49 protein-coding genes and 1 pseudogene (1 of these 50 running past the window's edge) are annotated in these 56,535 nt (G+C 71.7%); 16 read left to right on the forward strand and 34 right to left on the reverse strand.

Translation table 11 applies throughout. The features are described from left to right. On the forward strand, positions 1 to 1,089 hold the 3' portion of the coding sequence (locus tag ABZ893_RS06050) for a hypothetical protein (RefSeq protein WP_361397430.1). It extends 114 nt beyond the left edge of the window; 1,089 of the gene's 1,203 nt are visible here — the last part of the coding sequence; its start codon lies off the left edge, out of view; its stop codon occupies positions 1,087 to 1,089. Between the two features lie 500 nt (positions 1,090 to 1,589). On the opposite strand, the gene hflX is transcribed toward ABZ893_RS06050, so the two are convergent. The 6 genes from hflX to miaA all read right to left on the reverse strand — a co-directional run bounded on the left by hflX (position 1,590) and on the right by miaA (position 9,644). After that, positions 1,590 to 3,098 (reverse strand): GTPase HflX, encoded by a 1,509-nt coding sequence (gene hflX, locus ABZ893_RS06055; protein ID WP_361397433.1) that lies wholly within the window; start codon positions 3,096 to 3,098, stop codon positions 1,590 to 1,592. A 238-nt stretch (positions 3,099 to 3,336) separates the two neighbouring features. Further along, complete coding sequence (locus tag ABZ893_RS06060; RefSeq protein ID WP_361397436.1) at positions 3,337 to 4,836, reverse strand: M1 family metallopeptidase; 1,500 nt, start codon at positions 4,834 to 4,836, stop codon at positions 3,337 to 3,339. Between the two features lie 67 nt (positions 4,837 to 4,903). After that, a complete protein-coding gene (locus tag ABZ893_RS06065; protein WP_361397439.1) occupies positions 4,904 to 7,051 on the reverse strand; it encodes an HD domain-containing protein in 2,148 nt (715 codons plus the stop codon). A gap of 133 nt (positions 7,052 to 7,184) precedes the next feature. Beyond that, the gene (gene dapF, locus ABZ893_RS06070) at positions 7,185 to 8,063 is read right to left on the reverse strand and encodes a diaminopimelate epimerase (protein ID WP_361397442.1); all 879 of its coding nucleotides are present in this window, start codon (positions 8,061 to 8,063) and stop codon (positions 7,185 to 7,187) included. Between the two features lie 67 nt (positions 8,064 to 8,130). After that, positions 8,131 to 8,598, reverse strand: a complete 468-nt coding sequence (locus ABZ893_RS06075; protein ID WP_361397445.1) for a hypothetical protein — start codon at positions 8,596 to 8,598, stop codon at positions 8,131 to 8,133. Between the two features lie 107 nt (positions 8,599 to 8,705). Then, positions 8,706 to 9,644 carry a tRNA (adenosine(37)-N6)-dimethylallyltransferase MiaA gene (gene miaA, locus ABZ893_RS06080; RefSeq protein WP_361397447.1) on the reverse strand — a complete coding sequence of 313 codons (939 nt, stop codon included), beginning with the start codon at positions 9,642 to 9,644 and terminating at the stop codon, positions 8,706 to 8,708. A gap of 182 nt (positions 9,645 to 9,826) precedes the next feature. On the opposite strand from miaA, the gene ABZ893_RS06085 reads away from it, so the two are divergent. Further along, the gene (locus tag ABZ893_RS06085) at positions 9,827 to 10,093 is read left to right on the forward strand and encodes a gliding motility protein (RefSeq protein ID WP_361397450.1); all 267 of its coding nucleotides are present in this window, start codon (positions 9,827 to 9,829) and stop codon (positions 10,091 to 10,093) included. Between the two features lie 74 nt (positions 10,094 to 10,167). On the opposite strand, the gene ABZ893_RS06090 is transcribed toward ABZ893_RS06085, so the two are convergent. The 11 genes from ABZ893_RS06090 to ABZ893_RS06140 form a co-directional block, all read right to left on the reverse strand. Next, positions 10,168 to 10,890, reverse strand: coding sequence for a class III extradiol dioxygenase subunit B-like domain-containing protein (locus ABZ893_RS06090; RefSeq protein ID WP_361397453.1), 723 nt, complete (start codon positions 10,888 to 10,890; stop codon positions 10,168 to 10,170). A 90-nt stretch (positions 10,891 to 10,980) separates the two neighbouring features. Continuing rightward, complete coding sequence (gene miaB, locus ABZ893_RS06095; protein ID WP_361397455.1) at positions 10,981 to 12,501, reverse strand: tRNA (N6-isopentenyl adenosine(37)-C2)-methylthiotransferase MiaB; 1,521 nt, start codon at positions 12,499 to 12,501, stop codon at positions 10,981 to 10,983. A gap of 47 nt (positions 12,502 to 12,548) precedes the next feature. Continuing rightward, positions 12,549 to 13,598, reverse strand: a complete 1,050-nt coding sequence (locus ABZ893_RS06100; RefSeq protein ID WP_361397458.1) for a 2-oxoacid:ferredoxin oxidoreductase subunit beta — start codon at positions 13,596 to 13,598, stop codon at positions 12,549 to 12,551. Continuing rightward, complete coding sequence (locus ABZ893_RS06105) at positions 13,591 to 15,468, reverse strand: 2-oxoacid:acceptor oxidoreductase subunit alpha (RefSeq protein ID WP_361397460.1); 1,878 nt, start codon at positions 15,466 to 15,468, stop codon at positions 13,591 to 13,593. Before ABZ893_RS06105 ends, ABZ893_RS06100 begins: the two co-directional genes overlap by 8 nt. After that, positions 15,465 to 15,692 (reverse strand): DUF6059 family protein, encoded by a 228-nt coding sequence (locus ABZ893_RS06110; protein WP_361397463.1) that lies wholly within the window; start codon positions 15,690 to 15,692, stop codon positions 15,465 to 15,467. The genes ABZ893_RS06105 and ABZ893_RS06110 overlap by 4 nt, the downstream gene beginning before the upstream one ends. Beyond that, on the reverse strand, positions 15,689 to 17,467 hold the full coding sequence (locus tag ABZ893_RS06115; protein WP_361397466.1) for an acyltransferase domain-containing protein: 1,779 nt from the start codon (positions 17,465 to 17,467) through the stop codon (positions 15,689 to 15,691). Before ABZ893_RS06115 ends, ABZ893_RS06110 begins: the two co-directional genes overlap by 4 nt. Before the next feature lie 139 nt (positions 17,468 to 17,606). Beyond that, a complete protein-coding gene (locus tag ABZ893_RS06120) occupies positions 17,607 to 17,876 on the reverse strand; it encodes an acyl carrier protein (protein ID WP_361397469.1) in 270 nt (89 codons plus the stop codon). Positions 17,877 to 18,031: 155 nt separating this feature from the next. Then, positions 18,032 to 19,246 carry a ketosynthase chain-length factor gene (locus ABZ893_RS06125; protein ID WP_361397472.1) on the reverse strand — a complete coding sequence of 405 codons (1,215 nt, stop codon included), beginning with the start codon at positions 19,244 to 19,246 and terminating at the stop codon, positions 18,032 to 18,034. Continuing rightward, positions 19,243 to 20,508, reverse strand: coding sequence for a beta-ketoacyl-[acyl-carrier-protein] synthase family protein (locus ABZ893_RS06130; protein ID WP_361397475.1), 1,266 nt, complete (start codon positions 20,506 to 20,508; stop codon positions 19,243 to 19,245). The genes ABZ893_RS06125 and ABZ893_RS06130 overlap by 4 nt, the downstream gene beginning before the upstream one ends. Before the next feature lie 261 nt (positions 20,509 to 20,769). Continuing rightward, on the reverse strand, positions 20,770 to 22,359 hold the full coding sequence (locus ABZ893_RS06135) for an acyl-CoA carboxylase subunit beta (RefSeq protein WP_361397478.1): 1,590 nt from the start codon (positions 22,357 to 22,359) through the stop codon (positions 20,770 to 20,772). A 52-nt stretch (positions 22,360 to 22,411) separates the two neighbouring features. After that, entirely contained in the window at positions 22,412 to 23,206 is a 795-nt protein-coding gene (locus tag ABZ893_RS06140) for an AfsR/SARP family transcriptional regulator (RefSeq protein ID WP_361397481.1), read from the reverse strand. 259 nt (positions 23,207 to 23,465) lie between these two features. Here ABZ893_RS06140 and ABZ893_RS06145 point away from each other — a divergent pair, with 259 nt between their 5' ends. From ABZ893_RS06145 to ABZ893_RS06160, 4 genes are all read left to right on the forward strand, one after another. Beyond that, a complete protein-coding gene (locus ABZ893_RS06145) occupies positions 23,466 to 23,876 on the forward strand; it encodes a hypothetical protein (RefSeq protein WP_361397484.1) in 411 nt (136 codons plus the stop codon). Then, positions 23,873 to 26,149, forward strand: a complete 2,277-nt coding sequence (locus tag ABZ893_RS06150; protein ID WP_361397487.1) for a TOMM precursor leader peptide-binding protein — start codon at positions 23,873 to 23,875, stop codon at positions 26,147 to 26,149. The genes ABZ893_RS06145 and ABZ893_RS06150 overlap by 4 nt, the downstream gene beginning before the upstream one ends. Positions 26,150 to 26,239: 90 nt before the next feature. Then, positions 26,240 to 27,451, forward strand: coding sequence for a histidine kinase (locus ABZ893_RS06155; RefSeq protein ID WP_361397489.1), 1,212 nt, complete (start codon positions 26,240 to 26,242; stop codon positions 27,449 to 27,451). Between the two features lie 21 nt (positions 27,452 to 27,472). Continuing rightward, entirely contained in the window at positions 27,473 to 28,087 is a 615-nt protein-coding gene (locus tag ABZ893_RS06160) for a response regulator transcription factor (protein ID WP_361397492.1), read from the forward strand. A gap of 153 nt (positions 28,088 to 28,240) precedes the next feature. On the opposite strand, the pseudogene ABZ893_RS06165 reads toward ABZ893_RS06160, so the two are convergent. The 10 genes and pseudogenes from ABZ893_RS06165 to ABZ893_RS06210 form a co-directional block, all read right to left on the reverse strand. Beyond that, positions 28,241 to 28,837, reverse strand: a pseudogene (locus ABZ893_RS06165) (4'-phosphopantetheinyl transferase superfamily protein); the annotation flags it as partial. 109 nt (positions 28,838 to 28,946) lie between these two features. Beyond that, on the reverse strand, positions 28,947 to 30,197 hold the full coding sequence (locus ABZ893_RS06170; protein ID WP_361397495.1) for an acyltransferase domain-containing protein: 1,251 nt from the start codon (positions 30,195 to 30,197) through the stop codon (positions 28,947 to 28,949). A 48-nt stretch (positions 30,198 to 30,245) separates the two neighbouring features. Further along, the gene (locus tag ABZ893_RS06175; RefSeq protein ID WP_361397498.1) at positions 30,246 to 32,072 is read right to left on the reverse strand and encodes an acyl-CoA dehydrogenase; all 1,827 of its coding nucleotides are present in this window, start codon (positions 32,070 to 32,072) and stop codon (positions 30,246 to 30,248) included. A gap of 37 nt (positions 32,073 to 32,109) precedes the next feature. Next, positions 32,110 to 33,855 carry a fatty acyl-AMP ligase gene (locus ABZ893_RS06180; protein ID WP_361397501.1) on the reverse strand — a complete coding sequence of 582 codons (1,746 nt, stop codon included), beginning with the start codon at positions 33,853 to 33,855 and terminating at the stop codon, positions 32,110 to 32,112. A 127-nt stretch (positions 33,856 to 33,982) separates the two neighbouring features. Beyond that, complete coding sequence (locus ABZ893_RS06185) at positions 33,983 to 34,162, reverse strand: acyl-CoA carboxylase subunit epsilon (RefSeq protein WP_361397504.1); 180 nt, start codon at positions 34,160 to 34,162, stop codon at positions 33,983 to 33,985. Positions 34,163 to 34,280: 118 nt separating this feature from the next. Next, positions 34,281 to 34,913 (reverse strand): antibiotic biosynthesis monooxygenase, encoded by a 633-nt coding sequence (locus ABZ893_RS06190; RefSeq protein WP_361397507.1) that lies wholly within the window; start codon positions 34,911 to 34,913, stop codon positions 34,281 to 34,283. Next, a complete protein-coding gene (locus ABZ893_RS06195) occupies positions 34,900 to 35,889 on the reverse strand; it encodes an aromatase/cyclase (protein WP_361397510.1) in 990 nt (329 codons plus the stop codon). The genes ABZ893_RS06190 and ABZ893_RS06195 overlap by 14 nt, the downstream gene beginning before the upstream one ends. A gap of 115 nt (positions 35,890 to 36,004) precedes the next feature. Then, positions 36,005 to 37,057 (reverse strand): ketoacyl-ACP synthase III family protein, encoded by a 1,053-nt coding sequence (locus ABZ893_RS06200; RefSeq protein WP_361397512.1) that lies wholly within the window; start codon positions 37,055 to 37,057, stop codon positions 36,005 to 36,007. Between the two features lie 36 nt (positions 37,058 to 37,093). Then, a complete protein-coding gene (cimA, locus tag ABZ893_RS06205) occupies positions 37,094 to 38,725 on the reverse strand; it encodes a citramalate synthase (protein WP_361397514.1) in 1,632 nt (543 codons plus the stop codon). Between the two features lie 164 nt (positions 38,726 to 38,889). After that, a complete protein-coding gene (locus ABZ893_RS06210; RefSeq protein WP_361397516.1) occupies positions 38,890 to 39,921 on the reverse strand; it encodes a CaiB/BaiF CoA-transferase family protein in 1,032 nt (343 codons plus the stop codon). A 190-nt stretch (positions 39,922 to 40,111) separates the two neighbouring features. Here ABZ893_RS06210 and ABZ893_RS06215 point away from each other — a divergent pair, with 190 nt between their 5' ends. Continuing rightward, positions 40,112 to 41,338 (forward strand): cytochrome P450, encoded by a 1,227-nt coding sequence (locus tag ABZ893_RS06215; RefSeq protein WP_361397519.1) that lies wholly within the window; start codon positions 40,112 to 40,114, stop codon positions 41,336 to 41,338. 101 nt (positions 41,339 to 41,439) lie between these two features. On the opposite strand, the gene ABZ893_RS06220 is transcribed toward ABZ893_RS06215, so the two are convergent. Next, positions 41,440 to 43,008, reverse strand: a complete 1,569-nt coding sequence (locus ABZ893_RS06220; protein ID WP_361397522.1) for an MFS transporter — start codon at positions 43,006 to 43,008, stop codon at positions 41,440 to 41,442. Between the two features lie 158 nt (positions 43,009 to 43,166). Between ABZ893_RS06220 and ABZ893_RS06225 the strand changes: the two genes are divergently transcribed. Both ABZ893_RS06225 and ABZ893_RS06230 read left to right on the forward strand, forming a co-directional pair. Beyond that, complete coding sequence (locus ABZ893_RS06225) at positions 43,167 to 43,490, forward strand: 2Fe-2S iron-sulfur cluster-binding protein (RefSeq protein WP_361397525.1); 324 nt, start codon at positions 43,167 to 43,169, stop codon at positions 43,488 to 43,490. Further along, the gene (locus ABZ893_RS06230; RefSeq protein WP_361397528.1) at positions 43,490 to 44,779 is read left to right on the forward strand and encodes an FAD-dependent oxidoreductase; all 1,290 of its coding nucleotides are present in this window, start codon (positions 43,490 to 43,492) and stop codon (positions 44,777 to 44,779) included. The genes ABZ893_RS06225 and ABZ893_RS06230 overlap by 1 nt, the downstream gene beginning before the upstream one ends. An 865-nt stretch (positions 44,780 to 45,644) precedes the next feature. On the opposite strand, the gene ABZ893_RS06235 is transcribed toward ABZ893_RS06230, so the two are convergent. Then, entirely contained in the window at positions 45,645 to 46,868 is a 1,224-nt protein-coding gene (locus ABZ893_RS06235) for a hydrolase (RefSeq protein ID WP_361397531.1), read from the reverse strand. Further along, positions 46,865 to 47,356 carry an SRPBCC domain-containing protein gene (locus ABZ893_RS06240; RefSeq protein WP_361397534.1) on the reverse strand — a complete coding sequence of 164 codons (492 nt, stop codon included), beginning with the start codon at positions 47,354 to 47,356 and terminating at the stop codon, positions 46,865 to 46,867. The genes ABZ893_RS06235 and ABZ893_RS06240 overlap by 4 nt, the downstream gene beginning before the upstream one ends. A 262-nt stretch (positions 47,357 to 47,618) precedes the next feature. On the opposite strand from ABZ893_RS06240, the gene ABZ893_RS06245 reads away from it, so the two are divergent. The 4 genes from ABZ893_RS06245 (at position 47,619) to ABZ893_RS06260 (ending at position 50,110) form a co-directional block, all read left to right on the forward strand. Continuing rightward, positions 47,619 to 48,404 carry an SDR family NAD(P)-dependent oxidoreductase gene (locus ABZ893_RS06245; protein WP_361397537.1) on the forward strand — a complete coding sequence of 262 codons (786 nt, stop codon included), beginning with the start codon at positions 47,619 to 47,621 and terminating at the stop codon, positions 48,402 to 48,404. A gap of 71 nt (positions 48,405 to 48,475) precedes the next feature. Then, positions 48,476 to 49,021, forward strand: a complete 546-nt coding sequence (locus ABZ893_RS06250) for a flavin reductase family protein (protein ID WP_361397540.1) — start codon at positions 48,476 to 48,478, stop codon at positions 49,019 to 49,021. After that, positions 49,018 to 49,944 (forward strand): MBL fold metallo-hydrolase, encoded by a 927-nt coding sequence (locus ABZ893_RS06255; RefSeq protein ID WP_361397543.1) that lies wholly within the window; start codon positions 49,018 to 49,020, stop codon positions 49,942 to 49,944. Before ABZ893_RS06250 ends, ABZ893_RS06255 begins: the two co-directional genes overlap by 4 nt. Positions 49,945 to 49,960: 16 nt before the next feature. Then, complete coding sequence (locus tag ABZ893_RS06260; RefSeq protein WP_361397545.1) at positions 49,961 to 50,110, forward strand: hypothetical protein; 150 nt, start codon at positions 49,961 to 49,963, stop codon at positions 50,108 to 50,110. 82 nt (positions 50,111 to 50,192) lie between these two features. Here ABZ893_RS06260 and ABZ893_RS06265 read toward each other — a convergent pair whose 3' ends face one another. Continuing rightward, on the reverse strand, positions 50,193 to 50,639 hold the full coding sequence (locus ABZ893_RS06265; protein WP_361397548.1) for a nuclear transport factor 2 family protein: 447 nt from the start codon (positions 50,637 to 50,639) through the stop codon (positions 50,193 to 50,195). Positions 50,640 to 50,786: 147 nt separating this feature from the next. Between ABZ893_RS06265 and ABZ893_RS06270 the strand changes: the two genes are divergently transcribed. Then, complete coding sequence (locus ABZ893_RS06270; RefSeq protein WP_361397551.1) at positions 50,787 to 51,782, forward strand: TAXI family TRAP transporter solute-binding subunit; 996 nt, start codon at positions 50,787 to 50,789, stop codon at positions 51,780 to 51,782. Positions 51,783 to 51,796: 14 nt separating this feature from the next. Here ABZ893_RS06270 and ABZ893_RS06275 read toward each other — a convergent pair whose 3' ends face one another. The 3 genes from ABZ893_RS06275 to ABZ893_RS06285 form a co-directional block, all read right to left on the reverse strand. Next, positions 51,797 to 52,177: a VOC family protein gene (locus ABZ893_RS06275; RefSeq protein WP_361397554.1), complete on the reverse strand. Its 381-nt coding sequence runs from the start codon at positions 52,175 to 52,177 to the stop codon at positions 51,797 to 51,799. 134 nt (positions 52,178 to 52,311) lie between these two features. Next, a complete protein-coding gene (locus tag ABZ893_RS06280; RefSeq protein ID WP_361397557.1) occupies positions 52,312 to 53,721 on the reverse strand; it encodes a HAMP domain-containing sensor histidine kinase in 1,410 nt (469 codons plus the stop codon). 9 nt (positions 53,722 to 53,730) lie between these two features. Beyond that, positions 53,731 to 54,417: a response regulator transcription factor gene (locus tag ABZ893_RS06285; protein ID WP_361397560.1), complete on the reverse strand. Its 687-nt coding sequence runs from the start codon at positions 54,415 to 54,417 to the stop codon at positions 53,731 to 53,733. Positions 54,418 to 54,713: 296 nt separating this feature from the next. Here ABZ893_RS06285 and ABZ893_RS06290 point away from each other — a divergent pair, with 296 nt between their 5' ends. Next, positions 54,714 to 55,490, forward strand: coding sequence for an amino acid ABC transporter ATP-binding protein (locus tag ABZ893_RS06290; protein ID WP_361397563.1), 777 nt, complete (start codon positions 54,714 to 54,716; stop codon positions 55,488 to 55,490). Positions 55,491 to 55,564: 74 nt separating this feature from the next. Continuing rightward, positions 55,565 to 56,485, forward strand: coding sequence for a glutamate ABC transporter substrate-binding protein (locus ABZ893_RS06295; protein ID WP_361397566.1), 921 nt, complete (start codon positions 55,565 to 55,567; stop codon positions 56,483 to 56,485). Positions 56,486 to 56,535 lie beyond the last annotated feature (50 nt).

Below are 56,535 nucleotides of genomic sequence, written 5' to 3' on the forward strand. Positions count from 1 at the left end.
GACAACGCGAGTGACAAGGCCGGCGCCTCCGCTTCGCAGGGCGGCGGCAAGGGTTCCGACAGCCGGCTGCCCGGCGACCTCGCAGGTCAGCTCAAGAAGCACGGCATCGACCCGGACAAGTGGCAGCACGGTGCCTGGAAGAACTGGGACAAGAAGGACTGGCTGCGCGAGGCCAAGGACTTCGTCAACCCGGTCATCAAGGACCACTGGAAGCCCGACCGGATGAAGTCCGCGAAGGACCCGGACAAGACGATCGCCGCGAAGGACGCGACGAACGACCAGGGTGCGACGGACCCGGAGCCGCAGCCGGTCAAGGCCGTTCCCGAGAAGACGCCGTACCACCAGTACGCAGCGCCGGTCGGCAAGGTCTTCTTCGACTCCCCCGAAGGCTCGATGGTCTGCTCCGGCACCGTCGTGAAGGACCCCCGCAACCCGGGCAAGTCCAACCTCGTCTGGACCGCGGGCCACTGTGTGCACGCGGGCTCCGCGGGCGGCTGGTACCGCAACATCGCCTTCGTCCCGGCGTACAACGACCTCGGCAAGTCCGAGGCCCAGCTGCAGAACGCGGCTCCGCAGGAGATCGCCCCGTACGGCACCTTCTGGGCCGACTGGGCGTCGACGTCCAACGAGTGGATCAACACGGGCGCCGAGTCGGGCGGTGCGGGCGCTCCGTACGACTACGCCGTGCTGCACGTGAAGCCGGAGCAGGGCACGAAGTCCCTCGAAGAGACAGTCGGTAACGCGCTGCCGGTCGACTTCTCCGAGCCCGCTGTCCAGTCGGTCGGCAGCATGGGCGCGTGGGGCTACCCGGCCGCTCCCCCGTTCAACGGTCTGCTGATGCACAAGTGCATCGACCGTCCGGGCCGTCTGTCGCTGAGCCCCAACCAGCCGACGATGTACCGCATCGGCTGCACCATGACCGGTGGTTCGTCGGGCGGCGGCTGGTTCCGGGTCGTCGGCGGCAAGACCGAACTGGTCTCGAACACGTCGATCGGCCCGGCCGGCAACACCTGGCTGGCCGGACCGCAGCTGGGCCAGGGCGCCCACGAGCTCTTCGACGCGATGAGCGAGAAGTACGGCAGCCAGTAGCCGCCGGCTTCACCACACGAACCACACGAACGAGGGCCCGCCCCCAGCAACCTGGGGGCGGGCCCTCGCCGTCGGCATATCAATCCGGTACGCCGGCCAACCACCGCCGCCGAAACCAGACGGTCCGACGACAGCCGCCGAAGCCACACGGTCCGACGACGACCGCCCGAAAGCTCACGGACCGACGACAAATCGCCGGGAGCCCCACGTCCGACGACAAACCGCCCGGAGCCCCACCGTCCGACGACAAACCGCCCGGAGCCTGAGGCCTGAGCCTCAAACTCCGGGCGGCAACCGGTACGTCAGCCTGGCGGGGCACCCATCACGCCAGTTCCGGGCGCCGGGCGATGCGCCGGCCGGCGGCGACCATCACGCCCGTTCCGAGCGGCAGCCAGTACGCAAACTCCCGGCGGCACCCATCACGTCAGCTCCCGCCAGGCACCCATCAAGTCAGCTCCCGCCGGGCACCCAGCAAACAGCCCCCGGCGGGCAGCCGCACGTCAGCTCCCAGCCGCAGCCGGCAGGTAAGGCGCGAACTCCGCCGCCAGCTCCGCGTGGACCCGCGCCTTGAGCAGGGTGCCCTCCGCCACGTGCTCCTCGGAGATCACCTCACCGTCGGCGTGGGCGCGCGCGACCAACTGGCCGTGCGTGTACGGCACGAGCGCCTCGATCTCGACCGCCGGGCGCGGCAGTTCGTCGTCGATGATCTCGAGCAGCCGCTCGATGCCGAGGCCGCTGCGGGCCGACACCGCGATCGCTCGCTTCTCGACGCGCAGGAGGCGCTGGAGGACGAGCGGGTCGGCCGCGTCCGCCTTGTTGATCACCACGATCTCGGGCACCTTGGTGGCGCCCACGTCGCGGATCACCTCACGCACGGCGGCCAGCTGCTCCTCCGGCGCCGGGTGCGCACCGTCCACGACGTGCAGGATCAGGTCGGAGTCGCCGACCTCCTCCATCGTGGACCGGAACGCCTCGACGAGGTGGTGCGGCAGGTGCCGTACAAAACCGACCGTGTCGGCCAGTGTGTAGAGGCGGCCGCTGGGCGTCTCGGCCCTGCGGACGGTCGGGTCGAGGGTGGCGAACAGGGCGTTCTCCACCAGGACACCGGCGCCCGTCAGGCGGTTGAGCAGGGACGACTTGCCCGCGTTGGTGTAGCCGGCGATGGCGACCGACGGCACCTTGTTGCGTCGCCGCTCCTGGCGCTTGATCTCGCGGCCCGTCTTCATCTCCGCGATCTCACGGCGCATCTTCGCCATCTTCTCGCGGATCCGTCGCCGGTCCGTCTCGATCTTGGTCTCACCGGGACCACGGGTGGCCATGCCACCGCCGGAGCCGGAGGAGCCACCGCCACCCATCTGACGGGAGAGCGACTGACCCCAGCCGCGCAGTCGCGGCAGCATGTACTGCATCTGCGCGAGCGCGACCTGCGCCTTGCCCTCTCGGGACTTGGCGTGCTGGGCGAAGATGTCGAGGATCAGGGCGGTGCGGTCGACCACCTTGACCTTGACGACGTCCTCGAGGTGGATGAGCTGGCCGGGGCTGAGCTCACCGTCACACACGACGGTGTCGGCTCCGGTCTCGAGCACGATGTCGCGCAGTTCCTGGGCCTTGCCCGAGCCGATGTACGTCGCGGCGTCGGGCTTGTCCCGGCGCTGGATGACGCCGTCGAGCACAAGTGCGCCGGCGGTCTCGGCGAGGGCGGCCAGCTCCGCGAGGGAGTTCTCCGCGTCCTGGGCGGTTCCCGAGGTCCACACACCGACGAGTACGACGCGCTCCAGACGGAGCTGTCGGTACTCGACCTCGGTGACGTCCTCGAGCTCGGTGGAGAGGCCGGCGACGCGGCGCAGGGCCGCGCGCTCGGAGCGGTCGAACTGGTCGCCGTCCCGCTCTCCGTCGATCTCGTGGCTCCAGGCGACGTCCTCTTCCATCAGGGCATCGGCCCGAAGACCCTCGGGGTTGTTCTGCGCGAAGCTCTGCGCGTCCTGGGAAGGGGAAGAAGAGGAGGTCATTGGATCCTTACGTCGAGGTGATTCGGAATGTTTCGCGTGTCTGACGGTCCGCGCGTGACAGCGTGGTCCTTCGACCACCTCAACGTCCCGGACAGTCCGGAGATTCCCGGGCCTCTCGCGCCGCCGACCTGAAGATGGTCGCACGGTCCGCCACGTCTCGTCACTCGACTTAATGCCCGTGGACTCGGCGCCCGAAGCCTGTCTCCCCTGAGCACTCCTGCCCCTTCCCTGAGCACGCCTAGCCCTTCGCCGCCCCGGCCGCCTTCGCCGCCGTCGCCGCCTTCTGCACGGGCGTCGACTTCCAGTCCGGGTGCCCCGGCATCGGCGGCGTCTTCTCGCCGTACAGCCAGGCCTGGAAGAAGTCGTGCAGGTCGCGGCCGGAGACCAGGGAGGCGAGCTTGACGTAGTCGGCGGTGGTCGCCGTGCCGTCCCGGTGGACGCGTACCCAGGCGCGCTCCAGCCTCTCGAAGGCCGGGGCGCCGATCTCCTGGCGGAGCGCGTAGAGGACGAGGGCGCTGCCGTCGTAGACGACCGGGCGGAAGATGCTGATCTTCTGGCCGGGCTTCGGGGCCTTGGGAGCGGCCGGCGGGCCGCCCGCCGCGCGCCAGGAGTCGGACGCCTTGTAGGCCTCGCGCAGGCGCCTCTCCATGGGCTGGTGGCCCTTCTCCTGGGCGTAGAGGGCCTCGTACCAGGTGGCGTGGCCCTCGTTCAGCCACACGTCGGACCAGGTGCGGGGGCTGACGCTGTCGCCGAACCACTGGTGCGCCATCTCGTGGACCATGATCGAGTCGACGTACCAGGCGGGGTAGGCGGGCTCGGTGAAGACCTCCTTCTCGAAGAGGGAGAGGGTCTGGGTCTCCAGCTCGAAGCCCGTCTGGGCCTGGGCGATGACGAGGCCGTAGTTCTCGAACGGGTAGCGGCCGACCTTCCCCTCCATCCAGGCGAGCTGGGCGGGTGTCTTCTCGAGCCAGGGTTCGAGGACCTTGCGGTCCTTGGCGGGCACCACGTCCCGGACGGGCAGCCCGTGCGGCCCTTCGCGGTGCAGCACGTCGGAGCGGCCGATCGAGACCTGCGCCAGCTCGGTGGCCATGGGGTGGAGCGTGCGGTACGCCCAGCTGGTCGTCGCGCCCTCGCGTGTCTTCCCGATCGGCACGCCGTTGGCGACGACGGTGAGGTCCTTCGGAGCAGTGATCCGGAACGTGAACAGTGCTTTGTCCGAGGGGTGGTCGTTGCACGGGAACACCCTGTGTCCGGCGTCGGCCTGGTTGGCCATGGCGAGGCCGTCCTTGGTCTGCACCCAGCCGCCTTCCTCCTTCCCGGGCGCCGGGTTGCTGGTGTGCCGCACGGTGATCTCCATCGGGGCACCGGCCGGGAGCGCGTGCTCGGGCGTCACGACCAGGTCCTCGTCACTGCTGGCGAAGCTTGCCGGGTGGCCGTTGACCTCCACGGAGCGCACGGCTCCGTGCGAGAAGTCGAGGTTCACCCGTTCCAGCCGTGACGTCGTCATGGCGTCGATCTTGGTGACGGCGTCCAGCGGCTTCTTGTTGTCGCCGCGGTACGTGAAGGCGATGTCGTACGACGCTACGTCGTAACCGGGGTTGCCGAGGTGCGGGAAGAGCCGGTCGCCGACGCCCAGCGGGACGGCCGGCTGCGGGGCGCTCGCGGCGATGAGTGCGGTGGAGGCGGCCGCGGCGACGAGCGCGGTGCCCATGCGGAGGGTCCGGGGGGTGAGCAGCATGGACTACGGCTATCAGCGCGCGCGTCACGACTTCGGCGGGACGCGCCCCCACCCACCCGAACGAGATCTACGAGCTGCTCTGCGCGGAGTGCTGCGCCCGGCTGACGTCGTACACCCCTGCGATGTCGCGCATGGCGCGCATGAGGCCGGGGAGCGTTGCCGCGTCCGGGAGTTGGAGGGTGTAGGCGTGGCGTACGCGGCCTTCGACCGGAGGTTCCACGGTCGCCGAGATGATGGCGACGCTCTCCATGGCGATGGCTTCCGTGAGGTCGGCCAGCAGGTGCGGCCGGCTGAACGACTCGGCGATCAGCGAGACCCGGCACTCCGCGGTGTCGCCCCAGTGGACGCCGATCTCCTCACGCCCCGCGCTCTTCATGCGCGCGACGCCGGGACACTCCACCCGGTGCACGGTGACGGCGCCGCCGCGGACCGCGAACCCGGTCACCTCGTCGGGCGGCACCGGCGTACAGCAGCCCGCGAGGCGCACCGTGGCACCGGGCTTGTCCACGACGACCGCGTCGCTCTCCGCCTGGCGGCCCACGTGCGCGCTCTGGGGCGCCGGCTGGGAGGGCCTCGGGCCGGCTTCCGGGGCGCGGCGGCGGCCCTGCGGCTCGGGCTGGGGGGTGGCCGGGTGCGTGGTGAGCCAGCGCCGGATGGCGATGCGGGCGGCGGGGGTGACGGCGTGGTCGAGCCAGTCCTCGGAGGGGCCGGACCCGGGGTCCTGGCTCATGAGGAGCTGCACGGTGTCCCCGTCGCGCAGGACGGTGCTGAGCGTCGCGAGCCGGCCGTTGACCCGGGCGCCGATGCAGGCGTGGGCGTCCTCGCCGTACTGGGCGTACGCGGCGTCGACGCAGCTGGCGCCGGCGGGCAGGGCCAGGGTGCCGCCGTCGGGCCGGTAGACACAGATCTCGCGGTCCTGGGCAAGGTCCTCGCGAAGGGTCGACCAGAACATGTCGGCGTCCGGGGCGGCCTCCTGCCAGTCGAGGAGGCGGGAGAGCCAGCCGGGCCTGGTCGGGTCGGCGCGCTCGCCGTCGCTGTCGGCCTGATCCTCGGCGGAAGGGGCGTAGGGATTGCCGAGGGCGACGACTCCGGCCTCGGCGACCTTGTGCATCTGGTGGGTGCGGATGAGGACTTCGGCGACCTCACCGTCACCACGGGTCACGGCCGTGTGCAGCGACTGGTAGAGGTTGAACTTCGGTAGGGCGATGAAGTCCTTGAACTCGGAGACGACCGGCGTGAAGCACGTGTGCAGCTCGCCGAGCACGCCGTAACAGTCGGCGTCCTCGCTCACGAGGACCAGGAGACGTCCGAAGTCCACTCCGCGCAGGGTGCCGCGTTTACGGCGCGAGCGGTGTACGGAGACGAAGTGCCGGGGCCTGATGAGGACTTCGGCGGTGATGCCCGCGTCTTTCAGGACGGTCCTGGTGTCCTCGGCGATCTCGGCGAGGGGGTCGGAGGGCTGCGCGTCGTTGGCGGCGATGAGCTCGCGGGTTTCCGCGTACTCCTCGGGGTGGAGGATCGCGAAGACGAGGTCTTCCAGCTCGGTCTTGAGCGCCTGGACGCCGAGGCGCTCGGCGAGCGGGATGAGGACGTCGCGCGTGACCTTGGCGATCCGCTCCTGCTTCTCCTGGCGCATGACGCCGAGGGTGCGCATGTTGTGCAGCCGGTCGGCGAGCTTGATCGACATGACGCGGACGTCGTTGCCGGTGGCGACGAGCATCTTGCGGAAGGTCTCGGGCTCGGCGGCCGCGCCGTAGTCGACCTTTTCCAGTTTGGTCACGCCGTCGACGAGATAGGCGACCTCTTCGCCGAACTCGGCGCGGACCTGCTCCAGGGTGACGTCGGTGTCCTCGACCGTGTCGTGCAGGAGGGAGGCGACCAGCGTCGTGGTCTCGGCGCCCAGCTCGGCGAGGATCAGCGTCACGGCCAGCGGGTGCGTGATGTACGGCTCGCCGCTCTTGCGCATCTGACCGCGGTGGGAGGACTCGGCGAGGAGATACGCCCGGCGCAGCGGGTCCAGCGGGGCTTCCGGATGATGGGCGCGGTGGGTCTCGACCACATGGCTGATCGCGTCGGGCAGCCGGTTGGGCGCGGCGGGGCCGAGCAGGGCGGCCCAGCCGATGCGGCGCAGGTCGATCCGGGGCCGGCCGCGCCTGCGGTGCGCGCCCGGCGTGATCGGGCCGGGCGTAACGGGGTTGGTCGCCTCCGCACTCATGAGCACCTCCGGCTGCGTCGACCGGCGGTCTGAGGGGTCCTACCCGGGCCGGTGGTTGATGCTATCGAGCCCATCACGTGGAGCAGTCCCCCTCTCGCCGAGCGTGAAACGGATCACCCATTCGAGCGAACGTTCAGTGGTTTACGGTTTCGAGGACCGTGAGCCGGTCCGTTTCGATCTCTCCCTCGGCGACGATCACCGCGGGACCGGTCATCTCGATCTCTCCGTCGGCCCGCTCCGTGATCACGAGCCGGCCGCCGGGCAGATCGACGGTGTACGTGACCGGCGAGCCAGTGACCGCGGGGTCGAGGCCGTCCCTGCGGGCCGCCGCGACGGCCACGGCGCACGCGCCGGTGCCGCACGAGCGGGTCTCGCCGACGCCGCGCTCGTGGACTCGCATGGCCACGTGGCGGGGGCCCCGGTCGACGACGAACTCGACGTTCACGCCGTGCGGGTAGGCGGCGGCCGGGGCGAAGGACGGCGCGGAGAAGAGGCTGCCGGCCTGGTCCAGGTCGTGCACGAACGCGACGGCGTGCGGGTTCCCCATGTTCACGTTGCGCGCGGGCCAGCTGTGGTCCGCGACGCCGACGGTGACGTCACCTTCGGGGAAGAGGGCCTTGCCCATCCCGACCGTGATGTCGCCGTCCTTGTCGATGTGCACGCGCTTCACGCCGCCGCGGGTGGCCACCGCGGTGTCACCTTCGTCGATGTGCCCGGCGCGCCGCAGGTAGTGGGCGAACACGCGCACCCCGTTGCCGCACATCTCGGCGACCGAACCGTCGCCGTTGCGGTAGTCCATGAACCACTCGGCCTCGTCCGCCAGGTGCCGCGCGTCGGGGTGCTCGGCGGAGCGCACGACGTGCAGCAGGCCGTCGCCGCCGATGCCGGCCCGGCGGTCACAGAGGGCCGCGACGGTGGCAGGGGACAGCTCCAGGGCGTTCTCCGGGTCGGGGACGATCACGAAGTCGTTCTCGGTCCCGTGCCCCTTGAGGAAGGCGATCCGCGTGCTCATCTCTCGATCCTACGGGGTGCCGAGGAGAAGCTGTCGGGGGTGCCCGGGATACGGGCCGGGGGTCCGGTCAGCGCAGGCGGGCGACGCGCCACACGGCGAGGACCGCGACGGCGACGACCACGACCGCGTACGCGCCGACGACGCGCCAGTCCGGCCTGCAGCCCGATCCCCGGGCGGGGAAACCGGGCCAGGTGTAGCCGACGCGGCGGGCGGCCATCATGCCCCAGCCCGCGGCGCAGCAGCTGATGAGGAGTCCGAGCATCGCGACGACGGCGCCGCCGTCCCCGAACTCGAAGAAGAGCGGGAACGCGAACATGAGGGAGCCGATCGTGGAGAGGATCACGATGGGCGCGAGCTGCCACAGGCGCAGGCGGCGCTGCGGGCGCAGCTCCACCTCGACCTCGGCGCCCTCGGACTGCGCCGCGAGCTCCTCGTCCGTGGGCCCGTCGGCGATCACGCCGTCGGGGCTCACGTCAGGCCCGTCAGCGCTCAGCTGCTCGCCGCCGGGTGCGGTGTCACGAGGGCCGGCCTCCATCGCCACGCGCCCTCCCACTTCGGACTCCACTGGTCGATCGATGGTCGATGATGGCACGCCCGCAGGGGCCTGGATGACGGGCGGAGCGTCCCGATGCCATCACGTGATCAGGCTGTGACCGGTCGTTCGATCAACGTCATCGCCCGGGCCGGAAGTTCCTCCCGATCGGCGGCGGCGCCGCTGAGCCAGTGGACCCGTGGATCACGCCGGAACCAGGAGTCCTGGCGGCGTGCGAAGCGCTTGGTGGCGCGGACGGTCTCGGCCCTCGCCTCGTCCTCGGTGCACTCCCCCGCCAGCGCGGCGAGCACCTGCTGGTAGCCGAGCGCGCGCGACGCCGTACGTCCTTCGCGCAGGCCCTGTGCCTCCAGGGTGCGCACCTCGTCGACGAGCCCGGCGTCCCACATGCGGTCGACGCGGGTCGCGATGCGCTCGTCGAGTTCCGGGCGGGCCACGTCCACGCCGATCTGGACGGTGTCGTACACCGAGTCGTGGCCCGGCAGGTTGGCCGTGAAGGGCTTGCCCGTGATCTCGATGACTTCGAGGGCGCGGACGATGCGGCGGCCGTTGCTCGGCAGGATCGCCTTGGCGGCCTCGGGGTCGGAGACGGCGAGGCGGGCGTGCAGGGCGCCGGAGCCGCGCAGGGCCAGCTCCTCCTCCAGGCGTGCGCGCACCTCGGGGTCGGTGCCGGGGAACTCCAGGTGGTCCACCGCGCCGCGGACGTAGAGGCCGGAGCCGCCGACGAGGATGGGCCAGCGGCCCTCGGCGAGCAGCCGGTCGATCTCGGCGCGGGCGAGCTTCTGGTACTCGGCGACGCTGGCCGCCTCGGTGACGTCCCAGATGTCCAGGAGGTGGTGCGGGATGCCGCCGCGCTCCTCGGGCGTCAGTTTGGCGGTGCCGATGTCCATCCCCCGGTAGAGCTGCATGGAGTCGGCGTTGACGACCTCGCCGCCTAGCTCCCGGGCGAGAAATACACCCAGATCGGACTTTCCGGCCGCGGTGGGGCCGACTACGGCGATGACCCGCGGTGCGGGGGCTGCACTACTCACCGCCCCAGTCTCCCAAACGTCGGGACGTGTTCCCGAACGAGCTACGTGACGGCCCAGCTGCGGGGTCGTTCCCAGTTGCGAGGTTCCGACCGCCGGTTTCGAGGGCCGGATACCCGGGCGCCGCAAACGGGCGCACCGGGCGGCTCGGGATTTCGCTCGCACGAGTAGCTTATGGAGTTCAAATGGGCGTTTTTGCCAGGTTCCGCCGGAAGTCTCAGAGCGCGGAGGAGGACGCGTCGTCTGGCAGCGAGGTGGTGGCTGTCGCGGTGCCGGATGAGGCGGAGGGTGACGCGGACGGGGCTGCCGGGGCTGTGGCGGAGGAAGCGCTCGCGGAGGACACCGGAACCGCCGAGGCCGAGGTGGCTGAGACGGCTGAGGCGGCTGAGTCCGTGGAGATTCCTGGGCAGCAGGCTGCGGAGGCCGTGGCCGCTGAGAGCGCCGTCAAGTAAGTAGTCACATACCGATGGCCGCGGATTCCTGGTGAATCCGCGGCCATCGCCGTTCACTGCTTAAGGCTTACGGCTTACGACCAGCTGGCGACGAAGTAACCCACCCCGTAAGGCGCGTCCTCGTACAGGACACGGTGGTTCTGGTTCTGGTTCTGGTTCTCGTCGAAGGCTGCCGTCATGACCTGCCACGGGGAGCGGCCGGAGATCTTGAGTTCGCGGGCGAGGTCCGCGTCGAGGCCGGCGAAGAAGCCGTCGGGGTCGCCGTTGCGCAGGGCCTCGGCGATGCCCGCGTCGACGCCTTCGGCGCGCTCGTCGAGGTAGCCGGGGGCCTTGAGGCTGCGGCAGGCGGTGCCGTCGCCCATGACGAGGAATCCGACGCGGTCGGCCCGGTTCGCGAGGTGGGTGCCGTGCTCGCCGTTGGCGGTCCAGGACAGGTCGCCCTGGACCTCGTACCCGAGGACGGGCCCGGTCCAGTCGCTCCTGTCGAGGAGCCAGGCGCCCACCGTCAGGGACAGGGGCAGCGGTTCCCTGGGGGTCTCGGCGCCCTCGGGCAGTGTGCCGAGGCGGACCTCGCGGTCCACGCCGAAGGGCCGGAAACTGCCCACCGCGCCCTGCTCGTGCGTACGGCTCACGGGTCCCTCGCCGACGACCACGATCAGGTCGGGGCGGGCCGCGAGCACCTCGCGGACGGCCTCGTCGCACGCGGCGCGCGCGGCGTCCAGCTCGGGGGCCGCGCCCGCGGCGACCTCGGGGACGAGCAGCGGCGGGCAGGGGCAGACAGCGGCGGCGACAAGCATGATCGGCAGCCTACTGCTCCGCATGGGGCGCGGGTGGGGGCGGGACCGGATCCGCTGTCCCCACCCCCGCCCTCGGCGAGAAGAGTGCTGTCAGTTGACCGAGCAGCCGCCCGTGGCCGCCGGCAGCGGGGCCGGGACGCCGACGGAGGGCAGGCCGAGCATGACGCCCTGCTTCTCCTCGGGCTGAGCGTTCCGCTTCTCCCAGGCGTCGCCCGCGCGCGTGCGGCGCACGGAGAGGACGTCGCCCTCGGCGAGCAGGTGGTGCGGGGCTGCGTAGGTGATCTCGACGGTGACCACGTCGCCCGGGCGGACTTCAGTAGCGGGCTTCGTGAAGTGCACCAGGCGGTTGTCGGGGGCGCGGCCGGAGAGGCGGTGCGTGGTGCCGTCCTTGCGGCCCTCGCCCTCGGCGACCATCAGCTCCAGGGTGCGGCCGACCTGCTTCTTGTTCTCGTCCCAGGAGATCTCCTCCTGGAGGGCGACCAGGCGCTCGTACCGCGCCTGCACGACCTCCTTGGGGATCTGCCCCTCCATCGTCGCGGCGGGCGTGCCGGGCCGCTTGGAGTACTGGAACGTGAAGGCGTTCGCGAAGCGGGCCTCGCGGACCGCGTGCATGGTCTGCTCGAAGTCCTCCTCGGTCTCGCCGGGGAAGCCCACGATGATGTCGGTGGAGATGGCGGCGTGCGGGATCGCGGCGCGCACCTTCTCGATGATCCCGAGGAAACGCTCCTGCCGGTACGAGCGGCGCATCGCCTTCAGGATGGTGTCCGAGCCGGACTGCATCGGCATGTGCAGCTGCGGCATCACGTTCGGCGTCTCGGCCATCGCGGCGATCACGTCGTCGGTGAAGTCGCGCGGGTGCGGTGAGGTGAAGCGGACCCGCTCCAGGCCCTCGATCTCGCCGCAGGCGCGCAGCAGCTTGCTGAAGGCCTCACGGTCGCCCAGGTCGGAGCCGTACGCGTTGACGTTCTGGCCGAGCAGGGTGATCTCGGAGACGCCCTCGCCGACCAGCGCCTTGATCTCGGCGAGGATGTCGCCGGGGCGGCGGTCCTCCTCCTTGCCGCGCAGCGCCGGGACGATGCAGAAGGTGCAGGTGTTGTTGCAGCCGACGGAGATCGAGACCCAGGCCGCGTACGCGCTCTCGCGGCGCGTGGGCAGCGTCGACGGGAACGCCTCAAGCGACTCGGCGATCTCGACCTGCGCCTCTTCCTGGACGCGGGCGCGCTCCAGCAGGACCGGGAGCTTGCCGATGTTGTGCGTGCCGAAGACGACGTCGACCCAGGGGGCCCGCTCGACGATGGTGTCGCGGTCCTTCTGCGCCAGGCAGCCGCCGACCGCGATCTGCATCCCGGGGCGCTTCGTCTTCATCGGGGCGAGGCGGCCGAGGTTGCCGTACAGCCGGTTGTCCGCGTTCTCGCGGACGGCGCACGTGTTGAAGACGACGACGTCGGCGTCACCGTCGGCGTCCTTGGGCGCACGGACGTAACCCGCGTCCTCAAGGAGGCCGGACAGCCGCTCGGAGTCGTGGACGTTCATCTGGCACCCGTAGGTTCGAACCTCGTACGTCTTGCGTTCTTGAACGTCCACTGCCTGACTCCGGTCGCTGCTGGTCATGCACTCCAGGGTAGGCGGTACGCGGAGCCCCTTCGGCCCGGCGGGTTTCAGCCCGCGACGGTCCAGGTGTCGCCCCCGGTCAGCAGCTCGCTCAGCTCGCCTTTTCCGTTCTGTTCGATGGCGTCGTCGAGCTGGTCGGACATCTGGGTGTCGTAGACCGGGCGGTCGACGGAGCGGAAGACGCCGATGGGGGTGTGGTGGAGAGTGTGCGGGTCGGCGAGGCGGGACAGGGCGAACGCGGTGGTGGGGGAGGCGGTGTGCGCGTCGTGCACCAGGATCTGCCCCTCGTTCTCGGGGGTTACGTCGACGACCTCCAGGTCACCGGTGCGCGGGTCGCGGACGACGCCCTTGGCGCCGTCGGTGCCGAAGCGGATCGGCTGCCCGTGTTCCAGGCGGATCACCGCCTCCACGGCCTGCTGCTTGTCCTTGAGGGTGTCGAAGGCACCGTCGTTGAAGATGTTGCAGTTCTGGTAGATCTCGACGAGGGCGGTGCCGGGGTGGGCGGCCGCCTCGCGCAGCACGCTGGTGAGGTGCTGGCGGTCGGAGTCCACGGTGCGGGCCACGAACGACGCCTCCGCCCCGATCGCCAGCGACACCGGGTTGAAGGGGGCGTCCAGCGAACCCATCGGGGTCGACTTGGTGATCTTGCCGACCTCGGAGGTGGGGGAGTACTGGCCCTTGGTGAGGCCGTAGATCCGGTTGTTGAAGAGCAGGATCTTGAGGTTGACGTTGCGCCGGAGTGCGTGGATGAGGTGGTTGCCGCCGATGGACAGCGCGTCGCCGTCACCGGTGACCACCCACACGGACAGGTCGCGGCGGCTGGAGGCGAGGCCGGTGGCGATGGCGGGGGCGCGGCCGTGGATGGAGTGCATCCCGTAGGTGTTCATGTAGTACGGGAAACGGCTCGAGCAGCCGATGCCGGAGACGAAGACGATGTTCTCCTTCGCCAGGCCGAGTTCGGGCATGAAGCCCTGTACGGCGGCGAGGATCGCGTAGTCCCCGCAGCCGGGGCACCAGCGCACCTCCTGGTCCGACTTGAAGTCCTTCGCCTTCAGATCGACTTCACTACGGGGTACGAGGTTGAGCAACTCAGCCATGGATGGCCTCCTTGAGAGCCGTGGCGAGCTGCTCGGCCTTGAACGGCATTCCGTTGACCTGGTTGTAGGAGCGGGCGTCCACCAGGTACTTCGCCCGGATGAGGGTGGCCAGCTGCCCGAGGTTCATCTCAGGGATCACCACACGCTCGTAGCGCTTCAGGATCTCGCCGAGGTTGGCGGGGAACGGGTTGAGGTGGCGCAGGTGGGCCTGGGCGATGTGCTGGCCGTCCCTGCGCAGCCGGCGCACCGCCGCCGTGATCGGCCCGTAGGTGGAACCCCAGCCCAGGACCAGGGTGTTGGCCTCGCCCGACGGGTCATCGACCTCAAGATCGGGCACGGTGATGCCGTCGATCTTGGCCTGGCGGGTGCGGACCATGAACTCGTGGTTGGCCGGGTCGTAGGAGATGTTGCCTGTGCCGTCCTGCTTCTCGATCCCGCCGATCCGGTGCTCCAGGCCCGGAGTGCCCGGCACCGCCCACGGACGGGCCAGGGTCTTCGGGTCGCGCTTGTAGGGCCAGAACACCTCGCTGCCGTCGTCGAGGGTGTGGTTCGGGCCGGATGCGAACTGCGTGCGCAGATCCGGGAGTTCATCGACCTCGGGGATCCGCCACGGCTCGGAACCGTTGGCCAGATACCCGTCGGAGAGCAGGAACACCGGCGTCCGGTACGTGATCGCGATCCGCGCCGCCTCGATCGCCGCGTCGAAACAGTCCGCCGGGGTCTGCGGCGCGATGACGGGGACGGGGGCCTCACCGTTACGCCCGTACATGGCCTGGAGCAGGTCCGCCTGCTCCGTCTTGGTGGGCAGGCCGGTGGAGGGCCCACCACGCTGAATGTCGACCACCAGCAACGGGAGTTCGAGCGAGACGGCCAGGCCGATGGTCTCGGACTTCAGCGCCACACCCGGACCCGACGTCGTCGTGACGGCCAGGGACCCGCCGAACGCCGCGCCCAACGCCGCGCCGATCCCGGCGATCTCGTCCTCCGCCTGGAACGTGCGCACACCGAAATTCTTGTGCCGCGACAGCTCATGCAGGATGTCCGATGCCGGCGTGATCGGATACGAGCCCAGATACAACGGCAGGTCCGCCTGGCGGGACGCCGCGATCAGCCCGTAAGACAGCGCCAGGTTCCCGGAGATGTTGCGGTAGGTGCCGGTCGGGAACGCGGACGTGGCCGGGGCGACCTCGTAGGAGACGGCGAAGTCCTCCGTCGTCTCACCGAAGTTCCAACCCGCCTGGAACGCGGCGATGTTCGCTGCGGCGATCTCCGGCTTCTTCGCGAACTTCGACCGCAGGAACTTCTCCGTGCCCTCCGTCGGCCGGTGATACATCCACGACAACAGACCGAGCGCGAACATGTTCTTCGAACGGCCCGCGTCCTTGCGGGACAGGTCGAACCCCTTGAGCGCCTCGACCGTCAAAGTCGTCAAAGGCACGGGGTGGACGCGGTACGCCTCCAGCGACCCGTCCTCCAGCGGACTCTCGGCGTAACCGACCTTCTGCATCGCCCGCTTCGTGAACTCGTCCGTGTTCACGATGATCTCCGCGCCCCGTGGCACATCCGCGATGTTCGCCTTCAACGCGGCCGGGTTCATCGCGACCAGCACGTTCGGCGCGTCACCCGGGGTGAGGATGTCGTGGTCCGCGAAATGCAGCTGGAACGAGGACACACCCGGCAGGGTTCCGGCAGGCGCCCGGATCTCGGCCGGGAAGTTCGGCAGCGTCGACAGGTCGTTCCCGAACGACGCCGTCTCCGACGTGAACCGGTCACCCGTCAGCTGCATCCCGTCACCCGAGTCACCCGCGAACCGGATGATCACCCGGTCCACCCGGAGGGTTTCCTTGGCCGCCGCCGCTCCTGGATTCACCGCTGGTCCCCGATCGGCGCCATGAGCTGCTTCTGCAGCGCGAGTTCGGTCGTGGTCAGCGCGATGTCCGGGCGGAGCCGTTCGGGGTGGCCGCGGGGCGGTTCGTCCAGGTTCGGCTCGGGCGTCAGCGGCGGCGGGCCGAGCGTGGACATCCCCAGCCAGATCCACCCCACGGCGACCAGCGAGTGGTAGATCTCGCGCAGGACCTTCGTCACGATTCTCATGCGACCAGGGACTCCGCGGTCAGGCGCGACGCGCCCGTGCCGGCCGCCGCGGGGGCGTTCTCGTCGGCCCATGTCCACAGGCGGGCGATCGCGTTCAGGTCCAGGTCGTGGCCCTCGGTCCAGATGCGGGCGGCCGCGTTGAGCACGGACTGGCGGTCGGCCTCCGGGGTGCCCGCGCGGGCCGGGAGGAGCGGGGTCACCGCGCCCGCGCCGAGGCGGACCGAGCGGTGCCTGCGGGCGAACGCGGTGAGGGTCTGGCGGGGGCCGGCCTCGACGAGGAGCACGTCGTCGGCGGCGAGCAGCTCGTCGAGCGCGTGCCGGAAGAAGACGGTGTCGGTGATCTGGTCGGCCCAGAAGCGCGGGCTGCGCGCGGCTTCGGCGCTCATGAGGGTGCCGGTGTAGCCGGAGTAGAGGGGCAGCTTGGGCTCGCGCAGCGGGATGGCGCGGTAGTCGGTCTCGATCGCGTCGGAGGCGGGGGCCATCGCCGGCGAGTGGAAGGGGCTCGTAGCGGGGACCGTCACCACGGTGAAGCGGTCGGCGCGCAGGCGGTCGGCGACGGCGGCCAGGGGGCCGCGCGAACCGGCCAGCATGACCTGCTGGTTGGCGTTGACGGCCGCGATGCCGACGCCGTCCGTCAGGTACGGGCGCAGCTTCTCCTCGCTCGCGGCGACGGCGAGCATCCCGCCGGCCGGGATCTTCACGGCCTCCCGGACGCGGGCCATGACCATGGTGACCGCGTCGCGCAGGGAGACGACTCCGGCGAAGGTGGCCGCGACGAGTTCGCCGGCGCTGTGGCCGAGGAACGCGGTCGGCTTCACGCCCCAGCTGAGGATCATGCGGCCGAGCGCGTAGTCGATCGCGAACAGGAGCGGCTGGGCGCGGCGTACGTCGTCGATGTCGATGGCGGCGCGCTGCGGGTCGAGCCAGTCGGCGCGGACCCGGGAGCCTTCCTCGCCCATGTGGGACAGGGCGGCGTCGACGGCGGCGGTGAAGACGGGTTCGCGGCGGTAGAGGCCGGCGGCCATGCCGGCGTGCTGGGAGCCCTGGCCGGGGAAGAGCAGGACGACGGGGCGCGGATGCTTCACGTCGACGGCGCGGGCCTGGTGGACGGTGCGGGCGGCGAGCGCGGACACGGCGACGGCCGCTCCGCGTACCGGTCCTGCCGGGATGCCGCAGGGGACGGCGGTCGGCAGGGCTGGGTAGGCCTCGCGGTGGAGGCCGCTGAGCATGGGCAGGAGTTCGCCGCGTACCCGGACCTCGTCTTCGGTGTTCTGGCCGGACCAGAGGATGAGGCGGTGGCGGTCGGGGTCGGTGCCGCGCGGGTTCTGCGGTACGGGCCGCAGGGGCGGCGCGTCCGCCGGGGACGTCACGTCGAGGACTCCGAGGACGGCGTCTCCGTCGGCGACGGCTTCGGCGGCGCGCTTCACGGCGTAGACGGTGATGGTGTGGGCGTCGGGTTCTCCGAAGCCGGCGACGAGGGCCAAGTCGGCGGTGCCGTCGTGGAGTTCGTGGTGGGCGCGGCGCAGGGCGAGTCCGGGGGTGGCCGCCGTGCGGACGGTGAAGCCCTCGTGTTCGGCGGGCAGGCCGGGGTCGGTCACGGCGGCGCCGATGAGGACGACGGTGCGGGCCGGCAGGTCCTCGGGGGAACGGCCGAAGGCGCGCAGGACGGCGGAGACGGCGGTGGCCGATGCCACGACGGGCGTCTGCTCGCGCGGGGCCGGGCCGGGGCTGACGATCAGCCGGCGGACGACCGCGCTGTGGGACGTGAGTGACATGGTTCCCTCCTCGTGGACCGTGCTCCGGCCGCATGGATGTCAAGGGCTGGAAAGCCGCATGGATGTCAACGGCTGGAAAAGGGTGCGGCCGCCCTGCCTGCCGGGGGAACGTGGGCAGGGCGGCCGCGTCGTGTCCGGTTCAGGCGCCAGGCGTCCGGCCGGAGTTGATGAGGGCGAGGAGCGCGCCCGGGGTCTCGGCGTCGACGACCGCGTCGTCGGGGATGTCGATGCCGAACTCGCGCTGGATCTCGCCGATGACCTGGAGCAGGGCGAGGGAGTCGTAGCCGAGGTCGATGAACGGCGTGTCGATGACGTCGCCGTCGAGGTCGACGCCCTCTTCCTCGCCGGCGCTCTCGCGGAGCATCCGGGTCAGGTCGGCCAGGGTGACGGTGGCGGTGGAGGTGGTCATGGTTGGTGCCGTCCTCTCGGTTGGGCGCACTGGTGCTTGGGTGATGGAGCGTTGGGTGGAGCTCGGCGAACCGTGCCGGGTGCGGTGTGCCGCGGGTCCGGTTCAGGCGGTGTGGAGCTCGGCGAACCGTGCCGGTGCGGCGGCCGCCTGATGGTTCAGGCGGTGCGGCGCACCACGAGGGCGGCGTTGAAGCCGCCGTGGCCGCGGGCGAGGACGAGTGCGGTGCGCAGGTCGGCCTCGCGTGCCTCGGTCACCAGGTCGATGGTGTGTTCCGGGGCGGGGGCGGTCACATGGGCGGTGGGCGGGATGACCTGGTCGCGCAGGGCGAGCAGCGCGGTCGCCGCGTCGAGGGCGGCGCCGCCGGCGAGCAGCCGGCCGGTCATCGTCTTGGGGGCCGTGACGGGGACGCCGTGCGGCCCGAACAGCTCGGTCAGGGCCTCTGCCTCAGCCCGGTCCAGGTCGGGTACGCCGGCGGCGTCCGCGAAGACGACGTCGACGTCCGCGGCGGTGATCCCGGCGTCGGCGAGGGCGTTCTCGGCGGCTCTGCGCAGGCCGGGCGGGCGGCCGGTGCCGGGCGCCGGGTCGAGGGTCGCCGCGTATCCGGCGATCTCGCCGTAGACGTGGGCGGCGCTGCGGGCGCCGGCGGATCCGGCTTCCTCGACGAGGAGGATCGCGCCGCCCTCGCCGGGGACGTATCCGGCGGCTTCGGCGGAGAACGGGAGGTAGGCCTTGGCCGGGTCGTCGACGGTGCTCATCAGGCCGGAGGCGATCTGCGGGACCCAGCCCCAGGGGCAGATGGCCGCGTCGACGCCGCCCGCGATGACGGCGGGGAAGCCCTTGCGGATGTGGCGGCGGGCGTGGCCGATGGCGTCGATGCCGCCGGCCTGTTCGGTGAGCAGGACGCCGCTGGGGCCGCGCAGCTTGTGCCGGATGGAGATCTGGCCGGTGTTGACGGCGTAGAACCAGGCGAAGGACTGGTAGGCGCTGACGTACTCCTTGCCCTTGCTCCACAGGTTCTGGAGTTCGCGCTGGCCGAACTCGACGGCGCCGCCGGACGCGGCCGTGACCACGCCGATGCCGTACTCGGGGAGTTCCCCGGTGTCGATGCCGGCGTCCTTGAGGGCCCAGTCGGCCGCCGTCAGCGCGAGGCGCGTCATGTGGTCGGTCTGCGGCATGAGGCGGCTGGGGATGTGGTCCTCGGCGACGTAGCCGGGCACCTCCCCCGCGATGCGGGACGGGTACTGGGCGGCGTCGAAGCGCGTGACGGGTCCGAGGCCCGACTCGCCGGCCAGGGTGGCCTTCCAGAACTCCTCGGTGCCGAGGCCGTTGGGGGCGGTGATGCCCAGGCCGGTCACCACTGCGGCGGTCATACGGTCCTCCTGTCCGGGCGGGCCAGCACCATGGCGCTCTGGAATCCGCCGAACCCGCTGCCCACGCTGAGGACCACGTCGGTCTGCTGCTCTCTGGCGACGAGCGGGATGTAGTCGAGGTCGAGCTCGGGGTCCGGCTCGTGGAGGTTCGCGGTGGGCGGCAGGACGCCGTGCTTCATCGCGAGGGCGCAGGCGGCGATCTCCAGGGAGCCGATGGCGCCGAGCGAGTGGCCGATCATGGATTTGATGGAGCTGACCGGGGTGCGGTAGGCGTGCTCGCCGAGGCTGCGCTTGAAGGCGCCGGTCTCGTGACGGTCGTTCATCTTGGTGCCGGAGCCGTGGGCGTTGACGTAGTCGACGGACTCCGGGGCGAGGTGGGACTCGGCCAGGGCGGCGTCGATGGCCTCCGCCATCTCCAGGCCCTCGGGCTTGAGTCCGGTCATGTGGTACGCGTTGCAGCGGGAGGCGAAGCCGGAGATCTCGGCGTAGATGTGGGCGCCGCGGCGGCGGGCGCTCTCCAGCTCCTCCAGGACCAGGATGGCCGCGCCCTCGCCGAGGACGAGTCCGCTGCGGGTCTTGTCGAAGGGCCGGCAGGCGCTCTCCGGGGTGTCGTTGCGGGGTGTGGTGGCGAGGATGGCGTCGAAGCAGGCCGAGGTGATCGGCGAGATGGGCGCCTCGGTTGCCCCGGCGATCATGACGTCGGCGGTGCCCTCGCGGATGAGTTCCACGGCGTGGCCGAGCGAGTCGAGGCCGGAGGTGCATCCGGTGGAGACGACCGCGGCCGGGCCCTCGGCTCCGGCGGCCCTGCCGACCTCGGCGGCCAGCGAGCTGGGTACGAAGTGCCGGTACAGCTCGGGTACGGCGTACTCGTGGTCGACGTTCCACTTGCGGCCGCCGTCGCTGACGACGGCGTACTCGCGTTCCAGGCTGGTGGTGCAGCCGACGGCGCTGCCGACCGCCGTGCCGATGCGGCCGGGGTCGAGGGCGGATATTTCCAGGCCGCTGTCGGCCAGGGCCTCGCGGGTCGAGACGACCGCGAACTGGGCGGCCCGGTCGAGCCGGCGGGTCTCCTGCTGGGAGAGCCCGGCCGCGAAGGGGTCGAAGTCGACCTCGGCGGCGACCTGCGAGCGGAACGGTGAGGGATCGTAGAAGGAGATCCGGCGGGTGGCGGTGCGGCCCGCGGTGAGCAGCTCCCAGTACTCCTTGACACCGACCCCGCCCGGGGCCACGACGCCCAGGCCGGTGATGGCGACTCTGCGCATGGTCTACCTGGCCTTCGACGGGGCCGGGGGCGTCGCCGCGCTCCGGCCGGTTGGCACTCTGGGGGTCACTGTCGATCCCTTCGTCCGTGCTGATCATGGGTCGGTGGCGGCGGCCGGAGGGGGTTCGGGGTGGGAACCCCCTCGGCCGGCCTGTGCCGGTCGGCGACTCGCTCGTGGCGTGCTGCCCTGACCGGTGAAGCTATGGAACGTCCGTGCCCTAGAACCGGACTCGTGTGCGCGTGGACCTGTTGAACCGCGCACCTATGTGGGGACATTTCCGTGCTTGCGGGACGGCACTTCGGCCCGTTTCGTCCGCAGCATCGCGAGCGAGCGGATGAGGATCCGGCGGGTGTCGCCGGGGTCGATGACGTCGTCCACGAGGCCGCGCTCCGCCGCGAAATACGGGTGCATGAGCTCGGTCTTGTACTCGTCGACGCGTCGGGCGCGGACGGCCTCGGGATCGTCCGACGCGGCGATCTCACGCCGGAAGATGACGTTGGCCGCACCCTCGGCGCCCATCACGGCGATCTCGTTGGTGGGCCAGGCGAAGGCGAGGTCGGCGCCGATGGAGCGGGAGTCCATGACGATGTACGCGCCGCCGTACGCCTTGCGCAGGACGAGGGAGATCCGGGGCACGGTCGCGTTGCAGTACGCGTGCAGGAGCTTCGCTCCGTGCCGGATGATGCCGTTGTGCTCCTGGTCGACGCCGGGCAGGAAGCCGGGGACGTCGACCAGGGTGACGAGCGGGATGTTGAACGAGTCGCACGTGGAGACGAAGCGCGCGGCCTTCTCGCTCGCGTGGATGTCGAGGACACCGGCGAGGGACGCGGGCTGGTTGGCGACGATGCCGACCGTGTGGCCGCCGAGGCGGGCGAGCGTGCACACCACGTTGGGCGCCCACGCCTCGTGGACCTCGAAGGTCTCGCCGTCGTCGACGATCTCCTCGATGACGGCGCGGATGTCGTAGCTGCGCCCCGGGTCGGCCGGCACCAGGTCGACCAGGTTGTCGGTGCGCCGGTCGACGGGGTCGTCGCAGGACACCGCGGGCGGCAGTTCGCGGTTGTGGGAGGGCAGGAGCGCGATGAGGAAGCGCACGTCCTCCAGGCAGTCCGCCTCGTCGTCGTAGGCGAAGTGGCAGACGCCCGAGGTCGTGGCGTGCACGTCGGCGCCGCCGAGACCGTTGTGGGTGATCTTCTCGCCGGTCACGGCCTGGACGACGTCGGGTCCGGTGATGAACATCTGGGCCGTGTCGCGGACCATGAACACGTAGTCGGTCAGGGCCGGCGAATAGGCGGCTCCCCCTGCGCACGGGCCGAGCATCACGCTGATCTGCGGGATGACTCCCGAGGAGGCGACGTTGCGGCGGAAGATCCCGCCGTAGCCCGCGAGCGCGGTGACGCCTTCCTGGATACGGGCTCCCGCCCCGTCGTTGAGGCTGACGAGCGGTGCGCCCGCGTCGGCGGCGAGGTCCATGACCTTGTGCACCTTCGCGGCGTGCGCCTCGCCCAGCGCTCCCGCGAAGACACGGAAGTCGTGCGCGTAGGCGAAGACCGTGCGGCCGTGGACGAGGCCCCAGCCGATCACGACGCCGTCGCCGTGCGGCTTGCGGTCCTCCAGGCCGAACCCGGAGGCGCGGTGCCTGCGCAGCGGCTCTATCTCGGTGAACGTGCCCTCGTCGAAGAGGAGTTCAAGCCGCTCGTGCGCGGTGAGTTTGTTCTTCTCGTGCTGGCGCCGGGTGGCCGCGGGGTCGGGTCCGCGACTCACCTCCTCCTTGAGCCGCCGCAGTTCGGCGGTGGCACGGTGGAGATCGGGGGCCAGCGTGGTGACGGTGAGGTCGTCGAGGATCGTCATCGGCGAAACGTAGGAACGCCGACTAGAGACGTACTGGAGAGGACCTGGCAGGTCAGCCGGAGGCGGGCACCTGGACGTCCAGGGCCGGGTCGGCGGACAGCACCGCCTGGTGGAGCTGCTGCAGCCGGGCCGAGGGTTCGAGCCCCAGCTCGTCGACGAGTGTCACGCGCAGCCGCTGGTACGCCTCGAGCGCGCGCCAGGCGCTGCCCGACCGGTGCAGGGCGGTCATGAGCTGGGCGCAGAAGTTCTCGTGCATCGGGTGCCGGGCGACGAGGACGCTGAGTTCCGGCACGATCTCGGTGTGCCGGCCGAGCTTCAGATCGGCGTCGATGCGCCGCTCCAGGGCCGCCATCCGGTCCTCTTCGACTCGGAGGACTTCGAGTTCGAGGACGGTTCCCACGCGTACGTCGACGAGCGCGTTGCCCCGCCACATCTTCAAGGCCTGGCCCAGGAGTTCGGAGGCGGCGTGGTAGTCGCCGGCCTCGTGCGCGGCCCGGCCTGACGCGGTGATGCGGGTGAACTCGTGGGCGTCGACCTGGCCCGGCTGCACCTGGAGCAGGTAGCCGCCGTGCTGGGTGACCAGGACGTCCTTGGCATGGCGCGCCGGGTCGCCGTCGAGCGCGGCGGCGATCTTGCGGCGGAGCTGGAGGATGTACGTCTGCAGGGTGGTCGCCGCGCTGCGCGGGATGTCCTCCCCCCAGATCTCCTCCATGAGCGTCGCCACGGTCACGACCCGGTCGGACTGCAGGGCGAGCAGGGACAGGATCTGCCGCGGCTTGGCCGCGGTCGGTACGACGGACACCCCGTTCTCACGTGCCGTCAACGGCCCCAGAACACTGATCTCCATGATGGCGCCCTCCCCTTCGTGAGCTGTGAGCTGTGCCGTGCGGGTCCGTGGAGCGGGCCCGCACAAGGTTGCGGAGTCTGGGCCGAGCCTGGCACCCGGGGCGGTCGAGTCCCAGTGAGGTGGTCACGAGGGCGGGCATGAAAATGTCATGCCGCGATGGTGACCGCGGCACTGTGCCGTGCGCTCCGGCGGACCGCAGAATCCTGGCATTCGGCAAGCGGACAACCACTCGCAGGATCGACTCGGCAGGGGATCACTCATGGACACCGTTCAGCTCTCCTCGGATCACCAGTTCGCACTGCTCACCGCACGGGCCGGCCTGGAGCCGGACCTGGCCCAGCGCTACACCAGCGACCCCGTCTCCGTACTCTCCGAGTTCGGCCTCCCGGCCATGGAGCCGGTGTACGGCGACGACTTCTCCGGCCTCTACGAAGAGGTGTACAAGGGTGGCCGTCCGGACACGGGCCGCGGCCTGGTCATCGACCACCTGGACCGGCCGTCCGACGTGATGCTGTACGGCTGCGCCTGCGTCATGACCGCGCCGCCCGCCGAGACGGACCGCGCCCTCGTCATCGACCACCTCGACCGGCCGTCCGACGTCACGCTCTACGGCTGCGCCACCGCCGCGGCGCCCGTGCCCGGCGAAGAGGCCGGGACGGCGCGTGCATGAACACATCCGGGGGGAGACAGCTCGCCGAGCTGCCGGTGGGCTTCAAGAGGCATCTGCGGGTGGAGGCGATCGAGGGGGACGCCGTCTATCTGCTGTCGGAGCGGGGCACAACGGCCTTGCAGGGCCGTGAGGTTCAGCGGCTCGCCGCTCTGCTGGACGGGACCCGCACCTTGGCGGACGTGCTGCGGGAGGCGGCGGCGACCCTGCCGCCGAACACCGCGGCCCGCATGATCGCCGAGCTGGCCCGCGCCGACCTGGTCGGCTATCACGACCCGGCCACCGACGCCTCGGCCGAGGCGTACTGGGAGATCGCCGGGGTGCACGCGCCCAGCGCCTCCGCGTCGTTCCGGGACACGCAGGTCGCGCTCGTACAGCTGGGCAAGGGGGACCCGGCGGCGGCGCGGGCCGAGTGCGAGGCGGCCGGCCTGCGGATGGCTCCGCCCGGCGAGGAGGACTCGGCGGCGGTCTCACTGGTCCTGTGCGACGACTACCTGGACCCCCGTCTCGCGGAGATCGACGCCCGGCACCGGGCGGCGGGCCGCGCGTGGCTGCTCGCCAAGCCGAGCGGCGCGGAGACCTGGGTGGGCCCGTTCTTCGGGGGCGCGGACGACGCGTGCTGGGAGTGCCTGGCCCACCGCCTGCGCGGCCACCGGTCGTCAACTGCCCCTGTCCGCCAGGCACTTGGCCTCGGCGGAGTCGTACCGGTCCCCGAGGCGTCGTTCGCCACCGTGCGGGCCCTGGGCCTGCACACCGCGGTCCTGGAGGCCACGAAGTGGGTGGCGGGGATGCGGTACGAGGGGCAGCGCGCGGTGTGCACGCTGGACACCCGTACGCTCGCGACCCGCCGGCACCCGGTGACGCGGCGTCCGCAGTGCCCGGCGTGCGGGGATACCGGGCTCGTGGGGCGGCGGGTCGGCTCGCCGTTCACGCCGAGGTCCAGCCCCAAGTCCCTTACGGTGGGCGGCAATCACCGGTCGCTGAGCGCGGACGCGGTGCTCGCCCGCTACCGGCATCTGGCCGATCCGGTCACCGGAGTGGTGTCCGAGCTCCGGCCGGCGCCCGGCGCGGCGGACGGGCTCAACCGGTACATCGCGGGGCGCAACCTCGCCCTCGGCGACAGCCGTTCGCTGGCCGGCCTGCGCGGCGGGCTTCGCGGGCAGAGCGGCGGCAAGGGGACGACGCCGCTGGAGGCCGAGGTCGGCGCGCTGTGCGAGGCCCTCGAGCGGTACTGCGGTGCGCGGCAGGGCGACGAGCCCACGGTGCGCGACTCCCTGGCCGGTCTCGGCGACGCGGCCCTGCATCCCAACTCCTGCCAGCTGTACGCCGACCGGCAGTTCCGGGAACGGCACCGGTGGAATCCGCTGCACTCCCGCTTCCAGCAGGTGCCGCCGCCGTTCGATCCGCAGGCTCCGGCCGACTGGACGCCGGTGTGGTCGCTCACGTCGGGCCGGCAGCGGCTGCTGCCGACGTCGATGCTGTACTTCGGGCCGGGTCCTGACGGGGTGGCGGCGGCTCCGTGGGCCGACTCGAACGGCAACGCGGCGGGCAGCAGTCCGGAGGACGCCGTCGTCCAGGGGTTCCTGGAGGTGGTGGAGCGGGACGCGGTGGCGCTGTGGTGGTACAACCGCACGCGCCGGCCGGCGGTGGACCTCGACGCGTTCGACGAGCCGTGGCTGGCGCGGACCCGGCAGACGTACGAACGTATCGGCCGGCATGTGTGGGTGCTCGACCTCACTTCGGATTTTGGCATTCCGGTCATGGTGGCCATGTCCCGGCGAACTCAAGGTCCTTCCCAGGGAATCTCGTTCGGGTTCGGGGCTCATTTCGATCCCCGGCTGGCTTTGCGTCGTGCGGTCACGGAAATGGCACAACTTTTGCCGCCGGACGGGAACCCGGCCGAATTCGCCTCCTCGGACCCTGATCTTTCTGCCTGGTGGCAGCGGGCGACGGTGGAGAATCAGCCATACATTCGCGCGGATCCAGCCGAAGCTCCGCGCACCCTGGGGTCCTATTCCTTTCAGGAATACAGCGACCTGAAGGACGACATCGCGTTGGCCGAAAGTCTCGTACGTGAGCGAGGCATGGAGTTGTTGATCCTTGACCAAACACGCCCCGACGTGGGACTTCCCGTAGTGAAAGTGATCGTTCCGGGAATGCGGCACTTCTGGGCACGCTTCGCACCGGGCCGTCTCTTCGACACACCTGTGAAGCTCGGGCATCGCACGCGCCCCGTGCCCTATGAGGAAATCAACCCGATTCCCCTCTTCGTCTGACTTCGGCCTCGAAGTCTGTTCACTGGCTCACAACCAGCGAACCGACATAACATGCCGTCGCCACTACCGATCCTCGCGAGGAGGCGGCGAATGCCGACGAGGGACGTCGTACCGTTCTCACCACGGTCCCAGGCACCCGCTCCACGGCTGGCTCAGGCGATCATCGTCGCCGCGCTGGTCTGTTACGCCACGATGACGGTACTGAACGTGGTGCGGACGCGGCCCACGACCGGAGAACTCGCCTCGTGCGTCGTCCTCGTACTCGCCCTGTTCGGCACGCAGTTGGCCGTCTCCTCGCCGCAGGCCCGCCGGTGGCCCACCCGGCGCAAGGCGCTCGTCCTGCTCCTCCAGGCGGTGCTCACCTTCGGGCCGCTCGCCTGGTTCGGCATCGGCTGGGGAAGCATGGAAGGTCCGCTGGCCGCCTCGCTGCTGCTGACACTGCCGGCCCGGTACGCCTGGCCGAGCTACGGACTGCTCATTGCCTTCATCCCGGTGTACAACGTGCTGGCCGGGGCCCCGGTCGACCTGGTGCTCTACTTCACCGTCGCCAGCACGCTCACCGGCCTCGTCATCTACGGCCTGACCCGGCTCACGGACCTGGTCACCGAGGTGCACGAGAACCGTGAGGAACTGGCCCGGATGGCCGTGCAGCAGGAGCGCCTGCGGTTCGCCCGGGACCTGCACGACCTGCTCGGGTACAGCCTGTCCGCGATCACGCTCAAGGGGGAGCTGATCCAGCGGCTGATCACCACGCGTCCGGACAAGGCCCGTCAGGAGACCCTGGCGGTCCTCCAGGTGGCACGCCAGGCCCTGGCGGACGTACGGCTCGTGTCCAGCGGGTACCGCAACATGTCGCTCACCGAGGAGGCGGAGTCCACCGGGACGGTGCTCTCCGCCGCCGACATCCGCGCCGAGGTGGAGGTGGAGTGCGGCCGGCTGCATCCGGTGGTCGACACCGTGCTCGCCACCGCGCTGCGGGAGGGGGTCACCAACATCCTCCGCCACAGCCAGGTACGCACCTGCACCATCAAGGCGGCGGTGGAGGAAGAAACGGTCCGGCTCGGCCTCACCAACGACAACCCGCACGCACCGGGGGAGCTCGCGTCGGTCGGCTCGGGCGGCACCGGTCTGGACAATCTGCGCGGCCGGTTCGCCGCCATCGGGGGCGGGTTGTCCGCGGGGCTGCGGGAGGACGGGCGGTTCCACCTGGAAGTCTGGGCTCCGCTCCGGCCGACGGGCCATGACGAGACCGAACTGCTGGTCTTCGAGCCCACGGGCCAGGAGAGATCCGCCGTAGCCTGACACATCTCATCGGGGGTACAGATGTTGTCCGTAAGAATCCTCCTCGCCGAGGATGTCCGCATGATCCAGGGCGCGCTCGTCGCGCTGCTCCAGCTGGAGCCGGATCTGCACGTCGTATCGACGGTCGACCGCGGGGACACGATCGTCGCGGCCGCGCTGGAGTCCAAACCCGACGTCGCGGTGATCGACATCGATCTGCCCGGCATCGACGGGCTGACGGCCGCGGCCGAGCTGCATGAACGGCTGCCCAGCTGCCGCACGCTGATCCTCACCTCGCTCGGCAGGCCGGGCACCCTGCGGCGCGCCCTGTCCGCGCAGGTGTCCGGCTTCCTCCTGAAGGACTCACCGCCGAGCCAACTCGCCCTGGCCGTACGGTCGGTGGCGACGGGACGCCGGGTCGTGGACCCCCAGCTCGCGCTGTCCGCCTGGGACTCGCCGGAGAACCCGCTGTCCCCGCGCGAGCTGGAGGTCCTACGCCTCGCCGCCCGGGGGGCCGAGGCCGCCGAGATCGCCGGGTGCCTCTATCTGTCCAAGGGCACGGTCCGCAACTACCTGACGGCGATCGTCGGCAAGCTCGGCGCGCGCAACCGCATCGACGCCATCCGTATCGCCGAAGAGGCCGGCTGGCTGCCCTGACCGGCCAGGGCCGCGCGTCGGGCCCTGGTTCCCGGTCCGCGCCGGACCCGGGGTCCCGAGGAGCGCGTCGAACATGCCGTCGTCCAGCATCGTCTGGACCGACAGGTCCGCGAGCTCACCGAAGCCCGCGTCGCAGACGGCGACACTCAGCACATAACCGGAGCCCACGGAGTACGTGCCGAACTGCCATTCCCCGCCCGGCACTTGAGAGCCGTCGGGCCGGGTCAGCCGGGGTTCCCCGTCGTCCAGGGCGAAGCCGAACTCGGTGAAGCGGAACCGCAGTCCCTGCCCGAGCGCCTTGCTGTACGCCTCCTTGAGCGTCCACAGCTGCACCATCGTGTCGTTGCGTGCCCCGTCGCCGCCCGCGTCGAGACACGCCTTCTCGTACGGCGTGCAGGCCTGGCGCTCCGAGCCCGTGTGCGCGAGGCGCCGGTCGGCCCGTTCCACGTCGACGCCGATGCGGCCTCGCCGGGTGATCCCGACGACCATCATGTCCTCGGTGTGGCTCAGGCTCACGTCGATCTGGTCGCAGCCGCGGACGTAGGGGCGCCCGCCCGGCTGATAGGCGAGGTCGACCAGTTCGGGGTCGGTGCCGAGGACCGCCGCCGCCGAGTAGCGCAGCAGCAGCCGGGAGGCCACGAACCGCTCCCTGGTGCGGGGCCGGGCCAGGCTCTCGTAGCGCCGCCAGTCGCGGCCGAGGCGGCGGCGCAGCTCCGCCTCCGTGCCGTCGGCCGGCAGCCAGTCGGGCATCGACGCGTGGAGCACGACGCTGCCGGTGCGCCGCAGTTCGCCGTGGACGTCGCCCCAGTCCCCGTCGGGTCCCGGCGCGGGCAACGGGCGTCCCACCCGCTCCCCCACCTCAGGCTCCGGGCAGGGCCGCGGCCAGCGGTCCGGCGTCGAGGGCGGAGATCACACCGGCCAGGTCGACGGCGTCGCTCGCCGGCCCCTGGCACACGGGGATGCAGGCGGGGCCGCGCAGACCGCCGCCCATCCGCCGCAGGTACGGGGTGAGGACGGCCTGCGGGCCGATCTCGACGACGTGGGTGGGCGCCTGCTGGGCGAGCAGGCTGCGGGCGGCGTCGGCGAACCGGACGGGTGCGGTGATCTGTTCGGCCCAGTACGGGGCGTAGAGCGGCTCGGTGACGAGGCGGCCGTGGACCGTGGAGTAGAAGGGCACCTGGGCGGTGCCGCCGGGCGTCTTGCGGAGGACGGCCTCGAACTTGGGGACGACGGGCGCCATCAGCGGCGAGTGGAAGGCGTGCGAGACGGCCAGGTGACGGACGCGGATGCCGCGCTCGCCGAGGCGGGCCTCGATGCGGTGCAGCGCGGCCCGGTCGCCGGAGAGCACGATGGCCTTGGCCGCGTTGATCGCGCTGATGCCCACGTCCGGTTCGGCGGCGACGAGTTCGGCGGCCTCGTACGGGGTGATGCAGACGGCCATCATGCCGCCGCCGGGCGGCAGGTACTGCATGAAGGCGCCGCGCATGGACACCAGCTTCGCGGCGTCGGCGAGGGTCAGCGCGCCGGCGATCGTGGCGGCGGCGAACTCCCCCACTCCGTGGCCCAGTACGGCCGCCGGGCGCACGCCGGCCTCCTCCAGGGTGCGGGCCAGGGCGTACTCGACGGCGAAGAGGGCGGGCTGGGTGAGTGCGGTGCGGTGGATGCGCGGGTCGCCGGACATGATCAGCTCGACAACGGACTGCTTGGTCCAGGGACGGATCGCGGCGTCGGCCTCGTCCAGGAAGGTGCGGTACCCGGTCGAGTTCAGGTAGAGGCCGGACGTCATCCCGGGGTGCTGCGAGCCCTGGCCGGTGAACACGAACGCGGCCCTGACCTGGCCGCCGTCCCGTCCGGCGTCACGCATCGCCAGCAGGTTCGCGAGCTGGCGCACGGTGGGGAACGCCCAGATGTCATCGGGTTCGATGAGTGAGCCGAACTCCTCCTCGATGTCGCCGTAGAGGCTGAGGGCCGCCACGGAGTCGAGGCCTTCCTCGGTCAGCGGCACGTCGTCCGCGACCCCTCGGCCGAGATAGTGGGCGACGCGTTCGGTCAGCCATTCGCGGTGGGCGACGGCGAAGTCCTGGTGTGCGCTGTGTGGTTGTTCCTGCATGAGTGTGCTCCCTGGCGGGACTCGGGGGGTGGGGGGTGCGGGCGGGAGTCAGGCGAGCGGTGAGGCGTAGAGGTCGTAGCTGCGGCGGTCGCGCAGCCGGGCGACGACCTCTTCGAGCACCAGCCGCTCGGGGGCGACGGGCCGGTCGGGCAGCGGCAGGCCGAGCCGGGCGACGAGCCGGTAGAGGACGGCGGTGATCCAGGCGGGGGCGGCGAGGAAGGCGTCCGCGTGGCCGCCGGAGGACGTGTGACCGCCGGAGGACGCGTGGCTGCCGGCGGTCGCGGAAGACGCGTGGTCGCCGCCGGTCGCGGAGGACGCGTAGCTGCCGCCGGTCGCGGAGCGCTGTTCGCGCCATACGCCGAGGCAGGCCGCCGCAGCGATGACCAGGGTGTACCGGTCGGCCAGGCCGAAGCTCCGCGGGCTGGACAGGGCCTCCCGGTCGCCCTCCGCGACGTTCTCGAACGCCTTCTTCAGCTCGGCGAGTTCGCCGGTGAGGATCCGGGTCAGGAAGCGCAGGGCCGGGCCGCCCAGTGCCTCGCTGTCGGGCAGCTCCGCCGCTTCGAGGAGGTCGGTGCAGGCGACGAGGGTCGCGGCGAGCGGGTCGCCGTCGCCGAGCAGCACCGGCTGGGACAGGTCGAGGGGCGGCAGTTCCCGGTCCGGCCGGAACAGGTCCGGCGGCGGCTCGGGGTCGGCGAACCAGGCGTGCCGTGCGAAGTAAGGGAGTTGAGGCAGGATGCTGACCTGCCGTCCGGCGCTGCCCGCGTGCCCGAGCGACGTGACGGGCAGGTCGCGCCGCTGCTTCTGGAACATGGCGTACGCGCCGTCCTGGGCGAACGTCTCCTCCCCGAGGACGGACGACATCTCGTCCATGCTCTCGGCCACGAGCTTGGGGGCGAGATAGGCGGCGGCCGCCGCGTAGGCGCTCATCTGCCGGGGCAGCAGATGCAGAGCCCGGGTGGCGACCAGGGCGAGGCAGTCGATGATCAGCAGGTCGAGGAAGCCGCCGGTGAGCACGTCCCGTACGTGCCGCACGTCGAGGGACGAACGGCCGTCCGCCCGCGGGCGGTCCGCGAACCTGGCCACGGTGCGCAGCGCGGTGTCGGCGCCCGCGAGGACGATGGACGGGATGAGTCCGCGGATCAGCAGCGAGGAGCGCAGCGACAGTTCGTAGCCGTCGCCGGTCGCCCCGAGGACGGCGGTGTGCGGCACGGGGCAGCCGGTGAACCGCAGCCCGCCGAACTCGGCACTGCGCATCCCGGTCGTCGTGCGGCGGGCCAGGTTCTCCACGGCGCCAGCCGGCAGTTCGTCGCGGTCGAGCAGGACGACGGTGTGGGTGCGCCCGCGGGCGGCGCCCTCGGTGCGGGCGAAGATGACGAGGCCGGTGGCGCGCGAGGCGTTGGCCACGGCGGATTTGCTGCCGTCGATGACGAGGCCGTCCGGGACGGTCCGCGCGGTGAGTTCGTCGCGGACGAAGTCGTTCCCGTGGGCGACCTCGTGCCGGGCCACGGCGAGCCGCCGGCCGCTCAGGAGCAGCCGTGCGGCGAGGCGGCGCTGCGCGTCGTCGCCCGCGGTCCACACGGGGGCGGCGGCGAAGAAGCAGTTGAGGCCGTAGCCGAAGCCGAGCGAGGCGTCCCGGCGGAACACCGGGCGCAACACCCGGCCGAGCACGTCCATCCGCTCAAGCCTGCCGCCGACGTCGGCGGGCACGAACTCGGCGTTGAAGCCGAAGGCGTCGAGGACCCGCTCGGCCTCCGGCAGCACCGTCCCGGCCGCGTCGGCGGCGAGCAGCGCGGCGGCGCCGAGCGGGTTGCCGGGATCGTCGAGGGAGCCGAACGCCAGCTCCAGCGCGTCGATCCGGTCCTCTGCCGTCGTCATCGCCGCCTCCCGGCCACCGTCAGCTCCTCTGCCGTCGTCATCGCCGCCTCCCGGCCACCGTCAGCTCCTCGACGTCGGGTTCCATCCGCTGGTGCAGCGGGGTGAGTTCGCCGCGCAGGAAGAGCCGCCGCATGGCCGCCCGCTCGACCTTGCCGCTCGTGGTGCGGCGGACCGTGCCCGGCCGGACGAGCACGACGGCGGCGGTGCGCACCTCGTACTCCTCGCTGACGCGCTGCTGGACGGCGGCGGCGAGGCCGGCGAGGTCGATGTCGTAACGGCTGCCCGAGCGCAATTCCTGGATGATGACGATCCGTTCCCGGACGCCGGGGAGCGCGAAGGCGGTGGCGGCGCCGAAGAGGCCGCTGACCTGCTGGACGGTGCGCTCCAGGTCCTGCGGGTAGAGGTTGCGGCCGGCGATGACGATCATGTCCTTGAGGCGGCCGGTGACATGGAGCAGGCCGTCCTGGAGCGCCCCGAGGTCGCCGGTGCGCAGGTAGCCGCCGTCGCCGCCGTCGATCCGGCAGTCGAACGACGCGGCGGTCTCGGCGGGGCGGGCCCAGTAGCCGGGTCCGACGCTCTCGCCGCGCACCCAGATCTCCCCGACCACGCCGTCCGCCACCTCGGCGCAGGTGTCCGGGTCGACGATGCGTACGTCGACGGAGGCGGGCGGGCCGCAGTGGGTGACGGTGCGGGCGGGGCCGACGGGGTCGGTGAGCCGACCGCTCTCCAGGGCGGCGGCGTCGACGGAGCGACCGGCGGCGGCCGGGGCTGTGCGTGTGCCGGAGACGATGAGGGTCGCCTCGGCGAGGCCGTAACAGGGCGCGAGGGCGCCGGGGCGCAGGCCCGCGGGGGCGAACCGTTCGGCGAACGCGTCCAGGGTCGCGGCGTCTATGGGCTCACCGCCGTTGACGGCGGTCTCCAGGCCGGACAGGTCGAGGCCCGCGATCTGTGAGTCGTTGACGCGGCGCACGCACATCTCGTACGCGAAGTCGGGGGCGGCGGTCACCGTCAGGCCGTAGCGCGAGACGGTCTCCAGCCAGTTCGCCGGGCGCTTGACGAAGGCTTCCGGGGTGAGCATGACGGCGGTGCCGCCGAGCCACAGCGCGTGCAGCAACTGGCCTACGAGGCCCATGTCGTGGTGGAGCGGGAGCCAGCCGCCGACCCGGGCGCCGGTGCGGGTGCCGAGCGCTTCCTGGATGGCGCGCTGGTTCGCGAGCAGGCTGCGGTGGGTGACGATCACGCCACGCGGGTCGCGGGTCGAGCCGGAGGTGTACTGGAGGTAGGCGACCGTGTCGGCGTCGGGTGCGAACGGCTCCCACGGTCCGGCGTCCGCGCGGGCGGCGGCGCTGTCGGCCGGCAGGCACACGACGTCGCCGTGTCCGGTGCGGGCGAGCAGCTGCGAGACGTCCGCCGCCTCCGTGGTGGACGTGAGCACGCACGCCACGGCGGCTTCCTTGACGATCCCGGCGAACCGCTCGTCGTGGTGGCCGCGTCCGCCGGTGGGGGCCACGGGGACGGCGATCGCGCCTGAGTACAGGCAGGCCAGGAAGCTGGTGACGAACAGGGCGCGGGAGCGGTGGGCGATGAGCACCCGGTCGCCGGGGGCGACGTGCCGGGCGAGCGCGGCCGCCAAGTCGCGTGCGGCACGGTCGAGTTGGCCGTAGGTGAGCGTCTCGGGCCGCAAGGTGCCCTCGTGCTCGGCGAGGAGGATCAACGCCTCCCGGTCCGGTGTCTTCGCCGCCCGGTCCTGGATGTGCTCCGTAAAGGTCTGCTGACCGCTCACGCCTCCCCCTCCCCTGCCGCGGCGCCGCCCCTGGGGGACGGCCGACGGCCCGCTCTGCTGTCGGCGGGGCGGCGGTGTGTCCCGCAGGGACGGCCGCCTCGCCGGTGGATGTCAGGCGAACTCGCGTTCACGGCGCGTTCCCGACGACCCGTGGGCCGTGCCCGCCGCCTTTGACGGTCCAGCCCGCGTACGCGGACTTCGTCGCGTCGTCGGGCTCGTCCGCGCGCCGCACCAGGGCGAGCAGCACGGCCGTGACGGCTGCCAGCTCGGCCTCGTCGGGCCGGCCGCGGACCACAGTGATACGCATCTGGTTCACCATGAGGACAGCGTGCGCGCCCCCGCTCGAAGCGGGCTCGCGCCCCGCACGCGCCGGAGCCGAGGACCTGTTGGCCCTCGGCTCCGGTACGGGTGGAGCAGCCGTCGGGTCACACGACGACTCGCTCGTAGGCCACGTGCCGGGTCCGCAGCACGTCGACTTCGGCTGTACGGCGCATCTGCTCGGCCTGGGCGCGGTGGCCCCGGTCGGCGAGCGCCCGTTCGCAGTCCTCGGTGTCCCGCCACCAGTGGATGCCGGTGTAGGTGTCGGGGCGCAGTGTCGAGCGCAGCAGGTCGCTGCCGCCGAACCCGCCGAGCCGGGCGAAGTGCTCGGTGGTCTCGGCGAAGATCCGCTCGAACGAGGACGAGGTGGCGCCGTAGGTTCGCGCCTGGGTCAGGACGACGTTCCGCTCTCCGACGACGGCGTTCTCCTTGAGCACCCGGCCCACGCTGACGGCCTGGTCCACCTCGGTGTCGACGAGGGGGCCGAGCTTCTTGACGTGGGCCTGGAAAGTGTCGTCGTGGACGGTGTCCAGGAAGCCCCGCATGGTCCGCCAGTGCCCGAGGTGCACGTAGATCTCGGGCCGCTCCACGAGCTGGACGGTCACCAGGAAGTCGAAGCCCTCCCGGGCGCGCAGGTACTGGGAGTGATCCCGGAACTCGCGCTCGAAAGCGTCGGGGTCGCCCTTGACCTCGAACCGGTTGACCACCGTGATCGGTGTGTCCTGACTACGACTGTGCACGCACTTCCTCCGCGAACTGCTTGGCATGGCGCAACGTGGTGGAGCTGTTGGTCCCGAGGGCCTTGCGCACCAGTGCGCGGGCCTCGGCGAGGGTGGCCTCGGGGCCGAGGGCGGTCCGCACACCGCCCGGGTCCAGGGTCACGGTGTGCCACGACGTGGCCCGTACCGTGCCGTCGCCCAGCGACTCGATGACCCAGCGTCCGGTGTGGCCGCTCATCGCGACCGGCACCCTGAGCTGCTTGTAGACGATGACCTTGCGGTCCTCGAAGCAGACGCGGACCGAGGTGGTGTTGTGGGTCGACCCGTCGGGGCTCGCGGTGTCCATGTCCATGTGCTGGATGCCGGGCTCGTCCTCGGTGAGGTCGAGGCGGGCCACGTGCGGCAGGCGCTCGGGCCACAGGTCGGCGCGGTCCAGGAAGTCGAAGACGTCGCCGGCGGCGCCGAACACGGTCTCGGAGTCGCTGAAGGTGAAGTGGAGTTCCTCGCGGGCGTCGCCAAGTTCGGCGGTGTTCTTCAGGGCGAGGAGTTCGGCGCGGCTGTTGCCGTCGACGGCCCGCTCGATGAGTTCCTCGGCGGCCGGGTCGCCGTCGACGGCGCGATAGTCGTGCAGCAGCGTGACGCGGGTAGTGCCGTCCTCCAGCTCCTTCAGGCGCCACTCGCCGCCCATCTCGGCGACGGGGGCGGCCGTGACCACCTGGCGGAAGGTGATGGTGCGGGCGGCCGGGTCGAGGACGCGGCGCGAGGTCCAGGTGCGCACCTTGTCGCCGGCGACGGCCCAGATCCGCAGGAGCTGCTCGCCACCCTCCGCCGGGGCCTCTTCCAGTACCTCGACGTGGACGGTGGGGCCGAACACCTGCGGCCACTCGGCGACATCGGCCACCAGGGCGTACACGGCGGCGGGAGACGCGGCCACGGTGATGGAGTGCTCCGTGACGTGGAGTGCGGCGGTCTCGGACGTGGTGGTGGTCGGCGCCACGGCAATTCCCTTCGGACTGTCCGCCGCGAGGCGGATCACAAGGTTGGCATGAGGTGATCGAGCGGCACTTGAGAACGGGTGGACCGGCGGCCGTCGCCCGGTGTTCGTACGGCTTTCAGGCCGCCGACGTAGACAACTCCCGGGCCCAGTAAGGCTGTTCGAGGATGTCGACGACGGCGCAGCCCCAGCTGTAGCCGGCGCCGACGCTGACCATGACGACGCGGTCGCCGGGCTTGGCGCGCCCGGTGACGGTCAGGTGGTCGAGGCCGGCGAACTGGTCGCCCGCGCCGAGGTGTCCGACCGTGCGGCTGTGGTCCCACGTCGTACGGTCGGGGTCGATGCCGAACGGCTTGTAGTAGATGGACGTCAGGCGTCGGCGGCCGAAGTGCGGAAGCACCACCCAGTCGGCGTCGCCGAGTTCGCAGCCGGCGTCGGCCAGGGCCTGCTTGATCACGGTCTGCTGGCCGTTGTGCGCCCGGGAGATCGCGAAGGACATTCCGGCCCGGCCGACGAAGGCGCGCTTGGCGGCTTCGAAGTCGACGGGGATGCGGTGGCCGAACGGCGCTGTGGTGAAGGGGTCGTCGCCGCGGTGCAGCGGTTCGAGTTCGGCGTCCGCGTGCAGGGCGAGCGAGACGAGCCGGGCGTATCCGCCGCGCCGGGAGAGGACGAGGGCGGTGGCGCCGTCGGCGTAGGGCGTGCCCGGGTCGGTCCGCCAGCGGTCGATGCCGGGGGCGCAGAAGCGGTCGGCGGTGGTGAGGAGGGCGTCGCTGTGGCCGTGACCGGCGGTGAGGTAGGCGCTCGCCAGGTCGAGTGCGGCGAGCCCGCCGTTGGACATCTGCCGTATCTCGATCGCCTGGCAGGTGTTGCCGAGCGTCTCGCGCTGGATGTACGAGGCGACCGGCCACAGGTCCTGGCCCTGGTGGTAGGTGTCGGCGTGCAGCAGGAGGTCCACGTCGCCGCCGTCGGTGCCGGCCCGGTCCAGGGCGGTGCGGGCGGCGGCCGCCGCCATCTCGGCGGCCGACTCGTCGGGCGAGTACGCCACCGACTCCATGCCGGTGGCCGCGGCCGTCCCCGGCGGGCACTCACCGGCGGCGACGGCGTCGGCGATCGTGATGCGGGCGGGAAGCCGGGTGGCGGTCCCCCGTATGTAGACGTCTTCCAGACGCACTGTCTCTCCAAGGAAGGTCGTGGCCTGTCCGGCGGGTCAGGGTCGGAACGGTTCGAGCGGCTCGGCGGCGTCGGCCAGGACGCGGCGGGCCGGGGCCTCGTCGAGCAGGACGTAGTGGACGGCGTCGAGGAGCGCGTGCCAGCTGGCCGCGGTCGTGTTGGCGTCGACGCCGACGGTGCCCCAGCGCCGGTCGCCGTCCTGGTAGGAGATGAGGACGCGGGCGTCGGCGCTGCTGCCCGTCTCGCCGCTGAGCACGCGGACGCGGTAGTCGACGAGCTGGAGCCGGGCGAGGGCCGGGAAGCAGGGGTCGAGCGCGGCGTGCAGCGCGGTGTCGAGGGCGTTGACCGGGCCGTTGCCGTGGCCGGTCGCGGTGACGGACCGGCCCTGGACGGTCAGGCGCACGGTGGCCTCGGTGCGGACCTCGTCGTCGTGGACGCCGAAGACGCCTACGGACCACGACTCGACCTCGAACGGCCGGGACCGCGGGGCGCCGGTGAGTTCCTCGCGGAGCAGCAGCTCGAACGAGGCGTCGGCGGACTCGAAGCTGTAGCCGGCGCTCTCCAGTTCCTTCACGCGGGTCGCGGCGCGGGCGACCTCGTCGGAGCCGGCCTCGACGTCGTAGCCCAGCTCGCGTGCCTTGAGTTCGATCGAGGAGCGGCCGCCCATGTCGGAGACGAGGGTGCGCATCACGTTGCCGACGAGCTCGGGGCGGGTGTGCTGGTAGAGGTCGGGGTCGACGCGCAGGGCGGAGGCGTGCAGGCCCGCCTTGTGCGTGAAGGCCGACTCGCCGATGTAGGGCGCGGCGGCGCTGCCCGGGAGTTCGGTCAGTTCGGCGACGGCGCGGCCGGTCGCGGCGAGGCCCGCGAGCCGTTCCAGGGGGACGACCTCGCGGCCGCGCTTGAGGACGAGGTTGGAGATGACGGTGAACAGGTTCGCGTTCCCGCAACGTTCGCCGTAGCCGTGGGCGGTGCCCTGGGCCTGGATCGCGCCGGCGTCGACGGCCGCCATGGTGTTGGCGACGGCGCACCCGGTGTCGTTGTGGCAGTGGATGCCGAGCTGTACGCCGGTCATGGCGAGGGTCTCGGCGACGACGGCGGCGACCTCGTCGGGCAGCGATCCGCCGTTGGTGTCGCACAGGACGACGGTCTCCGCGCCGGCCTCGGCGGCGGTGCGGACGACGGCGAGGGCGTACTCGCGGTTGAGCTGGTAGCCGTCGAAGTAGTGCTCGGCGTCGACGAAGACCCGTCGTCCCGCGTGCACGAGGTGGCGGACCGTGCCGCCGATCATGGAGAGGTTCTCGGCGAGGGTGGTGCGCAGCGCGTCGCGCACATGGCCGGTGTGGCTCTTCGCGACGAGGGTGATCACGGGGGTCTCGGCGGCGAGCAGGGCCCGTACCTGCGGGTCGACGGAGGCCGGGACGCCGGCTCTTCGGGTGGCGCCGAACGCGGCCAACTGGGCGTGCTTCAGGTCGAGTTCGGTACGGGCCCGCTGGAAGAACTCGGTGTCCCTGGGGACGGCCCCGGGCCAGCCACCCTCGATGAATCCGACGCCGAGGCCGTCGAGTTCGCGTGCGACGGCGAGCTTGTCCTCGACCGTCAGCACCATGCCTTCCTGCTGGGCGCCGTCGCGCAGGGTCGTGTCGTAGAGCTGGAAGCTCCGCTCGGCCATCGCCCCTCCCTTGTCCTTGGTGCGCCGGTGGTACCGGCCTCCGGATGCTGACCCCACCGTCCGGCGGCCGCCCGGAGAACCGCTCGAGCGGCGATGGACCTGGGACCGCGCACGCGACCGGCGGCGGGGGCCTCTCGTCAGTTCCGTCAGTTCCGTCAGTTCCGTCAGTGGAGTTCCGCCGGAGCGCGGCTGAAGCGCGGCGCCGGCGTGGCGGGCCCGCTGCCGCGCGCCTGGTGGTGCGGGTGGGAGGCCGCCTCGGCGGCGCTCAGCACCGGCGTCACACACGCCTCCGTTCCGTCGAACAGGCGCGCCCATTGGTCACGGCTCCGGCGGGCGAAGCGGGTCGCGAACTCCCGCCGCAGAGCAGGCCAGTTGTGCGGGTCGTCGCGGTCGGGCAGCGTGGCCGCGTCGAGACCGAGGCCGTGGAGCAGGGCCGCGTAGAACTGCTCCTCCAGGGCGCCGACGGCTACGTGTCCGCCGTCGGCGCACGCGTAGCACGTGTAGAAGGGAGCGCCGCCGTCGAGCAGGTTCGTGCCGCGTTCGTGGCGCCACTGTCCGGCCGACCGCATACCGACGAGCATCCCGAGCATCGCGCCGACCCCGTCCACGATCGCGGCGTCGACGACCCTGCCTATCCCCGTCGACTCGCGCTCGTACAGGGCCGCGAGGACGCCGGCGATCAGGAACATGGAGCCGCCGCCGAAGTCGCCCAGGAAGTTCACGGGGACGACGGGCGGGCCACCGGCCTCGCCGATCGCGTCCAACGCGCCGGTCAGGGCAAGGTAGTTGATGTCGTGTCCGGGGGACTTGGCGAGCGGCCCGTCCTGGCCCCAGCCGGTCATCCGGGCGTAGACGAGCCCCGGGTTGCGGGCGTGGCACGCGTCGGGGCCGATGCCGAGGCGTTCGGCGACGCCCGGCCGGAAGCCCTCGACGAGCACGTCCGAGGTCTCCACGAGAGTCAGGAGCTCCTCGACGTCGCCGGGGTTCTTCAGGTCCAGGGCGATACGGTGCCGGCCCCGGTCGAGTTCCTTGTGCCACTGCTCGAAGGAGCGCCGGCCGTCGGCCCGGTCGACGCGGATCACCTCGGCGCCGAGATCGGCGAGCACCATGCAGGCGAAGGGCACCGGCCCGATCGCCGCCAGTTCGACCACACGCAGCCCGCTCAGCGGGCGAGGCCCGTTTCCTGTCGCTTCCATGCCCATTCCCGGAGGCTAGGAAGCGGTGCCGGAGCCTCGCTGGAGCGGGGCCGCCGGGACTCCAGCTGTGCCCGAGCGGGCGCTGGCAGCGTGGTCGGGCAACTGGGCGACCGCTGTCCGTCCGGTTCGCCACGAGGAACCACGCACGGGCAACCACCCACGTGGAACCACCCATGAGGAAGGATTCGCTGTGACCACCAGTGCCACGGAGCAGGGCGCCGCCGAGGCGGAGACCCGTGCCTTTCCTTACCAGCGGCAGTGCCCGTTCACGCCCCCGAAGGAGTACGGGGAGATCGTCGAGAAGGACGTCTCCCAGGTCACGCTCAGGGGATCCGGCCTGCGGATATGGACGGTCGCCGGTTACGAGACGATCCGCCGCCTGCTGACCGACCCGCGCGTCAGCGCGTCCCGCAAGCACGACAACTTCCCCTTCTACTTCATCGCCCCGCCGGAGTACCGCACCGAGACGTCGTTCATCGGGTACGACGGCAAGGAGCACAGCAACACCCGGCGCAAGGCCGCCCTGACGTTCACGAGCCGGCAGGTGCGGCGGCTGCGGCCGCGGATCGAGGAGATCGTCGACGACCACCTCGACAAGCTGCTCGCGATGACGCCCGTGGTGGACTTCCACCACGCGTTCTCGCTGGCGGTGCCGATGACGGTGATCTGCGAACTTCTCGGGATCCCGCAGGACCGGCACGAGTTCTTCATCAAGCACGGCACCGCGCTACTCGGCGGCCACAGCTCCACCGAGGAGCGGCAGGCCGCCATCGTCGAGGTGAACGAGTACGTCAACGATCTCATCCAGCTCAAGAAGCGCGAGCCCGGCGAGGACCTGCTGAGCCGTGCGATGGCCGACTACGAGGCCTCCGGCGAGGAGTACACCGACCGCGACCTGTTCAACATGGTGCGGCTCCTGATGAACGGCGGCCACGAGACCACCGCCAGCCAGATCTCGCTCGGCACCGCCTGCCTCCTGGAGAACCCCGACCAGCTCCAACTCCTGCTGTCCGACCCGTCGTTGGTGAAGCCGGCCGTCGAGGAGCTGGTGCGGTACGCGACGATCGGTGACACCGCGGTGCCCCGGGTCGCTCTGGAGGACATCGAGATCGGCGGCCAGGTCATCCGCAAGGGCGACGGCATCCTGTGCCTCGGGCTCGCGGCCAACCGTGACCCGGAGGTCTTCCCCGAGCCGGAGAAGCTCGACATCACGCGCGGCAGCCGCAAGCACCTCGGCTTCGGGCACGGCGTGCATCACTGCATCGGCGCGGACCTCGCCCGCCTGGAGCTGGAGATCGTGTGGAGCAAGCTGTTCCAGCGCATCCCCACCCTTCAGCTCGCCAAGCCCTTCCTGGAGATACCCCGGAAGGAAGGGGCCGTGATCTACGGGCTGTGGGAGCTGCCCGTGAAGTGGTGAGGTCTTGTCCGATGAGGTCCTGTGCCTGTGCCGCCGGCCGCGTGATTGGCCGGCGGCACAGGCATGTGGACCTGTTCGTGGTGCCGGTGGGCTGCGACGGGTCAGTCCGCGGACCGCTTCCGGGCCGGGACGAACAGCGCGGCCACCAGGCCCGCGACGGCGAACAGGGCGGCGCCGGTGAGCGCCAGGCCGTAACCGGCGGCGCGGGCGTCGACAGCGGTCGCGCCCGCTGCGGTCCGGGCGTCGATGCGGGCGGCGGAGAGCGCGGCCAGGGTCACCAGGCCGACGGCGCTGCCGAGTTGACGCGTGGTGTTGAGCAGCCCGGAGGCCAGCCCGGCCTGGTGCGGGGCGAGCCCGGCGGTGGCGGCGTTCGTCGTGGCGTTGAGTACGGCGCCCATGCCCGTACCGAGCAGGACACAGGGCCCGAGCACGTCGCTGAGGTAGTCGGCGCCCGCGCCCACGGAAGACATCCAGAACAGGGCGCCCGCGGCGAGGGTGAGGCCGCCGAGCAGGATCGGGCGCGGGCCGGCCTTCGGTACGAGGGGTGCGATGCCCCAGCCGCCCAGGGCCATGCCCACGGAGAGCGGGAGGTAGCTGAGTCCGGCGCGCAACGGGCTGTAGCCGAGCACCTGTTGGAGGACCAGCGTGAAGAAGTAGAAGGTGCTGAAGAGCGCGGCGACACCGAAGAACGCCACGAGGTTGGCGGCGGCGACCGACCGGTTCCGGAAGATGCCGAGCGGCACGAGGGGGTGCCGGGCGAACCGCGTCTGGATCACCAGGAAAGCGGCGATCAGGAGCGCCCCGGCCAGCAGCGGGCCGACCACCCATGGAGACCCCCAGCCGTGCTGGGCGTACTGGGAGACGCCGTGGACGGTGGACATCAGGCCGAGGGTGATGGTCACGGCGCCGGGGAGGTCCAGGCGGGTGCGGCGTTTGTGGGTGCCGGGCCCTCCGGTGCGGGCGGGGCGGGTGCCGCACGTGCCGGTGCCGCCGGGGACGGTGCTGCGCGGGCCGGTGCCGGGCTCGCTGGTGTGGGGCTCGCCGGTTCGCGCGGGGCGGGTCTCGGGGACCACCCAGCGCACGAGGGCCAGCAGCAGGAGGCCGATGGGGACGTTCACCAGGAAGATCCAGCGCCACGAGAACCACTCGGTGATCACGCCTCCCGCCAGCACCCCGATCGCGCCCGCCGCTCCCGACACCGCGCTCCACCAGCCGAACGCCCGTGCGCGGGCGGCCGGTTCGGTGAACGTCGTACCGAGCACGGTGAGCGTGGCGGGTGCCATGACGGCGGCGCCGAGCCCCTGGAAGGCGCGGGCGAGGACGAGCGTCACGGGGGCGTCCGCCGCTCCCCCGACCAGGCTGGCGAGCGTGAACAGGCCGACGCCTCCCAGGAAGACGCGGCGCTGGCCGAACAGGTCCGCGAGCCGTCCGCCGAGCAGCAGGAAGCCGCAGACGACCACCGTGTAGGCGTTGTTCACGAGTTGCAGGTTGTGCGGGGTGAAGTGCAGGTCGGCCGCGATGACGGGCAAGGCCACGTTCACCACCGACGCGTCCAGCACGTTCATGAACTGGCCCAGGCAGCAGGCGGTCAGTACGAGGGCGAGGCGGTGGCCCGCCCCGCTCGCGCCCGGCGCGACGGCCGTCTCCCGGGTCCCTTCGGTCACAGTCATGCCGGTCACCCTGGGCGCGGCCGATCGACCGGCGGTAGCGATCCGGTCGAGCGCGCGGGGGCCGGTCGAGAGCTCCTCCACCGCGATTGCAGGAGGGCTCGCCACAGTCCGTACGTACCTCCGCACGGATGGCCGATATTCCCCTAGGAGAGCTCGCCATGGCCAAGATCACCTACAAGCATCCGAACGGCACCGTCACCGTCCTCGACGTCGAGGCGCCCGACACGGTCATGCGCGCGGCGAAGCTCAACAACGTCGACGGCATCGAGGCCCAGTGCGGCGGCTCCGCGCAGTGCGGCACGTGCCATGTGTACGTCGACGCGGAGAGCACGGTGCGGCTGCCGGCGATGGACCCCGTCGAGGACGACGTGCTGTACGGCACGGCCTGCGAGCGCACCGGGTTCAGCCGGCTGAGCTGCCAGCTTCCGGTCTCCGAGGAGATGGACGGCCTCCTGGTCCACCTGCCCGAGGCGCAGAGCTGATGGCGCCGCACTCGGTGGTGGTCGCCGGCGCGGGCCAGGCCGGTCTGGAGACGGCGGCGGCGCTGCGCGGCCGCGGCTACGCGGGCCGGATCACGCTCGTCGGCGACGAGCCGACCGGCCCGTGCGACCGCCCGCCGCTCTCCAAGGGGTATCTGGCCGGCACGGTGCCGGCCGCCGACATCGCGCTGCGCCCGCGGTCGTTCTACGCCGCGCAGGACATCGAGCTGCTGACGGGCGACCGGGTCGCCTCGGTCGACCGGGAGCGGCGCACGGTCCTGCTGGAGTCCGGGCTGCGGCTGCCGTACGGCGCGCTGGTCCTCGCGACCGGCAGCCGCCCGCGCACGCTGCCCGTCCCCGGCGCCTCACTGACCGGGGTCATTTCCCTGCGTGATCTGGCCGACGCGGAGGATCTGCGGCTGCGGCTCAGCGGGCCGCCGCGCAGTGTCGTCGTGGTCGGCGCCGGGTTCATCGGGCTCGAAGTGGCGGCCACCGCGCGGGGCCTCGGCCACGAGGTGACCGTCGTCGAGGCGCAGCCGAGGGCGCTGGCCCGCGCGCTGACGCCGCGCATGTCGGAGCACGTGGTCGCGGAGCACCGCGCCCAGGGCGTCCGGGTGGAACTGGGCCGCGAGGTCTCCGCGCTGTACGGCGACACGGAGGGCCGGGTCCAGGTCATGGAGCTCGGCGACGGCGAACGGATCGCCGCCGACCTCGTCGTGGTCGGTGTCGGGGTCCTGCCCGACACCCGACTCGCCCTCACCGCCGACCTGGCCGTCGGCGACGGCATCGTCGTGGACGAGCACCTGCGGACCGAGGACCCGGACATCTACGCGGTCGGCGACTGCGCCCGCTTCCCCAGCCCGCACGCGGGCCGCCACGTCCGCCTCGAATCCGTCCAGAACGCGACCGACCAGGCGCGTTGCGTGGCCGCTGCGATCTGCGGCGAGCCGTACGCGTACACCGCCGTGCCCTGGTTCTGGTCCGAGCAGTACGCGATGCGGCTCCAGATGGCCGGGCTCACGGCCGCGCACGACGAGACCGTGACGATCGGCGAACCGGACGACGGACGGTTCTCCGTCCTGTGCTTCCGGGCCGGCCGGCTGATCGGCGTCGAGTCCGTGAACCGCCCGGCGGACCACGGCATCGCCCGCCGCCTGCTGACCAACGGCACGCACCTGCCTCCGGCGACGGCCCGAGAGCCGGGCTTCGACCTGAAGAAACTCCCACGCACGCCGACCGCTGCCGCTGCCGCTGCCGCTGCCGCCGAGGGCAGGCTGTCCGTCCCCGCCTGAGCCCGACGCCGACGAAGAACGGTCCCGGCCCCTCCCTGAAGGGGGCTGGGACCGTTTCGTGTTCCGGGGCAGCCAAGTCGCCGGGGCGCCGGAGACGCTGAAGGGGTCCCTGCTCGGGGCAGCCGGGCACGCCAAACAGGCTCCCGCTCCCGGGAGCCGAGCACGGTGAAAGGGTTCCCGCCCGGGGAGCCGGGCGCGGCGAACGGGTTCCCGCTCCGAGCCGTCGGACGCGGCGCAAGGGGCCCTGTCCCGCGCCGCCGGGCACGGCGAACCGGGTCCCGCTCCGGGGCCGCCGAGCACGTCCAACGGGCTCCCGCTCCGGGCAGCCGGGCACCGCGAACAGGCTCCCGCCCCGGGCCGCCGGACTCGGCGCAAGGGGCCCTGTCCCGCGCCGCCGGGCACGGCGAACCGAGTCCCGCTCCGGGGCCGCCGAGCACGGCGAACGGGTTCCTGCTCCGGGCAACCGGGCACGTCCAACGGGCTCCCGCTCCGGGCAACCAGCCACGGCCAACGGCCTCCCGCTCCGGGCGCCGAGCACCGCGAACAGGCTCCCGCCCCGGGCCGTCGGACGCGGCGCAAGGGGCCCTGTCCCGCGCCGCCGGGCACGGCGAACCGGGTCCGGCTCCGGGGCCGCCGAGCACGGCGAACGGGTTCCTGCTCTGGGCAACCGGGCACGTCCAACGGGCTCCCGCTCCGGGCAACCAGCCACGGCCAACGGCCTCCCGCTCCGGGCGCCGAGCACCGCGAACAGGCTCCCGCCCCGGGCCGCCCCGCACAGCCAACGGGCCCCCGCTCCGAGCCGCCGGGCACAGCGAAGGGGCGCCCGTGGTGTGCGGGACGCCCCCTCTGCCAGATCCCTCCCCGCTCAGCCCTCAGGCCCGAGCAGCACCGCCGAATAGTTCTTGCGGGCGGCCGTGTCGTACTGGAGCGCCACGTGGCTCGTCGCGGACGTGATGTCCCGCCAGAAGCGCTGGAGCGCGTGGCCCTCGCCCAGGCCTCCGGTCCCGGCGGCGCCGACCAAGAGCGTCACGGCCTCGCGCAGCATCTCGGCGGCGAACGTGGCGTTGCGCTCGTTGCGCGCCATGTGTTCGGGCGTGAACTGCCGCCGGTCCAGGACCTGGGCGTTCTCCTCGACGAGGTGCCGGGCGGCGTCGATGCGGCCGGAGGCGCGGACGACGGTCAGTTCGGCCGTCTGGTTGCGGCGGCGCCCGGTGATCGAACCCGTACAAGCGGCCAGCGCGCCCGTGGCGGCGCCGACGACGGGGGCGATGAAGGTGAGGCCGCCGACCGCCTGGAAGGGCACGTTGTGGGCGGCTACTGCTGAGAAGCCGTTGCGGCCGGTGAGCATGTCGGTGCGGTCGAAGGTGAGATGGGCCGGCACGAACACGTCGTCGACCACGACGGTGTGGCTGCCGGTGGCCCGCATCCCGACGCTGTCCCACGTCTCGCGCACGGTGTACGCGCCCCGCGGCAGCGTGAAGAAGCGCAGCTGCGGCGGCCCGTCACCGCCGGCGACGGCCGCGCAGACCATCACCCAGTCGGCGAAGTCGACGGCACTGACGTAGGCCCACTCGCCGGTGACCCGCCATCCCCCGTCGGCCGCGCGTGCCCGTCCGGCGGGCATCAGGCCGGTCGCCACGACCGTGTCGGGACCCGCGCCCCACAGCTCCAGGTGGCCCTGCTCGGGCAGGTGCGAGGCGAAGCGCGCCGAGTACGCGGCGAGCGAGGCGCACCACGCGGAGGCGGCGCAGCCCTCGCCGACGGCCGTCACGGCCTGCGTGAGTTCGGCGAACGACCCCTCCGTGCCGCCGAACCGCTCGGCCACGAAGTGCCGGGCGAACCCGGACTCCCGTATCGCGTCCGTGACTTCGCGGGACAGGCTGCGGCCCGTGTCCGCGTCGGCGGCGTGGCGGGCGGCGAGCTCGCGGAGCTTGCCGGCGGCGGGGACGAGTCCCGAGTCGGGGGCGGCGGAGGCGACTTGGGCCACCAGGTCGACCGGGGCGGCCGGGGCAGCCGAGGTGGCCGGGTCGACCGGCGTGGCCGGAGCGCCGGCTCGCGGAGCGCCGACCGCGCCGACGTCGACGCTCACGACGCCGAGCCGTTCGCGATGGCGCGGGCGAAGCGCTCAAGGGTCTCGCCGGGGCTCGGCCCGTCGAGCGCCTTGAAGATGCGCTCGGCGCCGGGCCCGTGCCGGTCCAGCTTCACGTGGGCGAGCGACACGCGCGTGTGGCCCGCGTCGACCGCCTCGAAGTCGACCTCGATCTGGCTGGCGCCCTCATCGGTGGGCAGGGACTGCCAGTTGGGGTCGATACGCCAGGTCATGGCGACCCGGCGGCCCGGCTCCCACTCCAGGACCTGGCCCCAGGCGATCTCGGTGCCCTCCACGTCCCATTCGTAGTAGCGCCCGCCCACGCCGCCTTCGAAGGCGAGGCCGGCGCGCTCCTTGCGTACCAGGATGTGGCTCGGCGGCCACCAGTCCGCGGGGCGCTCGGTGAAGACCTTGAAGCACTCGCCGGGCGTCGCCGCCACGGTCACCGACTTCCTGACGTCGGGCAGGGTCTGCGTCTGCTCGGGCACGGGGCCTCCTCGCTCCGGCCAGGTGTCCCGCCCGGCCACGGCATCTGATGCGCCCAAGCTGACGGGCCGCGCTAGGCCCCGTGTCGAGTACGGCTCGAACATCCGGCCTCCACCCCGGCTCCACCCCCGTACGAGAAACCCGCAAGGAGCCGGGCCCACCGTCGAGCCGACGTGGACCGGACCGACACGAGCGGACCGGGTTCGACCGGCACGAGTGATGCCGACGCGAGCGACGACTCACACGAGCGATGGGGAGAGCACGATGACAGACGCGGGACGACGAGTTGCCTTCGTCACCGGTGCGACCAGCGGGATCGGCCTGGCCGTGACCGAGCTGCTGGCCCGGCAGGGCGCCCTGGTGTTCGGTGTGGCGCGCGACGCGGAGAACGTCCGCACGATGGTCAAGGAACAGCGCGAGCGGGGCTACGAAGTCGCCGGCACGGTGTGCGACGTGACGTCCCTGACGCAGATCCAGGAGGCCGTACGGGCGGCCGTCGCCGAGTACGGACGCATCGACATCCTCGTGAACAACGCGGGCCGCGGCGGTGGCGGCGTGACCGCTGAGATCGAGGACGCGCTCTGGGACGACGTGATCGAGACCAACCTGAACGGCACCTTCCGCGTGACCCGCGAAGTGCTCAGCACGGGTCTGATGCGCGAGGGTTCCTGGGGCCGGATCATCAACATCGCGTCCACGGGCGGCAAGCAGGGCGTCGAGCTCGCCGCGCCGTACTCCGCCTCCAAGCACGGCGTGATCGGCTTCACCAAGGCCGTCGGCAAGGAGCTCGCGTCGACCGGCATCACCGTGAACGCCGTCTGCCCCGGCTACGTCGAGACGCCCATGGCCCAGCGCGTGCGCCAGGGCTACGCGGGCCACTACGGGGTCAGCGAGCAGGAGATCCAGGAGAAATTCAACGCGAAGATCCCGCTCGGCCGCTACTCCACCCCCGAAGAGGTCGCCGGGCTCGTCGGCTACCTCGCGTCGGACACCGCCGGGTCCATCACCGCGCAGGCCATGAACGTCTGCGGCGGGCTCGGGAACTACTGACGGCCCCGGGCGTCGCCGGTACCGGCGACGCCCGCCACGGGCCAGACAGAAACGAGACGGGAGTACCTGACATGACCCCTGTGACCGCCGGCGCGACGCTGGCCGAACCCGACGTGGCCGCGTTCCGTGCCGCGATGGGCCGATTCCCGACGGGCGTCACCCTGCTCACCCAGGGAAGCGGCGACGAGACCATCGTGATGACGCTCAACAGCCTGACCTCGGTCTCGCTCGACCCGATGCTGATCCTCGTGTCCGTGAAGGCCTCCGGCCGGATGCGCCCGCGCATCATGAACGCGGGCAGTTTCGCCGTGAACGTGCTCGGCGAGGCCCAGCTGGACCTGGCCGTGGAGTTCTGCAAGCCCGACCGGCCGGAGGGCAGCGCCGCGATGGTGCGGCTCGGCGCGCGCGAGGGCGTGACCGGCAACGCCGTCCTGCCCGCCGCGGAGACGTACGTCGAGTGCGTGCTCGACGCGGAGTACACGGCCGGCGACCACACCCTTCTGATCGGCCGGGTCGTCGCCCTGTCCGACGGCGCCCCGCACCCGGACCCGCTCCTGTTCCACCAGGGCAAGTTCGGCCGCCTGCCCGCCGCCGGGCGTCAGGGGGCGGCCGCGTGACGACCACGAAGACGGTGGCCGGCCCCGGCACCCTGCATCAAGTGGCCGACGGCGTCCACGCGTTCGTCCAGCCGGAGGGCGGCTGGTGCCTGAACAACGCGGGCCTCGTCGCCGGCGGCGGCCCCGCGGTGCTGATCGACACGGCGGCGACCGAGTCCCGTACGCGACGGCTGCGGGAGGAGGTGGAACGTGTCGTGCCGGGCGGCCCGGACTACGTCGTCAACACCCACTTCCACGGTGACCACACCTTCGGCAACGGCCAGTTCGTGCCGCGCGCGACGATCGTGGCGCACGCGGGCACGCGCTCCGACACGGAGGAGGCGGGCCTCGGCCTGCGTCACCTGTGGCCGGACGTCGAGTGGGGCGAGACCCCGCTGACGCTGCCCACGCTCACGTTCCGGGACGAGCTCACCCTGCACGCCGACGGCGGCCCGCGCACCGAGCTGCTCCACGTGGGCCCGGCCCACACCGCGAACGACGTGATCGCGTGGGTGCCGGAGCGCGGCGTGCTGTTCACCGGTGACGTGGTGTGGTCGGGCGTGACCCCGTACCTCCTGATGGGCTCGGTCACCGGCTCGCTGCGGGCCCTGGAACGGATGCGCGCGCTGGGCGCCGGCGTGGTCGTCCCGGGTCACGGTCCGGTCGGCGGGCCCGAGCTGATCGACGCGACGGAGGCGTACGTCCGCCGGCTCCAGGACCTTGCGCGGGACGGGCTGCGGCGCGGCCTGAGCCCGCTGGAGGCGGCCCGGGAGGCGGACCTCGGCGCGTTCGCCGGGCTCCTGGACTCCGAGCGCCTGGTCGGAAACCTGCACCGCGCGTACGCCGAACTGGAGGGGCTCGCGCCGGGTGCCCGTATCGACGTCGGGGCGTCCTTCAAGGAGATGGTCGCCTTCCACGGGGCGCTGCCCTGCTGCCACGCCTGACCGAGAGGAGTCCTCGATGGAGACGATTCTGCTGGACCGCGAGACGCAAGGGGCACTGCCGTCGCACCTGGAGTTCCACGGCGTGCCGTGCCGGATCCCGCTGCTGCTCGCCGGGGAGCTGGACGACGACGGGAGCGAGCCGCACATCTGCCGGGGCATCGACTGAACGCGCGCCCGGCACATGGCCGAGGGGCCCCTGTTGCGGGGGCCCCTCGGCCATGTGCCGGACATCCAGGAGCAGATCCCGATCAGGCCGCCGGGCTGTCGCGGTGGATGACCCGGGAGCGGGTGAACAGCCGGCCGTCCCGGCGCACGAGGACGTCGTCGACGGTGAACGTCGGCTGGAAGGACACCTTCCCCTCCCGGGAGGTCTGGGTGACCAGCGTGTAGTACGAGACCCGCACCGTGTCCTCGTCCTGCGGGTCGGCCTCTATGAGCAGGTGACCGAACCAGTGCCGGACGGCGATGTCCTTGTAGCGGGGCAGATTGGCGCGCATCCCGGCGAGCATCTCCTCGCGCCCGCTCTGGCGCTGCCCGCCCGCGTGGACGACCTCCCCGTCCTCGGTGAACGTGTCGGCGAAGCCCTCGATGTCCAGGGCGTCGACCCGTCGCATCTGCTGGGCGTAGAACGTCTGCACCTCGGCGTACAGGTCACCCGTGACCTGCTGACGGAGGGTCCCGACGGACTGAGACATGGCGAACTCCCTTCGCGGCGGCCCTCACGGCCGCCCGTCGTCACCACCAGCCTGCCGGGCGCGGCTGCAGCGGCACTGGAGGAGCGCTCGCGGTGCCGGTCCGGCGCCCCTGGCCCTGACGGGGAGTGCGATGGCAGGATCGCCCGCATGTCCCAGGCCCTCCCCCGTATCCGCAGGCGGCACGTCCTCGAAGGCTCGGCCGTCGTCGTCGTGGTCGTCGGGCTGCTCCTGTGGTGGCTGCTGCCGCTGCACGCGGCGGCGCCGACCGGCAGCGTCACCATCAGCACGGGCCAGCGGACCGGGGTGTACGAGCTCTACGGCAAGCTCCTGCGGACCGCGCTCGGCCACGACCTGCCGGACCTCGACGTACGCCTGACCAACAGCGAGGGGTCCCAGGAGAACGTCGAGCGGGTCGCCACCGGCAAGGCCGACTTCACCATCGCGGCCGCCGACGCCGTCGAGAAGTACCAGCTGGACGGCGGCGCGGGCGCGGACCGGCTGCGCGGCTGCGCCCGCCTCTACGACGACTACGTGCAGCTGGTCGTGCCCCGCTCGTCGTCGATCCGGTCGGTCGCTGACCTGCGGCACCACCGGGTCGCCGTGGGCGGTCCGGGGTCCGGGGTCCGGCTCATCGCCGAGCGCGTGGCCAAGGCCGCCGGGCTCGACCTGGAGAAGGACCTGACGCCCGTCGCCACGGGCATCGACGACATGCCGCGGGCGCTGAAGCGCGGGGACATCGACGCGTTCTTCTGGTCGGGCGGCCTGCCGACGGACCATGTGCGCGAGCTGTCGCAGAGCTACCCGATCCGGCTCGTGGAGCTGGGCAACCTGGTGGACGCGCTGCACCGGCAGGGCGGGGCGTCCCGTTACTACCGGGCCGCCGTGATGCCCGCGGACGCGTACCCGGACGCCCAGGAGGGCGTGGCCGTCCCCACCCTCGCCGTGGCGAACCTGCTGGTCACGACGGACCGCGCCGACCCCAGGCTGACCGAGGCGGTGACGCGCACGGTGATCGACAGCCGCGACCACATCGGCACCAAGGTGCACGCGGCCCAGCTCGTGGACCTGCGCACCGCGCTCTACACGGACCCTCTGCCCCTCCACGAGGGCGCCCGGCGCTACTACCGCTCGGTCAAGCCCTAGGCTCCGCCGGCCCGTCAGATCGGGTTGAGGCGGGCCTTGAGCAGGCAGAACTCGTTGCCCTCGGGGTCGGCGAGCACGTGCCACTGCTCGTCGCCGGTCTGGCCGATGTCGGCCGGGCGCGCCCCGAGCTTCAGGAGGCGTTCGAGCTCGGCGTCCTGGTCGCGGTCGGTGGCGTTGACGTCGATGTGCAGCCGGGACTTCCCCGGCTCCGGCTCGTCGCGGCGGCTGAGGATGATCGTCGGCTGCGAGCCGCCGAACCCGTCGCGCGCCCCGATCTCGATGCAGTCGTCGCCTTCGCGGTCGAGCACGACGAAGTCCAGGACCTCGCACCAGAACCGTGCAAGCACCTCGGGTTCCCGGCAACCGAGCACGAGTTCACTGATACGACATGCCACGGGCAGCCTGCTTTCGTCGGGGGCTCCGGCGCCCCTCGGAGGGCACCCGCAGGCGACCGTACCGGTCAAGTCACGCCGGCGCGACGGGTTTTAGGGGCGGTCCAGAACGGCTTGGGCACCGCAGGGGAACGCGCTCAGCCCTCCCGGTGCGTCCGCGGCACCGCGACCGTCACGCGCAGCCCGTGCGGTTCGTGCGGGGCGTACGCGATGGTGCCGCCGCCGGCCGCGAGCAGTACCCGTGAGATGGACAGGCCGAGGCCCGAGCCCTTGACGTTCTGGTGGCCGGCGCTGCGCCAGAACCGGTCGCCGATCCGGGCGAGTTCGTCCTCGCGCAGGCCCGGCCCCCGGTCCGCGACGACGATCTCGGTGGACTCGCCGTTGCGGGCGACGGACACCGTGACCTCCTCGCCGGCGGGGGTGAACTTCAGGGCGTTGTCGATCACCGCGTCGAGCGCGCTGGACAGGGCCACGGGGTCCGCCCAGCCGGTGACCGCGGGGCAGTTCTCGGCCAGCCGTACGCCCTTCTCGTCGGCGACGGGCCGCCAGGCGCCCACGCGTTCGCTCACCAGCTCGCCGATGTCCGTGAGCCGCAGGTCCGCCTCGGTGTGCTCGGCGAGGGCCAGGTCGAGCAGGTCGTCGAGGACCTGGGCGAGCCGCTTGCCCTCGGTGCGCACGGAGGCGATCTCCTCGTTCCCCTCGGGCAGTTCGAAGGCGAGGAGCTCGATGCGCAGGAGCAGGGCGGCGAGCGGGTTGCGCAGCTGGTGGGAGGCGTCGGCGACGAAGGCGCGCTGCTGCTCCAGGACGTCCTCGACGTTGTCGGCCATCTCGTTGAACGACCGGGCCAGGCGCCGGAGTTCCGGCGGTCCGCCGGCAGAGGCGACGCGGGACTTGAGGCGTCCGGTCGCGATGTCGTGGGTGGTCGCGTCGAGGACCCGTACGGGCTTCAGGACCCATCCGGTCAGGCGCAGCGCGGCGCCGACGGCGAGCAGCATCGCGGCGAACTCGCCCGTCCCGATGAACAGCCAGCCCCGGAGCGTGCGGGAGCGCATCGCGCCGGTGGGTGACTCAGTGACGACGACCGCGACGACGTCACCGTCGCTGATGACGGGCGACGCGACGACGAGCCGGCCGCCGCGCTGCCAGGGCCACACCTGGTGCGGGTCGTGGCTGCCGCGCGAGAACAGCGCCTCGGCGAATGCGTCGCGCACGGCGCCGCGAGCGGGCAGCCGCCAGTCGCCCGGGGCGTGCGCCATGGGTTCGCTGCCGCGGTAGAAGACGCCCGCGCGGATCCCGTACACCTCGTAGTAGCGGGTGAGTTCGGTCTGGAGGGTCTGCTGGCGTTCGTCCGTGACGCGTACGCGGGAGCCGGTCGTGCGCTTGGTGACGAACTGGGCGAGGGCGGCGAAACGGGCGGTGTCGTCGATGCGGTCGACGACGACCTTCTGCTGCTCGGCGGCGGCCACGCTCGCGGCGAGCGGGAAGCCGAGCGCGAGCAGCACGCCCGCCATCAGGACGATGAGCAGCGGGAGGAGCCGGGCGCGCACCCGCGGCCTCTAGGCGGCCGGCGCGACGAGCCGGTACCCGACGCCGCGCACGGTCTCGATGAGGGCCGGCATCCGCAGCTTGGAGCGCAGCGACGCGACGTGCACCTCCAGGGTGCGGCCCGTGCCCTCCCAACTGGTGCGCCAGACCTCGCTGATGATCTGTTCCCGGCGGAACACGACGCCGGGCCGCTGGGCGAGGAGCGCGAGGAGGTCGAACTCCTTGCGGGTCAGCTGGACGACGGAACCGTCCACGCTGACCTGGCGGGTGGGCAGTTCGATGCGCACGGCCCCGAGCCGCAGCCCGTCCTCGGCCGGCGCGGCGAGCTCCTCCGGCAGACTGCGCCGGCTCACCGCGTGGATACGGGCGAGCAGTTCACCGGTGTCGTACGGCTTCACGACGTAGTCGTCGGCGCCGAGGTTGAGGCCGTGGATGCGGGACCGTACGTCGGAGCGGGCGGTCACCATGATGACGGGGGTCGCGGTGCGCTTGCGGATCTTGCCGCACACCTCGTAGCCGTCCTGGTCGGGCAGGCCGAGGTCGAGGAGTACGACTCCGAAGGCGTCGGGTTCGGGGACCAGGGCCCGGAGCGCTTCCTCGCCGCTGCGCGCGTGCGCCACGATGAAGCCGTGCCGGGCGAGAACCGCCGACAGAGCTGCGGCGACATGGTCGTCGTCCTCGACGAGCAGCAGTCTCATCAGGGCCCCCTTCGGCTCGTCGGTGGAGTGGCCGCGGCCCGCCGTCGGGACGCTGCCGTGCACGCGCGCGTGAAGCGCACCAGGGCATCCACTCCGATACGTAAGGACGCCGTCAAGAGCGTTCCGGTTACGGAAGCCTTCCGTTATCCAGCCGGTACGCGGACGGCCATCCCCTTCACCCATAGTGTCCGTCCGCAGCCGGATCGTTATGCTCAATTTCCGCTCAGATGTAATGACGTTGGTCGTACGACGTCACTACTGTCCTCCGCAACCGAGGAGGATGGAGCAAGACCCCGATGAGCGATGTATCGGTGACCAAGGACGCCATTCCCGCGGCCGACGAGCTGGTCGTACTGAACCAAGTCAACAAGCACTTCGGCGCGCTGCACGTGCTCCAGGACATCGACCTGACCATCGCGCGCGGTGAGGTCGTCGTCGTCATCGGGCCTTCCGGCTCCGGCAAGTCGACGCTGTGCCGCACGATCAACCGCCTGGAGACCGTCGACACGGGCGCGATCACGATCGACGGCAAGCCGCTGCCGCAGGAGGGCCGGGAGCTCGCCCGCCTCCGCGCGGACGTGGGCATGGTCTTCCAGTCCTTCAACCTCTTCGCGCACAAGACCGTGCTCGAGAATGTGATGCTGGGTCAGATCAAGGTCCGCAAGGCCGACAAGAAGGTGGCCGAGGAGAAGGCGCGCGCCCTCCTCGACCGGGTGGGCGTCGGCACGCAGGCGGACAAGTACCCCGCGCAGCTCTCGGGCGGGCAGCAGCAGCGCGTCGCGATCGCGCGGGCGCTGGCGATGGACCCGAAGGTCATGCTCTTCGACGAGCCGACCTCGGCTCTTGACCCGGAGATGATCAACGAGGTCCTCGAGGTCATGCAGCAGCTCGCCCGCGACGGCATGACCATGATCGTGGTGACCCACGAGATGGGCTTCGCGCGCTCGGCGGCCAACCGCGTGGTCTTCATGGCGGACGGACGGATCGTCGAAGAGGCCACCCCCGACCAGTTCTTCAGCAACCCGCGCAGCGACCGGGCCAAGGACTTCCTGTCGAAGATCCTGCACCACTGACTCCGACCCGGGACGCGCACACCGGCGTCCGACTTTTTTCACGGCCGAAAACCGCCGAAACGAAGGATGTTCACATGAAGCTCCGTAAGTCCGCCGCGGCCGCCGCCGTCGTCGCCGCGCTCGCCCTGACCGCCACCGCCTGCGGCGGCCAGTCCGGCAACGCCGGTGACAAGCCCGCCGGTGCCGCCGGCGGCAAGGACCAGCCGAAGCTGCCGGAATACACGGTCGCCTCGGGTGTGAAGCTGGACTCCGCGACGCTGAAGCGGGCGCAGAAGGCCGGCAAGATCGTCATCGGCGCCAAGAACGACCAGCCGTTCCTCGGTTTCCAGGACACCGACGGCAAGCGCTCGGGCTTCGACATCGAGATCGCCAAGATGGTCGCCGCCGACCTCGGCTTCAAGCCCGACCAGATCGAGTTCAAGACGGTGGACTCGAACGTCCGTGAGACGACGATCTCGAAGGGCGAGGTCGACCTCTACGTCGGCACGTACACGATCAACGACGAGCGCAAGAAGCAGGTCGGCTTCGCCGGTCCGTACTTCATGGCCGGCGCCGACCTCCTCGTCCGCAGCGACGAGAAGGGCATCACTGGCCCCGACTCCCTCAAGGGCAAGACGGTCTGCTCCATCAAGGGCTCGACCCCGCTCCAGGAGATCAAGAAGCCCAAGTACGGCGCCAAGACCGTCGAGCTGTCCAAGTACTCCGAGTGCGTGCAGCAGCTCCTCAACAACGAGGTCGACGCCGTCACGACCGACGACGCCATCCTCAAGGGCTACGCGGCGCAGCGTCCGACCAAGCTCAAGGTCGTCGGCAAGCCGTTCACCAAGGAGCCGTACGGCATCGGCATGAACAAGGACGACAAGGCCCTACGCGACGCGGTCGACAACGCCATCGAGGCGCACGAGAAGAACGGCGACTACAAGAAGGCGTACGACGCGACGCTCGGCCTGTCCAAGTCCGCGTACACCGCGCCGCCGGCTGTCGAGCGCTACTGACGCGCCGGGTGGTGTCCGGCCCCGATCGGGCGGACACCACCCCTGCGGTG

It is taken from the genome of Streptomyces sp. NPDC046821, assembly GCF_040645335.1.
Classification (GTDB): Bacteria; Actinomycetota; Actinomycetes; order Streptomycetales; family Streptomycetaceae; genus Streptomyces.

Excerpts from the sequence above, each read along its gene's own strand:
- hflX (WP_361397433.1), bottom strand. The coding sequence starts at position 3,098 with ATGACCTCCTCTTCTTCCCCTTCCCAGGACGCGCAGAGCTTCGCGCAG.
- ABZ893_RS06060 (WP_361397436.1), bottom strand. The coding sequence starts at position 4,836 with ATGCTGCTCACCCCCCGGACCCTCCGCATGGGCACCGCGCTCGTCGCC.
- ABZ893_RS06065 (WP_361397439.1), bottom strand. The coding sequence starts at position 7,051 with ATGAGTGCGGAGGCGACCAACCCCGTTACGCCCGGCCCGATCACGCCG.
- dapF (WP_361397442.1), bottom strand. The coding sequence starts at position 8,063 with ATGAGCACGCGGATCGCCTTCCTCAAGGGGCACGGGACCGAGAACGAC.
- ABZ893_RS06075 (WP_361397445.1), bottom strand. The coding sequence starts at position 8,598 with ATGGAGGCCGGCCCTCGTGACACCGCACCCGGCGGCGAGCAGCTGAGC.
- ABZ893_RS06085 (WP_361397450.1), top strand. The coding sequence starts at position 9,827 with ATGGGCGTTTTTGCCAGGTTCCGCCGGAAGTCTCAGAGCGCGGAGGAG.
- ABZ893_RS06090 (WP_361397453.1), bottom strand. The coding sequence starts at position 10,890 with ATGCTTGTCGCCGCCGCTGTCTGCCCCTGCCCGCCGCTGCTCGTCCCC.
- miaB (WP_361397455.1), bottom strand. The coding sequence starts at position 12,501 with ATGACCAGCAGCGACCGGAGTCAGGCAGTGGACGTTCAAGAACGCAAG.
- ABZ893_RS06100 (WP_361397458.1), bottom strand. The coding sequence starts at position 13,598 with ATGGCTGAGTTGCTCAACCTCGTACCCCGTAGTGAAGTCGATCTGAAG.
- ABZ893_RS06110 (WP_361397463.1), bottom strand. The coding sequence starts at position 15,692 with ATGAGAATCGTGACGAAGGTCCTGCGCGAGATCTACCACTCGCTGGTC.
- ABZ893_RS06115 (WP_361397466.1), bottom strand. The coding sequence starts at position 17,467 with ATGTCACTCACGTCCCACAGCGCGGTCGTCCGCCGGCTGATCGTCAGC.
- ABZ893_RS06120 (WP_361397469.1), bottom strand. The coding sequence starts at position 17,876 with ATGACCACCTCCACCGCCACCGTCACCCTGGCCGACCTGACCCGGATG.
- ABZ893_RS06125 (WP_361397472.1), bottom strand. The coding sequence starts at position 19,246 with ATGACCGCCGCAGTGGTGACCGGCCTGGGCATCACCGCCCCCAACGGC.
- ABZ893_RS06130 (WP_361397475.1), bottom strand. The coding sequence starts at position 20,508 with ATGCGCAGAGTCGCCATCACCGGCCTGGGCGTCGTGGCCCCGGGCGGG.
- ABZ893_RS06135 (WP_361397478.1), bottom strand. The coding sequence starts at position 22,359 with ATGACGATCCTCGACGACCTCACCGTCACCACGCTGGCCCCCGATCTC.
- ABZ893_RS06140 (WP_361397481.1), bottom strand. The coding sequence starts at position 23,206 with ATGGAGATCAGTGTTCTGGGGCCGTTGACGGCACGTGAGAACGGGGTG.
- ABZ893_RS06145 (WP_361397484.1), top strand. The coding sequence starts at position 23,466 with ATGGACACCGTTCAGCTCTCCTCGGATCACCAGTTCGCACTGCTCACC.
- ABZ893_RS06150 (WP_361397487.1), top strand. The coding sequence starts at position 23,873 with ATGAACACATCCGGGGGGAGACAGCTCGCCGAGCTGCCGGTGGGCTTC.
- ABZ893_RS06155 (WP_361397489.1), top strand. The coding sequence starts at position 26,240 with ATGCCGACGAGGGACGTCGTACCGTTCTCACCACGGTCCCAGGCACCC.
- ABZ893_RS06160 (WP_361397492.1), top strand. The coding sequence starts at position 27,473 with ATGTTGTCCGTAAGAATCCTCCTCGCCGAGGATGTCCGCATGATCCAG.
- ABZ893_RS06170 (WP_361397495.1), bottom strand. The coding sequence starts at position 30,197 with ATGCAGGAACAACCACACAGCGCACACCAGGACTTCGCCGTCGCCCAC.
- ABZ893_RS06175 (WP_361397498.1), bottom strand. The coding sequence starts at position 32,072 with ATGACGACGGCAGAGGACCGGATCGACGCGCTGGAGCTGGCGTTCGGC.
- ABZ893_RS06185 (WP_361397504.1), bottom strand. The coding sequence starts at position 34,162 with ATGCGTATCACTGTGGTCCGCGGCCGGCCCGACGAGGCCGAGCTGGCA.
- cimA (WP_361397514.1), bottom strand. The coding sequence starts at position 38,725 with ATGGCCGAGCGGAGCTTCCAGCTCTACGACACGACCCTGCGCGACGGC.
- ABZ893_RS06210 (WP_361397516.1), bottom strand. The coding sequence starts at position 39,921 with ATGGAAGCGACAGGAAACGGGCCTCGCCCGCTGAGCGGGCTGCGTGTG.
- ABZ893_RS06220 (WP_361397522.1), bottom strand. The coding sequence starts at position 43,008 with ATGACTGTGACCGAAGGGACCCGGGAGACGGCCGTCGCGCCGGGCGCG.
- ABZ893_RS06225 (WP_361397525.1), top strand. The coding sequence starts at position 43,167 with ATGGCCAAGATCACCTACAAGCATCCGAACGGCACCGTCACCGTCCTC.
- ABZ893_RS06230 (WP_361397528.1), top strand. The coding sequence starts at position 43,490 with ATGGCGCCGCACTCGGTGGTGGTCGCCGGCGCGGGCCAGGCCGGTCTG.
- ABZ893_RS06245 (WP_361397537.1), top strand. The coding sequence starts at position 47,619 with ATGACAGACGCGGGACGACGAGTTGCCTTCGTCACCGGTGCGACCAGC.
- ABZ893_RS06250 (WP_361397540.1), top strand. The coding sequence starts at position 48,476 with ATGACCCCTGTGACCGCCGGCGCGACGCTGGCCGAACCCGACGTGGCC.
- ABZ893_RS06260 (WP_361397545.1), top strand. The coding sequence starts at position 49,961 with ATGGAGACGATTCTGCTGGACCGCGAGACGCAAGGGGCACTGCCGTCG.
- ABZ893_RS06265 (WP_361397548.1), bottom strand. The coding sequence starts at position 50,639 with ATGTCTCAGTCCGTCGGGACCCTCCGTCAGCAGGTCACGGGTGACCTG.
- ABZ893_RS06270 (WP_361397551.1), top strand. The coding sequence starts at position 50,787 with ATGTCCCAGGCCCTCCCCCGTATCCGCAGGCGGCACGTCCTCGAAGGC.
- ABZ893_RS06285 (WP_361397560.1), bottom strand. The coding sequence starts at position 54,417 with ATGAGACTGCTGCTCGTCGAGGACGACGACCATGTCGCCGCAGCTCTG.
- ABZ893_RS06290 (WP_361397563.1), top strand. The coding sequence starts at position 54,714 with ATGAGCGATGTATCGGTGACCAAGGACGCCATTCCCGCGGCCGACGAG.
- ABZ893_RS06295 (WP_361397566.1), top strand. The coding sequence starts at position 55,565 with ATGAAGCTCCGTAAGTCCGCCGCGGCCGCCGCCGTCGTCGCCGCGCTC.